Source organism: Planctomycetaceae bacterium (assembly GCA_039680605.1).
Lineage (GTDB): Bacteria > Planctomycetota > Phycisphaerae > SM23-33 > SM23-33 > JAJFUU01.
On sequence record JBDKTA010000005.1, the window covers coordinates 1 to 57,671 of the forward strand.

The window sequence follows — 57,671 nt, forward strand, 5'->3', positions numbered from 1 at the left end:
AACCTGCCGTCGAGGATGAAGATCATGCCCCCGCCGCTGACTGCTTCGTAGCGATGTAGTGAAGACTTTCAGGGCGCTGCCCTTGATAATAAAGCACTTACGTCGCCAACTGCGGAAGTTGGGCTAAGCCTTCAAGAGCTTAAGCCGATCCTCTGAAAGGACGATGACCATGCGTGGCAGAACTTGGTTGATTGCGGCCGTGATGATTGCAGCGATGGCCTCCCATGCGTTTGCGGCAGGAACCATCGATCAGGTTCAGGCAGCCATCAACAAAGAGCGGGCCAAGCACAACCTGCCGCCCGTTCGGCTTAACGCGAAACTGACCAAGGCCGCACGGGGGCTGGCCGTCTATATGGCAGCACACCACGTGATGTCTCATGAGGCCGACGGGCGCTCGCCCGGCCAGCGCATCACCGCCGCGGGGTATCGCTGGTCGGCCTGCGGCGAAATCATCTGCCACGGGCCCTCCACTGCCGCCGGTGCGGTCAAAACCTGGATGAACTCTCCCGGCCATCGGGCCATTATCCTGAACAAGAACTGTCCGGAGATCGGTGTCGGAAGTTCGGGCGGCTACTGGGCGGTGGATTTCGCCCGGCCCAGGTAAGGGCGGCATTGAGGAAAGGTCTCGGCTACGATTTGCGGAAGGGCTCACGGCGATCGGATTGACCGCCGTAAGCCCGTGCTCGCCCAACAATCGTTCATCCAACCTATAGCGCCCACTTCAACCTCCCGCCGCCCTCTGCAAATCGGCCGCCCGCTCCGACCCACTTGTCAAGATGGCGCCCGCGGGCAAGCAGCCACAGGATTGGATAAGGGTGTTCAGGAATTTACTGAATCCTGTCCAGCCTGTCCTGCACATTGCGGGCCCACTTCTTTTGCCCAGAATCGCCAGATTCGGGTAAAATAGCATCCGGTATCCATGTATTGTGCAGGAGCAGAAGCAGAAAGTTTACAGACCAGTTCAAACAGGATATGGAATCAGTCAATTGAAGATTCTGACCATACGGTTGATTGACGCGTGGCTCGGTCTGCCGGCCTGTCTTGTCTTGACGCTCGTGCGGCAAGTGCGAGATCTGTTCAGCCGCTTCCGCCCCGCCATCAAGCCCGAACGAATTGCTTTCCTTAAATTGGCCGAACAAGGGGCTGTCGTCGTCGCCTGGCCGAGCATCCATCGGGCGGTGGAACTGGTCGGACGCCAGAATGTATACTTTGTGACATTCGAGCAAAGCCGCACCATCGTCGAATGCCTGGACGAAATCCCCCCGTCAAATATCATCACCATCTCCACGGGCAATCTCAGGGAGATGATCAAGAGCGGTCTGTCCGCTCTGAAGAATTTGCGGCATTTGGGCGTTGATACGATCGTGGACATGGAGTTCTTTTCGTGCGTCTCGGCCAGCTTCGCCTACCTCAGCGGCGCGCGCAGGCGGGCGGGCCTCCACCGCAGCGGCGGGGTTGGTCCGCGTCGCGGCAACCTGATGACCCGCCCCGTGCCCTACAGCGGTCAACTGCACACGTGGCAGTTGTTCCGCATAATTCTGGAAGCGGCAGTGACCGATGGGCTCTGCGTCGATCCGCAGCAGGCGGCCCAATGGCCGACGCCGCAGATGCCTCGCTTTAGCCCCCTGCCGCAAGAGATCGCGACCATGCAAGCCAGGCTCTCTCCGGGAGCCCGGAAGCGGCCGGTTGTCCTGCTGAATCCAAACTGCAGCGATCTGCTGATCTCCAGGCAGTGGCCTCAGACCCGCTACGCCGAGCTGGCGCGGCAGATTCTGGCGTGCTTCGAGGACGTTACCGTCGCCATGACCGGCGGGCGCGAGGAATCGGCCGACGTGGAGGAACTTGTCCGCCAGGTCGGTTCCGATCGGTGCATATCGCTGGCCGGCAAGACCACCTTTCGCGAGTTGATGACGGCGTACTGCCTGGGCGAAGTTCTGATCACCAACGACAGCGGCCCGTCGCATTTTGCGGCCTTGACGGCGCTGGACGTCATCACGCTGTTCGGTCCCGAGACGCCCCAGCGATGGTCGTCGCTGGGGGCAGGCGGCCACGTGATCTGGGCGAAGGAATGGTGCAGCCCGTGCATCAATCCCCTTAACGGTCGGCGGTCGCGCTGCCGCGACAACATTTGCATGCAGCACATCAGCGTCGATGAGGTATTCCAGGAGTTCTGTCGCGTGTATCGGCTGCGGCGGAAGGCGCAGGGGGAAGGCACATGATCCCGCGCCGCCGACTGGGAATCCACCTGCGAGACGTCCGCGAGGCGATGCACGGATTGCGACGGGGTAGTGCGCCGGCTGGAAACGATGTTAAGGCCTTTGAAGAGGCTCTGGGCCGGTACCTGGACTGCCCGTCCTTCATTCGCGCCACCGCCAGCGGGCGCGACGCTCTGGTGCTGGCCCTGGAGTCCGTAGGCCTGCGTGCCGGCGACGAGATCGTGGTTCCCGCCTACACGCTGGGCGAGTTAATCTCCATGCTTCAGGCGCGGGGGTATGTTCCCGTCGCGGCCGACATCGAGGGCGATTCGTTCAACATGGCTATCGACAGCGTCGAGCGGCATATCGGCCCGCGCACTCGCGCCATCCTGGCGTTGCATCTGCACGGCGCACCGTGCGAAATCGCCCCGCTGTGCGAGCTGGCGGCGCGGCATGGGCTGAGCGTGGTTGAGGATTGCGCCCATGCGCTGGGGGCCTCTGTCGCCGGTCAAAAAGTTGGAACCTTCGGCGATGCGGCTTTCTTCAGCATGGAAAGCAACAAGTCCGTGCCGACCTACGGCGGGGGCGTCCTGGTCGTCAAAGACCCCGCCAAAGCCCAGGCGGCTGCGGAGACCATTGCCGCCAGAGCGGTTCGCCGCTGGCCGCTGATGAAGAAGGCGATGCGCTATTGGATTGAAGAGGCGGTGGTTCGCGGGCCGCTGTTTGGATTGGCAGCGCGAATCGCGTTTTCGCCGGCCTTGTCCGGACTGTTCGAGCGGCGTTACCGCCGCGGGCGCGACAGTCTGCGGTCTGCGGTGGCGGCCTATACTGATTTTCAGGCCCGCCTGGGCATCCAGGCTTTGGCTGCGCTGGATGATCGTAATGCCCGCCTCAACTCGATGTGGGAACGCCTGGCCGAGGCTCTGCCCGACGAGCTGCGCCCTCAGCAGCGGGGAAAGGCGGGCGAACCGGCGTTCTACAATTTCACCGCCGTCAGCGAAAAGGCCGCTCCCCTGGAGCTGCGCCGCCGCCTGCTGCGCGGGGGCGTGGACATCGGAATCGGCTCGGAGGTCATGGACGACTGCGCGGGCATGCTGGGGGCGTCGGACTGCCCTGTTGCCGCGGAGATCTTCGCCAAAGCGTGCGTGCTGCCGCTGCATGAGGGCCTGAACGATCGCCGGATGGAAAGAATGATCGCCGTGCTGCAGCGGGTCGTGGATTAAGGACAGCACGTCAACGCGGTGGGGAGTCGTCGTCCCAGTAGAAGTTGCAGCAGCCTCGCGTCCGGGGTCCTTTGTCTTTCTCGTCAAAGGGATACAGGCGGCAGAGTTCGGGGAGGTTGTCCCACTTGCGGCAGCGTGTCCTGTCGGCCGGGTCCGTGCAGCGCCGGAAGAACAGCTTGTGCCACAGGTAGATGTTGCAACATCCATGGGCGCCGCAGGTGCCTTTGCGGGCCTCAACCATGCGAAGGACGTGAGACCGCCTGAAGATGAGGTAGAAGCAGCGCCGGGCGAAGACCCAGACGTTCCAGATCTCCACGCCGATCTCGCTGGAAAAATTGGCGCCTTTCTTCATCCAAGCACCTTCACCTGGCGGCAGGCTCTGAAAGACCACCCGCTAGTTTACCATCATGCGCCTCTATACGAAAGTAGAACGGTTGGAGAACGGTCCTTGGCCCTTGAGTCAGAGCGTGCTGATGTGTCATAATATCCCATCGCCGGTCTGCTGAAAGAGTTCTTGATGACATCTGTGATTGACTCCAACCCACTGACAGATAGCCCTGGGCGTCCCTGCCACGAGTACTGCCGGGCGTCCGTGAAAGCGTGGTTTGTCGTGATGCTTGTGGTTTGCTCAGCGATGCTGGCGCCTTCGATGGCCGGGATCACGAGGATGTACCACGAAGACAACGTCGTCTATTCGATACCTCAACTGACGGCCGTGGCTCGTTATGTTCAAAAGGGGCAATTTCCCCTCTGGGATTCACAGACGTTTGCCGGCGGTCTGCCCCACTACTCCAATGATGAATTGCCCACCTATTATCCGGTCATGCTGCCATTCTTTCTGGCGGTTGACACTGAAGATGTAGCCCAGTGCGGGTTCGTGTTGTTCGTCCTGCCATTCTGTCTGCACATTTTATGGGCGGCTGCAGGAGCCTTTTTCTTCGCCCGTTGGGTGCTGCGTCTTCATCCGGCAGCGTGCGTCGTTGTCGCGGTGATTTACGCGTTTGGTCCGGACATGGCCAGCAGCACGTTCCTGGCGCCCATTGCGTACACCTTCAGCTATCTGCCCTGGATGATGCTTGCTGCGTCGAAACTGGTCGACTCGCCGTCGATCAAGTGGTGGATCATCGGCATCGGACTGACGTCGCTGATGATGTCTACCGGGGAAATCAACTTTGCTTCCAGAATTTGCTTCATCACCTTTGCCGCGGCGGCAGCCCATGCGTGTTTTGCCAGGATCGGGCGACGGGCAATCCTGTCGATGGCGGCCGTGGCGAGCATGTTTCTGCTGGCCGGCGGTCTGACCGCGGTGATGTGGCTGGGCGTTTTGGACGGGATCCGGTGGTTCAACCAGGGCCTGGGCGTTCAACTGGTCACTGAGCAAGGGCGCGTCGCCGTGCCTCCGGCGGCACTGGTGACGATGTTTGTGCCACATTTCCTGGGCACCCTCGATGGCAGTCACGGCTGGGGCGTGGGCGTGGGGGGCAATATGTGCAGTTGGTCGTTCCTGACTGGCGGAATGTTCACCCTCTTCGCGGCGTCGGCTGCAGTCGCCGTACGGGTGCTTCGATGGAAGCAGAAGAAAGACCCAACCGCCGCTTGGACCTGGGTGGCGGCGAGCTTGTTGCTATTGACTATCATCATCATCATGGGCACGCACACGCCGCTGTTCAAGCCGCTAAGCTTCGTCATGCCCTGGCTCAAGATCCCGCGCGAGGTGTACTACCGCTTCGGCGAAACATGGTTTGTGGCCGTCCTGGCGGGCATCGGCCTTTCGCACCTCTTGATGCGCCCCAGTGCACGCGAGTGGCGGGCGACAAAATGGATCGCCGCCGCTTGTGTCACGGTCGCTGGCGCCTTGGCGGCCACGGCAATGCTGCTGCCTGTCGCCGGTCCGGCGGGGACGGGCGCTGCCTACAAGATGTTGAGCCATTTTCAGCAGTGGGATTGGTTTCTCTTCGGACCCGTCCTGTACTTGGCGGTCGCCTCCATCGCCTTGGTAGTTCTGACCGTGGCGATGCGATCCAAGGCCTTGGGATGGCTGTTGGCCGCGGGCGTGCTGGCTGAGGCCGCCGTGTTCGGCTTTATCTTCCTGAATGAGCCGGTCTTCAGCCCCCGTGCCCGAGAGGAAACGGATGCGTATGCCGCCGTCTACAAGCGGCGCTACCGCCGGCTGGCGGACCATCCGTACTATCAAGCCGTTCCCGCGCTTCGCGAGTTGACGGCCGGCAAGAACGTACGGGTGGTCGGCACGTACTCCGACATCGACAATCTGGCCTGGGCGGCCGGCGGGTATGCGCTGCTTGGCTTTGACAGCAAGCCGCTCATGCCCCGCATGCACCGGATCAGTTCGGTCTTCACGCAGGGCGAACCGTACGTGATGACGCTTTCGGTCCCGCCCCAGCAGTGCCTGGCGCTCTGGAGCAACATGAACGCGGCGTACCTGGTGGCGTACAACTCGCAGGGCCTGCGTTCCAGCGGCGACCTGATCAAGACCGACTTCCTGTCGATCCTGAAATTGCCCGAGCCCATTCCATACGTCTACACGCAGAACCGCGTCCAGGAACTGGAGGAGAGGGACCAGTTCCAAGCCATCTGCAGAAGCGATCTGCGGCGGTTCGTCGCCGTTGAGCCTGGCCAGGCCGCCGTCCTTAAGGGGAAGGTGGATCTGACGCGCGTTCCCTGGGGCGGCTACATTGAGGCCTTCGACGCGCTGCAGAGCGCAAATCGTATCACGGCCTTGGACCGGTCCAACGCCAACCGCCTGAGCCTTAACATCGACGTGACGGTTCCGGCCATGCTCGTGATTAACGAGTGCCACCACAGCGGATGGTCCGCCCGCGTCAACGGCAGGACGGCGCCGCTGCTCCAGGTGAACTATCTCCAGCAGGGGCTCTGGTTGACCAGCGGGCAATCACACGTGGAGCTGGAGTTTTTCCCCGCCGCGGTCAAGCGCGGGCTGATGGTCAGCGTCGCTTCGGGATTGGTGGTCATACTTTCAGCCGGTGTGGCGATGGGGCTGCGTCGCCGGCGAAGGCGGGTCACCCATGGCTGATGCCAATACGCTGTCGGTCTTCGTGACGGCATTGAACGAGCAGGCCAATCTCGAAATGGCCGTCGCCGTGGTCGTTGCCGCGGCGGAGCAGGGCTTTGACGACTATGAGATATTTGTCTTCAACGACGGCAGCACGGACCGCACCGGCGAGATTGCCGATGCCTTGGCCGCGGGCAATCCCAGGGTGGCGGCGATTCATCACCGGCGGCCAATGAACGTCGGCGGCTGCATTCGCGAGGGCCTGGCCCGCGCTCGGATGCACTGGTCGATCCAGGTCGACGGCAAAGGCGCCACCACGCGCGAGGCGCTGGACCGAATCTTCGCCCTGCGAAGGCAGGCCGACCTGGTGATCCCGTACACGCTTAACACCGATCAGCGCCACCGCATGCGGCGGATCATCTCCCGCACGTACTTGATGCTGGTCAACACGCTGTTTGGCCTGAAGATGCACTACTACGGCACGGGCGCTCTGATGTTGACAGCCCTGGCGCAGCAGTTCACCATCCGCACCAGCAGCTACGCTTTCAACGCCGAGATGATCATCAAGATGGTCCGTAACGGCTGCAGCTACGTGGAGGTCGGCATTGAAGACCGCTTCGACAACACCGGCCGTCGCAGCAAGGCCTTCAGTTGGCGCAACATCAAAGGCGTATGTGCCTTTGTGGGCCGGACCTTCTGGGACGTGTACGTCGCCCGCGACTATCGCCGCCGCACCAACGAGGCGCCGCCGGCCGCGGCTCAGGAATAATCCTCCAGCGTGCCCTCACGCACCAGGTCGAGGGTGACGCAGTGGGGCCCGCCGCCGAGGGGGCGCATGTGGCGAAGCTGGATCGGCAGCGATTCGATCCCGTACCGGGCCAGTTCGCGCATCAGGTTGGTCTGGCTCTTCTCGATAGCCACCAGGTCCGGCCGCAGGCTCAGCAGGTTCATCGCGATCCACTTGGAGGCCCCGCGCCACAGAGGGTCTTCGGCGATGGGGTTGGGCTGGGGACAGTAGATCTTGTCCCACTTGGCAAAGACCTTGGGCACGTTGCTCTCGTTGACGCGGTCCGGGCACAGCAGCACCAGTCCCGGCCGCAAGGGCAGCACCGTCGAATCGACGTGCACGAAGGAGTAGATGCCCTCGGCGGGGTGCACGCGGTAGTCGCTGCCGAGGTGGTCCTGCAGCCATCTCGCGCCGGCGTGATTGCCGGTGTTCGAGATCAGCATCAGCACGTCGCGCCCCATCTTGAGGCAGTTGGCCGCGTCGAAGACCGGCTCGTCGTTGCGCAGCGTCGGGCGCCCCAGCACGCTGCGATCGTACAGGTTGTCAAGCAGCCGCGGGCGCGGGGCCTGGACGGTGGTAAACAGGTGGCGGTAGATACGGGCCTCGTCCTGGCGATGGCGCAGCGCCATCGGCGTCTCGATCGCTTGCGTGCCGATGGTCAGGATCGTGTCGCGAGGGCAATACGCATAGCAGCCGTCGACGCACCAGTCGGCGGTCTGGTAGCGACGAGTGAAATCCGCTGCGCCAGGCCGATGCACGCGGATACCCATCTGCGTCAGGACGCGGGCGAACTCGTCGAGGTCTTCGTTGCTTTCGTCGATGATGTGCCGCGGGTATGGGCCTGTCAGTGCCTGGGCGAACTGCTCGCCCGTGGCGTCGCCGTAGCAGACGCTGTGAAGCGACTCGTCCTTGATGGTGGGCACCTGCGCCCCGGTGGCCGTGCCGACCACCACTTCCCGCAGTGGGTGCCATTCAGTGTATGTGTTGATCGAAATCATCCGGTTCTCTCGTCAGGATCCGCCATGCTCATCGTCCAATTCGCAACACGTTCATGATTGCCCCCGGCGACAGCGACAGCACATAGTTCAGTTCCACCAGCGGCGCGCACCAGCACCGGTTGCAGTGGACCTTCTGGCGCCGGACGGCCGCCAGCCGCTCCGCCAGCGGCGCCTCGCGCTGCTGTGTGCCGCCCTGGCAGGCGTCCTCGAACAGAGCGCAGGCCACGATGCCTCCGTCGGGCTGGATCGAGCAGATCACCCTGCCGGCGAAACAGGCAATTGCCGACGCCTCCGGCCACCGCGCCAGGTACCGCAGCCCCTTGACCGAGTTCGTGATGGCCGCCCCATGGCCCTTGAGCTCGATAAGGTGTTCCATGACACGGCGGTACTGCTGCACCTGCAGGGCGACGGGGTTGGGTTGGCGACCGAGGTTGATCCAGGTGGTGGCGGGCTGGAACATGATGCTGACACCGGCGCGGCCGGCGATTCCTAGCAGTTCGTCGACCGAATTGATATTGTGCTGATTCAACGTACAGACCGCGCTGGCGGCGATGCCGGCCCCGCGGCAGGCGTCGAAGGCATTCAGCGCTTTGGCGAAGGTGCCCCTGCCGCGCACGGCGTCGTGAACGCCCTCCGGGCCGTCCAGACTGATCGAGACCATGTCCAGCCCGCGCAGTTCGTCCAGGCGACTGGGCACCAGGATGCCGTTGGTACTCAGCCGGACGTAGAGCCCCTTGCCTTTGGCTCGACCGATCAGCCGGCCGAGGTCTTGGCGCAGCAGCGGTTCGCCGCCGCTGAAGGTCACCCATCGCATGCCCAAGGCCGTCAGATCGTCCAGCAGCGTCAGCGCAGCGGTCGTGTCTAGTTCCTCGCCGGCCAGGCTGGCCGACGCGCAGTACGCGCAGCGGCAGTTGCAGCGGAACGTCACGTTCCAACTGGCGATCAGCGGGACGCACACGCCGCGCAGGTTCGCCTTGGCGATCGACGCCAGAACCGTCCATCCGTCCGACACAGTCTGCAATCGCCGCAGCGGTTTCATCAGGAGGATTCCTCCTGTCGGGCGAGCGAATCTGCCGCTGTGGCTTGTGGGTCGTTGCGGCTGGCCAGGTACAGGCGGCAGCCGCCCAGGAACGACGCGATGCCGCCGATGCCGTAGGCGATGGGGAAGCCCCACATGGCCACCGCAGCCCCCAGCGAATCCAGCCACGGCGCCTTGGCGAGCTTGCGATCGATCAGAAAGACGATCAACTGCAGGCCCTGCAGCATCGCCAGCAGGCCCACCAGCCCCAAGCCCGCCAGCACCGCCTGGGCGATCACGAACAGCGACGGGATCCATACCAGCACCGCCCCCGCGCGGTTGAACGTGCCGCGTTGCTTCAGGGACAGCCCTTCGTTAAACCACTGCATCCAGAAATGCACCAGGTCGCGGCGGTGATGATAGACCACGACGGCCGGATCGCGCAGGATCGTCATCCCCGCGGCCACGATGGCATTGCTCAGGGCGACGTCTTCGCTGGTTCGCAGCGACTCGTCGAACCCGCCCAACCGCTCCAGGACGTCGCGCCGGACGACCAGATTGCACGTCGAAGCGTTCTGCACCAGCTCGGCGGTGCGGTGCGGATCGTAATTGCCGCTGACCTGCGGACCCATGATCAGCGGGCTGGCCATCGCCCAGCCGCAGATCCGCCGCAGCCACGGTTCTTGCGGCGGCGTCAGTGCCGGTCCGGTCACTGCCGCCAGCGACGCGTCGGACTGTTCCAGGCGCTGGCGGGCCTGGACGAGCCAGTCTTCCTGAGGGAAGGCGTCGGAGTCGACATAGGCGATGAAGCGGCACTGCTGCGGGGCGGCGGCTGCCCCGACGTTGCGCTTGTGGGATATCCCGCCGGCATCAACGACCTGCGTCCCGTACTGCTCGTAGGCGGGCACGAACTCGTCGCCGACGAGGATCAGCGGCCAGGGCCCGCCGCGCAGATTGGCGATCGCCTCGAGACACTGGTCGACGTAGGCGCTGCGCCTCTGGAAGATGACGACCACGGCGATGTGTCCCGCGCAGGCGGCCATCAGCGCTTCCCCCCGCCCAGGACTCCGCGCAACCACAGCGTGATATTCCCCGGCATGGTGAAGGCGCTGTGCTGCATGAAGCAGGAATGATCGCAGGAGCAACCGCGGCTGGCGATTGTCCTGCATTGGGCGAGAGCACGTGCGGAGTTCAGCACATCGTCCAGCGCCGCCGGCGGGTCCGTCAGCGAGCCGATGGGCTCGAGCATCTCGCAGGCGTGGACCTGGCCCAGCGCGTTAATATACAGCGAACCCCGTCCGGCCGAGCACGCCCACTGACGCGGCAGACCGCGATGGTGGCGAAGGGCCTGGCGATAGTACCAGCCCCAGAACATGCTGTTCAGGCGGCCGACGATGCCCAGGCGGTATCCCTTGCGGCGCCGGCCCGATCGCGCCAGGTGGGCGCCTTCGCGGCTTAAGAAGTCCACCGCGTCTACGGCGGTCTCGCCGGCGGGCACCGAGCGAGCCAGGCTCAAGCTGTGCCCTTCGGCGAGGGGCCAATGCTGCTCGACCCACTCCTGCACGTCGCGATAAGACGCGGCGTTGTATGAGCTGATGCACGTATTGGCGCTGATGTGCAGGCGCGGATGCTGCCCCTTGAGTGCGGCCAGGGCGTCGTAGGTGCGGCACAGGGCCTCGAAATTGCCCTCGACGCCGCGGATCTCGTCATGGCGCTGGGCGATGGCATCGATGGACAAGCCCACGGCCAGCTCGCCGCGGAACGTCTGAAGAATCTCCCGCGTCCGGGTAACGATCGTGTTGGTCGCCAGGCCATTGGTGGGCACGCTGACGATGCGCACGCTCGTACGGGCAGCGAAGGCATCGATCATCTCAACCAACTGCGGATGCAGGAACGGTTCGCCGCCGCTGAGTTCCAGCACCAGCAGGTTCGGCAAGGCCTCGGCAATGCGCTCGATGGCTTCCAGCGACAGGACGGCCCCGCGGGTGTTGAGCTTGTCGCGATTGTAGCAGGTCCGGCAGCGGGAGTTGCACTGCAGGGTCGGCTCGAGAATCAGCAGGGTGCGAACAGGTCGGCCTGCCAAGGTATGTATCCAAGACTTGAACACTGTGGCTGCCAGATTTGTGCGCACGGGATGGGCCTTGCTGTCGGGGGGCACTTCGTCCGAACCGGGAAGCATGATGTCCTTGCGCATGTGACTATCTTACCAGTTTCCGGCGTATTGCCTTGGCTGAATTGCCGAGCAAAATTGCCATTGTGAGCGCATAGCTAATGTCGATAATAGTACGTTAAAGGCGATCGTGACTGTTATGTCAGAGCGTGCCGATCCCTGTGTGTCAGTAGTACTGCCCACGTATAAAGAGGCAGAGAATTTGACCACCCTTGTTGACCGCATTGCCGCGACCCTGGTGGCCTGCAACGTGACGTATGAAATTATTGTCGTTGATGACGATAGTGACGACGGCACCGAAGCGATCATGCAGAGACTTGCCCAGAGGGGTGCTCCTATCTCTTTGATCCTGCGAAGAGGAGTACGCGACCTGAGCACGGCCGTGGTGAGCGGTTTCTCGCAGGCGACTGGGCAGGTGCTGGTATGCATGGATGCAGATCTCAGCCACCCTCCAGAGGCCTTGCGTGACATTGTGCGGGCTATGACGACTTCGCACGCCGATTGCTGTATCGCCAGCCGGTATACCAAGGGAGGCAGCGCCGGAGAAGGCTGGGCCTGGCACCGATACCTGAATAGCTGGGCCGGAATCGCCGCCGCCCGGATATGGACATCCGTGTCCGATCCGATGTCAGGGTATTTTGCTGTGACACGAAGCGCCTTGGACAGTGCGAGACCGCTTAATCCCATTGGATTCAAAATCCTTCTTGAGTTGCTGGTAAAATGCCCTCTAAAGAACATCCACGAAGTTCCGATCCTTTTTGCCCCCAGGGCGAGCGGACGGAGCAAGTTAAATCTGCGCCAGAAGTGGAACTTCCTACGGCACCTGTTTCGGCTGGTCTGCTTTACGCTTGGCAGTAGTCCCAGAGGCTGAGATGTCTGGACACATTATCTCTGACGGCGTTGCGGTTTTCGCGGGTATCGTGCGCGCCGCGATCTTCCGAAAGCGCTTTCCTTTGGCGGTGGTGTGGAACATCACCTATCGCTGCAACTGCTCGTGCCGTTACTGCGGGACCAGCGAAATGCCGGCGGAGGAATTGGTAACGCCCCAGGCCTTGAGCCTCATGGATGATCTTGCGGAGATGGGTACGCGGTGGTTGACCTTTAGCGGCGGAGATCCGTTCATGCGGGTGGATCTGGGGCAACTCGTCCGGCGCGCAAGGCACCACAAGATGCACCTGAGGATCAGCACCAATGGGATTCTGCTGCCCGATCGCATCTCGGAAGTTCAGTCGGCCGACGCTGTTTCCGTCAGCCTGGACGGTCCCGCCGAAGTTCATGATGCTGTCCGCGGCAACGGTACGTTTCGCGGCGCCCTTGCGGGCATCGAGGCCTGCAAGACCGCTAATATTAAAGTCAACCTGAAATGCACGTTGGGCAGCCACAATCTGACGGTCGTCGATCAGGTGCTGGAGATGGCCCGGCAACTCCATCTGCCCGTTATGTTTCAACCGGCAACCTCGTGGCTCAATTTTACTTCCGCTGAGGATCCCATGGCTGCCGAACGGGAAGCCTACCGCCGCGCTGTTGAGTATCTACTGGACCGTAAGCGCGAGGGAGCGCCCATCCTGAACTCTGCTGCGGGCCTGCGCTACCTGGCAAACTGGCCCGAGCCTGCCGATATCCCCTGTTTTGCGGGCAAGCTTTTCTGCTCAATCGGGCCGGACGGATCGTTCGTCGCCTGCTCGACCTTCCAGGACGCCGGCCTGAAAGCAAGCACGGATCGCAGCGGGTCGACGCGAGAGCGTTTTGAGCGGGCGTCTGCGGCTGCTTACAACTGCCGGCAATGCTGGTGTGCGCCGCTGGTGGAGTTCAACCTTGCCCTGAGCATGCACGCCGGCGCCGTCCTTAATGCCCTGAAGGTTGGCCTGTGAGGCATTTCGGTTGCTGCCTTCGGCGAAGCCGTCTCCAGTACGCCGCCGCGACCACCAACAGCACGCCCCCGCCTCCCGCCGCAGATACCATCAGCCCGTATTGCACGGACTTGGGGAAGAATCGCAGTTCGACTTGATGCCGGCCCGAGGCAAGCCACAAGCCCTGCTGAAGATAGTTGACCTGCCTGACAATGCAAGGCTTGCCGTCAACCGTTGCCGTCCATCCGGGATGGTAGTACTCGTTGATGACCAGCATCGCCGGCGTATTGACGTTGATGTCTATTTTGAGCCGGTTGGGTTTGGTCCTGTCAATATTATGGACGGGATTGGCAATTTGCAGCGTCTCAAACGCCTCAGTATAACCTGACCACGGAACTGAGGCCAAATCGACACTGCCCTCCAGCGATGATTTGACGCCAGGTCCGACGGAGACGAACCTGCGCAGGTCTGCGCGATGCAGCACAATCAGTTGTTCGTCGGTCCCCATCTCCTGCACACGATTCTGGGTATACGCGTAAGGCATAGGGGCAGGCAGCTTGTAGATCGAAAAGAAGTCGGTCTGGCCGATCCGACCGGCCGACTGCGATGTCTGGTAATTAAAGATGACCATATATCCCACGTTCATGTTGTGGAGGAATGGCATCATCCGTCGCGGTTCGACCTGAAAACTGAGGAAATACGGCAGCCCTGACACCCAAGGTGAGATTGCCTTGCACATCTCCGGCGCCAGCGGCTTGCTGTCATACCCCAGCAGGGCGCGCCCTCCGGTGAGCCATGCCAGATTATCCACATCCGACCGGCTGGCGACGTAGCGAACGTCGTCCCCCTTCATTGCCTGCTTGAGGGGAGCTACCAGGGCGATATAGGGGTGGTCAGCGGCCCTGTAATACCGTTTCTTGGATACTCTTGCCATTGGATCCGTGGCGTCGGCGTCGCGGGGGCCGTCTCCGGATTCATAGAAGTACGAAAAGCCAAACCACACGGTCTCCAGCAGGATTCCAGCCAATACAACCCGTCCCAACCATCGCCCGCGCCCCAGAAAGACGCTCAGCGCCGCTGCCATCAGCGCCAGGGCGATATACAGCACAGGCGAGAGCAAAAACCACTTCCATTCCTTGAGGACCGTCAGGGTCTGCCACGCGCTGACGGTCTGGCCGCGGAATGTTACCGGCACAAGCAGTGCCGCCGATGCGGTCAGCAGCGTCAGGACGGAGACGGTCAGCAGCACGATGCGGCCGCCATGGCCGCTCTCCTGGCGCTTCAGCAGCTGCGATACGCCCACTGCAGCCAGAATCGCCACGAACCAGTTCTCGCCGGTTCGATAGTAGATCGGGCGAGGCAACTTGATCCACGGCATCACATAGCTCAGCGGTTTGAACAGGGGGGTGTTCTCGCCCAGGATGATGACCATCAGCACCAGCAGTGCAATCATCGACACCCGTGCCCAAAGGCGCTCGTGGCAATCCTGCATAGACTCCTGCCCCCGTCGCCCGACGATTCGCCCCAAGCCGATGGCGGCTGCAAATGCCGTGAAGATTCCCCCGGCCATGTAGTACCAGCTGTTCATCGGTTCCGTAAGACCGATTCCCCATCCGTGCGTGCTGTCAAGAAAGCCAAGGAAGTTTGGCACAAAGAGCATCACCAGCCCTGACAGAGGCAGGAAGCCCGTCACCTGTTCCATCACGCTTCTGACGCCGAATACCTCCTCGAACCAGGATGTCCCCTCGATCGTTCCGCCCCACATGATTCCCGTCAGAGCGATCCCGACGATCATCATCGCGCCGACTCCCAGCAGTGACACCACCTTGGGGACGAAGGGCCGGCGAAAGCTGAGGCCCGTCAGGAGAAGGGCGGTCAAGAACATGTAAAAATACGTGCGGCTGAGATAGCTGATCTGGCCGGTACTGGACATCAGCCCTACCAGCAGCGTGCCGAGGAGCCACCACGTGGCGCGGCGGGTAAAGAAGAACCGACTCATCGCCAGCATCACCCAGGGCAGATAGGCGCAGACGAAAACTTGGGTTATCGTAACCGTCGCGGTTCCGACCTCAGCCCCCAGTCCATACAGAAGGGCCGTCACGACACAGGCGGTGGGGCGCAGGTTCAACTCCCAGCGTGCGAAGAAATACGCTCCGGCGACCGCCGCCGCCACATGCAGGCAGAAAGGAATGATGAACAGGATGTAATAGGACTGCGCGAGGTTGTCCGGATTGGCCAGCAGCAGAAGCGGCAGCAGAGGCAGGTAGTAGATGGGCGGATCGTCATTGACGTAGTAAGGCAGCGCTCCGGCGAACGTCTGCCGATCCCACAGCGGCACTTGCCCCTGTTGCACCAGCCGGGCGAGGGCGATCAGCCGCGGCGTGGCTTCGTTGAGATTGTCCACATGGTACATCGGCACCCAGCCCAGAAGAGCCGGAGCCAGAAACAACGCGATCACGACGATGAGCGCCCTCGGCGACCATCGATCCCACGCCGCAGGCACGCCGGCGGCGCCCATTGCCGCACCGCCGGGCACGGCGCCGCCTGTGCCGATGCCGCATTCTGGTAGTGCTGGATTTGCCATGGAGGCAGTCTAAACCCCTGAATGAACCAATGCAAGGAAGGTGCGTGACCGAAACAAGACGAAGGTACTCATGATGGACGTTGCCTCGAAATCAGGCGCGATAATAAAGCTTTTGAGCCGATATGGCGAATTAGTAGAATGAGCCTCAGGAGGCTGGACATATGCCTTTTGGACGCAGGTCTGTTATTGTCGTCATTGTCGCTCTCTCTTCAGGAATCCTCCTGCTGTTATGGTGTCTCATCGGCCAGAAAGGCTCGCAGCCGCCGCCGGAATTGATCTGGGGCGACGGCTTGGGGATTTCTTTGCCCCAGCATGAGATGGGCCAGGCCCAAGCTGCCCTTGAAATGGTCGCCAAATTTGCAGGCGGGAGCGCGATAACCATCGATTACCCCATGGAGGGGACTATCTTCCCGGCCGAGATCGTGGCGCCACAATTTCAATGGCACGATGCTGATGCGACAGCGAAGCGATGGCTGGTTGAGTTCTCTTTCGCGCCCGGCAGTCCCTCGATTTTTGCACTGGTCAACGGGCCGCCGCCTCAGGTTGCGGCAATCGATCCGCGCTGCACCGCCCTGAGCAATCAGCCCCCTTGCCTGAAGCCGGATGAAGCGACCGCGCATTGCTGGCAGCCTCAGGAAGCGGTCTGGGAGGCCATAAAGAAGAGAGCTGGCGACGGTGCCGTACAAGTGACTATCCGCGGGTTCAGCAGCAGCGGGGAGAAGATCCTCTCACAAGGAAGCATCAACATCAAGATCTCCTCTGATCCCATCGGCGGGGTCATCTTCTACCGTGACGTGCCCCTGATGCCCACCGAGGGCCAAGACGGCAAGATCGAGCCCCTTGCCGAGGCTCTGATCGGCTTGATTGACTGGCGGCTTAAAGACATCTCCCGGCCCGACAGCAAGGTGGTGCTCAGGGACATGCCCACTTGCGCCAACTGTCACAGCTTTTCGGCCGGAGGCAAGACGCTGGGGATGGACGTTGACGGGCCCACCGGTGACAAAGGGGCCTACGCGGTCGCCGACATCCGAAAGGAGATGACGATCTCGCCGCGGGAGATCATGACCTGGAACAGTTGGCAGGACAAGGCCCGTACCGGCAAGACGATTGGCTTTCTCTCGCAGATCTCTCCTGACGGGCAGTTCGTGCTTTCGACGGTGAACGAGTCGCTCTACGTCGTGAACTTTGCGCAATACGATTTCCTTCAGGTCTTCTACCCGACGCGGGGGATCATCGCCTGTTACGACAGGACGACCGGCACGATCAAACCCCTGCCGGGAGCGAACGATCCGGCGATGGTGCAGTGCAGCCCGGTCTGGAGCCCGGATGGCAAATGGGTGGTCTTCTCCCGTGCCGCCGCCCGGGATCCGTTCCCGCCCGGGCAGAAGATGCCTCAGCGCGCCAACGACCCCGACGAACTGCCCATGCGATACGACCTGTACAAGGTTCCGTTCAACCAGGGCGCCGGCGGACAGGCCCAACCGATCGCCGGAGCCTGCGATAACGGCATGAGCAATACCTTTCCCAAGATTTCCCCCGACGGGAAATGGATCGTCTTCGTCAAGTGCCGCAACGGGCAGTTGATGAGGCCCGACAGCGAGTTGTGGATCGTGCCGCTCGTCGGCGGCCAGGCCCGCCGCATGCGATGCAACATGTCGTTGATGAACTCCTGGCACAGCTTCTCGCCCAACGGGCGATGGATGGTCTTCTCCTCCAAGTCCAGGAGTCCCTACACGCAGATGTTCCTGACCCATATCGACAAAAACGGCATGGACAGCCCGCCGGTTCGCGTCACCGGCGCCACCGCGGCCAATCGCGCCGTTAATATCCCCGAGTTCGTGCAGGTCAAGTACGCCGACTTGGATTCTATTACGATTCCTTCTTTGGAATACTGGCGGCAGTACAAGCGGGGCCTGGACCTTGCCCAGCGCGATCGCCACGCCGACGCGGTGGAGTGCTTCCGCCGAGCCCTGGCTGTCGATCCGGGCTCGGCCCGAATCCAGGCGTCCCTGGCGGATTCCCTGACGGCCATCAGCCAACTGGGCGAGGCGGTCGAATACTACGATCGCGCCGTGGCTGGCGAGCCTCAGAACTTCGTCTATCTCAGCAACCGGGGCAATGCCCTGCTCTACCTGGGGCAGCTCGACCGGGCCCTGGCGGACTTCGACACATCCATCAGCATTCGCCCCGGATACGCCGTCGCCCATGCCAATCGGGGGTCGGTGCTGGCCCGCCGGCAGGAATATGGCCAAGCCATGGCCGCGTTTTCCGAATCGTTGAGACTCAAGCCCGATCAGTACTGGGTCTGGTGCAACCGCGGGATCCTGAAGGAAATGGTCGACGACGACAAAGGCGCCGCCGAGGATCTGATCAAGTGCCTGGATCTGGCTCCGCCGGAATGGCCACAGCGGGCCGACGTCCAGAGGCGACTCCAGGAGCTTCGAGTGCGAGTCGGTTCGAAGTAAAAAGCGGGCGGCTCCAAGAGGAGTCGCCCGACGTCGCAGAGACGCGTTGCATCTGGGGTGGATCAGCGCCTGCGCTTGCGGCAGTACAAGGCTACGCCCCCGGCCCCCAACAGGCAGAGAGTCGCGGGCTCGGGGATGAGTATCAGGCCAAGGCCACCGGCGACTTTGTGGGCCTGGATCTCGCTGTCGGTCAGAGCCGTATTCCAAAACGCCAAGTCATCGATCCAGACATCCGTGGTATTTGCCGCATACCGTTCGGTAGATCCTGAACCAATCTGCCAGATTGTCGTGACGCCGAAGGTCGAAGTGTTGTACGTCGAGTTGCTGGCGACCCCATCCCAATAGTACGTGTAGGTATCGTCGGGCCGGAACACCAATGCCAGATGATGCCATGTGGCGGTTGGATTCCAGTTGAGGCTCCCCAAGCCGGTGCCTCCAGTGACAGTGAGGCTCTGACTGTTGCCGGAGGTAGTACTGATGCTGTAGTTCCCCGCGGTCATGAACCTCGAGTACGTGTGCCCGCCGTACGTGTTGGAGTCTCCGGTGTGAACCCACATCTCAATGGTGAAATTGGTGCCAAGGTTCAGGTCGGCGTTGCCTGTCGGAAGCGTGAAGGCCTGGCTTTCATAGGCCTGGTACTGGCCCTTGATCGCCAGGGCATAGTCGCCGGTCTCGGCAGGATCATACTTGCTGCCGATGCCGGTACGATAAAACGTCCCAATTGGTCTCGGGTCGTCCATCGTGCCATCGGTCTGGTTGGCACCTACATTCTGGGTGTACTTGTACGCCTCGTCGGCCATGGTCTGGCTGTTGAACGAGTAGTAGTTGACCAAGGCGGCCGAAGCCATTGGGCAGAAAAACGCCGCCACCGATACCATGGCGATTGCAGTAAGGCTTTTCCTCATTTTGCATTTCCTTTGATGGTAAAAGGACCAAATATGTCACACGCGATAGATCGCTTGCGCAACAAAACACTAATTGAAAACCTGAAAGAATTAACGCACCATCATGGACCGGATATGCCTGCCTCCGCCTGCAAGGCCAAGTATCTGATACCGCACCTCTGAAAGCCCTGCAGACTCAAGCGTAAAAGTCTGATTCAATAGATAACTATACCACTTATCGTTCTTTTGTCAAGGTTTGAATTCATGGAATCTGAAGATTCTTGGGCTTGGTCAGGCCGCTTGCCCGAACCTCGAAGAGCCGGAAGGTTGCGGGCCGGTAGTATGAAAGTCCCCAAGAAACTCCCTCCGATGCCGGGCAGACTCAGCCGATGCCTCTCCCCAGTATCTCCGGGCGATGTAAAAAAGGCGGGCGGTTCGTTTTGAACCGCCCGCCTCAACGGCAAGTATCAGTCCCGGAGGAATTATGCCTTGCGCTTGCGGATCCAAGCGGCCACGCCGCCAAGAGCCAGCAGGCAAAGGGTCGCAGGCTCCGGAACATCAAGGGTTGTCAACCCATATCCATTACCCGTGGCGTGAGATTGGATCGTAGCCGCGCTCAAGCCCTCGTTCCACATGGCGATGTCGTCAAGATAGACCCTTACGCCCGCGGGATAGCTGAGGGGATTGTCATTGATGCCGATGCTCATGGCGATAGCGGTCGGCAGTATGCCCGTGGCGCCAACGGCATACTCGACGCCGTTGTAGTAGTAGTAGCCTTGCCCGTCGCGAGCGACAAAGGCAAGGTGGTTCCATCCGGTACCCAGCGGACCACTGGTGGTGCTGGCATTGAAATCAAGGGGATTAATCGAGGAAGCGCCGATCCTCAGGGTTTGCGGCATACCATCATAATAACCCGTCTTGCCGACGCTTATGTTGGTGGCGCTCATGAAAGTGGAATAGGTCTGCCCGTTGAAGCTCTGGCCCTCAGCACTGCGAATCCACATCTCGACGGTGAAATTCTGCCCGAGATTCAGGTCCGCGTCGTTGGATGTCCAATTCAAGGCCTGGCCGAGCTTCACGTACAGGGCTTTGCCTTCGCCACCGAGGCCGGTGACAAAGGTGGTGCCCTGCCCGGCTCCATCACCCATGGTGGTATTCGTGAGGGTGGTGCCGGCGTTCTGGCTATACAAAGCCGCCTCATCCACCAGCGTGTCGCTGTCGAACGAGTAGTAATTGATCAGCCCTGCCGAAGCCATGCCTGCCGTGCAAAAGATCGCCGCAACAACCACTGCAGTACTTAAAAGTGTCCTCTTCATGTCTGTGTTCCTTCCTTTTAGGTCAATAACGACACTGAAAATCACCAATAATTGCCAAAAAGATGCTGCTGCAATCTGAAACGACATTAAAGCACATCGGGTACTCTCTCCGACGGTTGATTTAGTGTACCACATTATCTGTTTGTGTCAATGTGGATTTTGCCATCAGGATAGAAAAAATATCATTCGGTGCTGCCCCATGGCAAGTGTCTAGACTGATGACAGTTGCAGTGGATGGCAGACAATGCTACATTTGAAAGAATGATGCGGCAGAGAATACATGCCCTCGTAGGCCCTGTTATCCCCAGTCCCGCAAAGTTGCAGTCATGGTTGATAGCGTGTTGTGCATTAGTCATTGTGGTCGCCGCGACGGCCTCCTACTGGAACAGCTTTGATGGCACGTTCGTCTATGATGACCGCTGGGATATCAGAGACAATGTCCACCTCCGCACACTATGGCCGCTATCGGAAGCAATCTCTTTACCACTGTGGGAGAAGGGCGGTACGCTGACCCGCCGGCCGGTGCTGGGATTTTCTTTTGCCCTCAATCGTGTGTTGTTGGGACCAAGCCCGTGGGGATACCACCTTGTAAATTTGGCGATTCACTTGGCGGCAGGCCTGCTGCTGTTTGGTCTCGTGCGGCGCACGCTGAGCCTGCCGCAGTTCAGAGTTCGGGGCAATAAGGCGGTTTGGCTGGCGGGTGCGGCGGGGCTGCTCTGGACGCTCCATCCGCTGCACACCGCATCTGTTACGTACATAATTCAGCGCGCCGAATCGCTCGTGGGCATGCTGCTTCTGCTGACGGTGTACTGCTGCGCGCGAGGCATGCATAGCGCCCGACGGTCGTTGGCCTGGTACGCCGCGGGCGTCGTCGGCTGTGCGCTGGGAATGCTCAGCAAGGAATCGATGGCAGTGGCACCGTTGATCGTGCTGCTGTACGATCGCACGTTCATCAGCAATTCATTTCGTGCCGCCTTGCGCCAGCGGCGGGGGCTTTATTCAGCTTTGGGGGCCACGTGGGGTCTTATAGCGGCCATGATATTTTTGACGTTGTCCGACACCGCTCAAGGGTTCGGCGCGGACAGCCTGACGTACCTGATGACGCAACCGGGGGTCATCCTGTACTACCTGTGGCTGAGCGTCTGGCCCTCGCCGCTGCTGGCCGACTACGCTTGGCCCGCTGCCGGGGCTCTAAAGGCAGTCATGTGCGGCGCCGCCATAGCCTTCCTGCTGTACCTGACAATCTGGGCTCTGCGCCGGCACAGTTGGGCGGGGTTTCTCGGGGCATGGTTCTTCCTGACGCTGGCGCCGTCGTCGAGCTTCGTAGTATTGCTTCAGAACGTTCAGCTTCAGCGAATGTACCTGCCTCTGGCGGCCGTGGTCGTGCTGATCGTGACGGGGGTCTGGTACGGGCTGCGGCGTTTGAGGATCGGGCGCGAGGGCGTCGGTGCCACTCCGGTGGTTCTGTGCGTTGCCGCCGCAGCGACACTGGGATGGCTGACGTATGACCGAAATGCGCGGTATCACGATGCCACGAGTTTCTGGCAGGAGAATGTGGATCGCTGCGCAGAGAGCTACCGAGCGTGGACGAGCCTGGGCATATCCTTCAGCGAGGAGAAACGCTTCGATGAGGCCATTGGAGCCTTCGGAAAAGCCGTTGCTTTGACGGACCGATCGGCCTTGGCGCTGCAAAATCTGGCGGTGGCCTATCGCAAGGCCGGGCGGCTGAGCGATTCGGTGGCCTGTTGCAACGAGGGCATAGCCAAAGCCCCCAAAGATCCAGAGCTTCGCTACAATCTTGCCGAAGCGCTAGCCGAGCGGGGCGACTATGCTGAGGCGGCAACGCATTACCGCCGAGCGGTGGAACTGAAGCCCACACATGCCAATGCCTGGGAGAAGCTGGCGGCCGTCTGCGTCAAGAGCGGGCAACTTCAAGAGGCGGTCGAGCCGCTGAAGAAGCTCATCGAGCTTTCAGCTTTGGACCCGCAAGGCTATTACAACCTCGGCGCCGTCCTGCTCAAACTGGGGCGCACGGAGGAGGGCTGCCGCCTGCTTCAGCAGGCGTTGACCTTAAAGGGGGGCGACCAGCCCCAGGTGCATGGCGTCCTGGGATTGGCGATGGCTCGGCAGAAGCGATTCGACGAGGCGGTAGTACACTTACAGCGTGCCATCGAGCTTCGGCCGGACTATGTTGAGGCGCGAGACCACCTTGCGGCCATTTGGGTACTTCAGGGCCGGCTGGCGGAGGCCGCAGCCCAATACGAGCGTGTGGTAGATCTTCAGCCTGATTCCCCCGCAGCGATGAATAACCTGGCCTGGTTGTTGGCCTCGCGTGAGGCGCTGGCCGGAAGATCGGCCAGGGCTGTGGAACTGGCCAGTCGCGCGTGCCGCCTGACGAGCAATTCCAATGCGACCCTGCTGGACACGCTGGGCGTGACCTTGGCGGCAGACGGGCAATTTGACAAAGCCGTCGTTGCGGCCCAGCAGGCCCTGAAGTTGGCGCAGGCGAGCGGGCAGGGCCAAGAGGCCCAGGCCATCCAGGCGCGCCTGAAATTGTACCAGGCCGGCAAACCCTATCGTCAGAAGTAAAGCCATCGCGTCATCAGCGGCGTTCTCTCGGCAAACGATACTCGATACAATGAGAGCTAATCATGCAGATGCGCCTGATAGGAAGTCTGCTTCGCAATGCCTTTCGGTCACGGATCGAACGCCTGATTCTTTATGTGACCACGCGATGCCCCCTGAACTGTCGGCACTGCTTTGTGGACAAAACCTCGCCCATTGACCGGGAGTTGACGGTGGACGAGGCGCGTTCGATCGCCGCGACGCTCAACCCGCTGACGTGGCTGGACATCGGCGGCGGCGAACCGTTCTTGCGAGAGGACATTGAGGAGATCTGTAGCCATTTCAAGGCGGTCGAGATCAGCATCCCCACCAACGGCTGGTTCGTCGAGCAGACCCTTGAATCTGCTCGCCGGCTGCATCGAAGCCTGGGGGATCGCCTCTCAATTGCCGTGTCGCTGGATGGGTTTGGTCCCACGCATGACCGGCTGCGCGGGCAAGGCAGCTTCGAGCGGGCGATGAAGACCCTGGAAGGGTTGCAGGGCATCAACGGTTTGAGAGTCTCGGTCATCAGCACGGTTTCGCAAATCAATTACCGCGAGTTGCCCGACCTGGTCGCCCTCCTGCGCCAGAAGGGATTGTTCTCGCACGGGATCAATATTCTCCGCGGCCAGACCGCTGACGAGGAACTTCGCCTGCCCGAGCGAACTGATTTGGAGTGGTTCCTGGGGACGATCAGCGAAACCATGACGGCGAAAGATTACCGGTGGAAAGGGCCGCTGGGTCCGCTCTTCTCGCGGCTGCACAACCGCTACGTTCGCCGCAAGTGGTCGGTGGTACTGGCAACGCTGGAGAGCAGGCGGCAGATCATCCCCTGTCGGGCCGGACGCAACGACCTGGTGATTTACGCCAACGGCGACGTGGCGCCCTGCGAGATGCGCCCGGCGGTGGGCAACATCCGCCGCCAGAGCCTGACGGGCATCTTATCTGGTCCGGAGATGGCCACGGCACTGGCGGGCATCTGCGGCGGCGAATGCTCCTGCACGCATGAGTGCAACCTCTTGGATAGCACGCTGTTCAGCACGCGAAGTTTTGTTCACATGATAGCCGGGAGAAAATAGCCACGGACACCGCGATTATCATCCCTTGTTACAACTCCGCCAAGACGCTCGGTGCATTGCTGGAGAGCATCGCCAAGCTGGCGCCGCCGCCACGGGAGGTAATCGTGGTGGACGATTGCTCCACGGACGATTCTGCGGCCATTGCAGCGGGCTTTGCCGATGTCACGTGCCTGCGTACGGCCGACAACGGCGGACCGTCAGTTTCTCGGAATGTCGGCGCTCGGCATGCTCGCAGCGAGTTGCTGCTGTTCATCGACAGCGACTGCGAGATATTAACCGCCGACTGCATCGCCAAGCACATCCAGGCCCATGCAGGCCACCCCCGAAGCCTCGTAGTCGGGGCGGTCTCAAGCATCGCCCCTGATACCTATGTGGGCAGGGCCAACGGCTATCTCCAGTGCTTCGAGAACATCCCCTTCCGAGGCAGCGGCAAAATTAAGCGAGCCCACGAAATGCCGGGCATGCATTTTAGTGTCCGCAGAAGCGATTTCGAAGAGATTGGCGGATTCGACGAAGAACTCCGAGCCGGAGAGGACGCGCTGTTCCATGTCTGTGCGCAGGCCAGGGGGATCAAGGCCCTGCGGATCGGCGAGGCTGTGGTGGGGCATCATGACGATCATTCCGCCGCAACTATCTTCTGCAAATATTTCAACTACGGCAAGACGCGCCTGACGATGAAGGCCAAGGGGGCCTATGGGTGGCGAAGTTTCCTGTTGCCTGACAGCGTGATATTGCTATCGATCCTGGCGCCGCTGGTGACCCTCGGGTTGACAGCCAAAGTAGTCTACTCATGGCTCCCTTGGCGACCGGCTGTACTGCTGCACGCGCCGTTGCTGCTGGTGTACAACCTGGGTTTTGCCGGCGGCGCGGTCGCGTGTGCGTGGCAGCAACGCCGGAGCCGGCGGCAATAGAGCCGCTATCGCCGCGGCGTTGATGCAGCGAGCCTCGCGTCGCGCCAGGTCCGCAGGGGGTGGGCCAGCAGGTGCGGCAGGTGCAGGCGGATGCTCGGTTCGGCCGGTCCGACGTCCCAGCACGGCAGGCGGCATCGCGAGACACAACCGCAGGCGCCGCGGAAACCTTCGCTGTGGACGATCCGGTCCAGCGGCATGTCTCGCACGTTGAGGCCCGTGGGGTACTGGTAGCACGGCTGCACCTCGCCAAAGGCACTGACGATAACCGACAGCCGCCCGCTGACGCAAGGCACCACGCGCCGCGGCTGATACGCCGCGTCAAAATGTTCGATGTGATAGCGGGAGTTGGTCTCGATTCCCGCTGCCCGCAGGCGGCGGGTCGCCCGCCGCAGCGCGTCCTTGATAGCTGGCAGATCGGCCGTCAGGGGAGTCAGCGGCTCGAAGGTTGCCGCGTCCATGTTTCGATGCTGAAGATGGGCGTGAACGGGGATGAACTGCAGCTTCTGGACGCCCCAGGCGGCTGCCCGGTCGGCGAAGGCCTCGATAACGTCCTGGTTCAGCCGCGTCACGACGACGTTGACGCCCACGCAGAGGGGCCTGGGCCCCTGTCGAAAGAACCGCATTGCCTCAACGGCACGATCATAGCCATCGACGCCTCGGATGGCCTTGTAGCCCTCGGGCGTCACGTGGTCGCATGAGATGCGAACCAGGCCCAGGCCCGCGTTAACCAGCGACGCGGCGCGCTGAGCGGTGACGGCCAGACCGTTGGTGTTCATGTGAACGGCCATCCCCGCTTCGTGCAGAGCGCGGATGCATTCTTCGAGATCGTCGCGCAGCGTGGGTTCGCCGCCGCCGAGCGAGACGATGCGCGTCTTGAGCCGCTTGAGAGCGGGGATAAGGCCCAGAATCTCCCGCATCGTCAACTCCGCCCCTGCCGCCCAACGCGGCTGCCAGATATCACAGGCGGCGCAGCGAGAATTGCAGCGGTCGGTCATCGCCAGATGCACGATCGCCACTTGCCCCGGACCCCGGCGCAACAGCCGCGACCACGACAGCGACAGGTACAGCCTGCCCAGGTTCAACACGTTCTTCAATTCCGCAAAGGGCGGCACGAGAAAAGGCCTCGACTGTTCACAGGATGGTATTACGGTTTCCATTATAACCTCGCCCACATGGAATGAGTTCGCAAATGCTGCAATGAGTTGTTCGCTGAAGTCCCGGAGGTGGTATATTGAGGAAGGATTTAACCGAGGCCTATGGCATGTCCATGGAATGCTCGACAACCTCATCGTCGGCGCTGCCGGCCATTCGTTTGCCGGACCGCTACAACTACATCGCCGCTTTTCTGACTTTGGGCTGCAATCTGCGATGCGCGTACTGCATCAACCGCTTCGGCACTCAGGGACGACATGAGCTGATGTCGGGCCGGCAGTGGCTGGGCGGGCTCAACCGGCTCGTCTCGCGGCCGGACCTGCCGGTGACACTGCAGGGCGGCGAGCCGACGCTGCATCCGGATTTCTACGAGATCGTCAACGGCCTGCGGGCGGACCTGGCCATCGACCTTCTGACCAATCTGCAGTTCGACGTGCGGGAGTTCATGGCCAACGTACACCCGGGGCGGATGCGGCGGCAGGCGCCGTACGCCTCCATCCGCGTCTCGTACCACCCCGCGACGATGGATTGGCATCGCACCAAGGCCGACGTCCTGACGCTGTTGTCCGGCGGATACTCCGTGGGCATCTGGGCCGTGCGGCACCCGGGGCAGATCGAGCAGATCGAGGCCGCCCATAGCGACGCTGCGGCCGCGGGAATCGACTTTCGCTTCAAGGAATTCCTGGGCGTGCATGAGGGTGTGCTATACGGGCAGTATAAGTATGCCGGCGCCGTCGGTGGCACGGGCGAGACGGGTGCCACGCAAAGCTGCGTTGTGGGCGTCTCCGACTGCACGGTCGATTGCCGCACGTCCGAGTTGATCGTCGGTCCCTCGGGCGGGGTGTATCGCTGCCACGGCGACCTGTACGAGGCGCGGCCGCCCATCGGCCACATCAATGACGCGGCGTTTGACATTGACGAGTTGTTTCGCACGTGCGACGTCTTCGGCCGGTGCAATCCCTGTGACGTGAAGGTCAAGACCGACCGTTTCCAGGCGTTCGGCCACACGTCGGTCGAGATCCGGCGGCGCAAACGGTGACTCCATGAATGCCCCCAGGAAACAGCGGCTGGTGAAGATCTTCCTGCTGACGGGCAAGCTCGCACTGGCTGTGGTGCTGGTGGCGCTGCTCACACAGCAGGTTCATTGGAATGACGGCGTCGATCCCCAGACGCAGAAGCTCGTCCTGGGTCTCAAGACCGTCCTGGCTCAAGCCGATTGGGTTACGCTGGCGTTGGCGGTGCTGGTGATGTTCCCCTCATCCCTGGTCTGCGCATTTCGCTGGCGAATGCTCCTGGCGGTCCAAGGCGTGCCGTTGGGACCGCTGCAGGCAGTCAAGCTATACCTTCTTGGCGACCTGTTCGCCAATGTGCTGCCGGGCACTATCGGTGGCGATGCAGTCAAGGCGTACCTGGTGACGCGCGCCACTGAGCGCAAAGGCCAGGCTATTCTCAGCGTGCTGGCCGATCGTGCCATCGGACTCTGCGCCGTGACGCTGCTGGCGGCGGTCGCCTTGGCATGGGCGTGGGGCAGCGGACAGATCGGCTGGGTCGCCGCACAGGCGCCAGGCATCTCGCTGGCCGTCATCTCCGCAGCGATGGCCGCCGCCGCGGCGATGCTCTTGAGCACTCGCCTGCGACGCCTGACGGGTTTGCAGGCGCTGTACTCGCGGCCGCGCTTTGCTTCCCTGGCGGCAACGGCAGGGCAAGCGGTGCGCACCTATCGCAGCCGCCCCGCTGCCGTGATCGCGGCGATGCTGTACACGCTGGTGTCGCAGGCGATGCTGATCGGTTCGATTGTTTTGATCGGCATGAGCCTTGATCTGGGCGCGGCCTGGCACCGCTACGCGGTGGGTATTCCGCTTGTCGAAATCGCAACGGCCGTGCCCGTCACCCCCGGGGCCGTCGGCGTATGGGAGTGGGCCGGACAAGTGTTTTTCGCCGGCGCCGACCCCAACAGGATCTTCATGATGGTGCTCCTGTGGCGTGCCGTGACGACGGCCTGCGCCCTGCCCGGTCTGGCGGTGGCGCTGCTGGGCCCGCGGATTCCGCGTGCAGCGCAGATGCAGGCCGACCTGGAGACGATGCCATGCAGTGGAAGTTGATCGCCTGCCTTCTGCGCAACGCCGCCCCTTCAAGAAGACGTCTGCTGCGAAGCGATTTCCGATGCGGCGGTGAACTGAACGCGCCGGGACGCCCGGGGCCACAATTCCGGCGCGTACACTTGCGATGCCGTTCGCACAAAAAAGAAAAACACGCCCAGTATGTTGCGCATGCCAAAGGCGCTGGTGCTGCAAAGGTCGGGATATATGTTCGTGATCGGCACTTCAATGCAGTTCAGGCCCGACTTGAGGGCCTTGATCAATGTCTCGGCGCTGAAGGCATAACTGTCGGTCTGGATGTTCAGCCGCCGCACCACGGCTGTGGGATACAACGCCGAATCATTGAAGTAGTGCAGGTTAAACCCGAACAGGATGTTCAGGATTGTGGTGTAGGTGCGTGAAATCACGTGCCGAATCCAGGGGCGGTCTTTGTCATTGGTGTGATAGGGCAGGATGATGTCCGCCTGCCCGCGCAGTTCCAGGATCCGCCGCAATTGATCGCCGGCGAGGTCGTGCTTTCCGTTGACGAGGATCACATAATCCATTCGCGCCGCCTCGACGCCGGCGCGATAGTTCCATCCCAGCCCCTTGTTGAGCGGATTGTGAAACACCCGGATATTCGCAAACTCCGCCGCCAGGCCATCGGCCTCCTGATCTGTCCCGTCGGTGCTGGCATCGTCAAAAATCAGAATCTCATAGTTCGTAAATAGACCATCAATCGCCGCCAGCACCTCCTGTACCGTCAGGCGCAGGTTCCCTTTCTCGTTGAAGGCCGGAACTATGACAGAAAGACCGGGCGCGTCCAAGATTCTACCTCCGACCGCTTGCACGTCGTTGACCCCAAAGAAACGCCAGGGGGCTCACACAGTAGGCCGCACTGAACCGCTCCAGGCTTTGCCGTGAGTTGTGGCCGTTCATGGAACGCCTTGATACGTCTTTGCGCCGGCGGCGTCAATGGCTCGACGAACTGAGCGTTCCGTACTGGCGGCATGCTTCGGCCAGCGCGTCGATGTTGGCCAGCGGCACTTCCGGTTCCAGCACATGCGTGGGGGCCAGGATCAGCCCGCCGCGCTGCCCGTACTTTTCGACGCACTCGCGCACCCGCGCCCGCACGTCGTCGGGCGTGCCGAAGGGCATCGTCGATTGCGTGCCGATGCACCCGTGAAGCCCCAGCCGGTCGCCGAAACGGGCCTTGAGCGCGTCGGCGTCCACGCACTCGGGCTGCACCGGGTTGAGGAAGTCCAGCCCCGCGTCGAGCATCTGGCCGACAATGTCCGTGCAGTTGCCGTCGGTGTGGTACCCGATCGCGCAGCGGGAGTCGATCTCCTTGATCGCCTGCCAGCAGCGGCGCCAGCGACTCAGGATCAGCGTCCGCCAGGTGTCCATCGAGAACATCATGGACTTCTGGCTGGCCACGTCGTCGCCGCAGTAGATATAGTCCACGCCCGCCCGGGCGGCCCCGATGGCCGCGTGGTAATTCTGACGGAAGAACTTGTCCAGCAGACACTCCGCCCAGGCCGGCCGCTCAATCGTGTCCATCAGGAACTGCTCGTACCCGCGCACCTGCCAGGCGTTCTCATACATGTGCCCCAGGAAGATCATCACGCTGCGCCCGGCGGCGTGGGCAGCCGACACGGCGGCGATGGCAGGCTCCCAATCGTAAACGGCAGGGTCCTGTACCGGATAGTCTTCGATCTGCGCCAGGCTCGTGGCGTTGCGCAACGGCGAGATATATCCGGTGAAGTGGTAGAACTGCGCCGGCACTTCGGCCACGCCCAGATGGTTGATGCGCGTGCCCTGGGGCAGATCCTCGCCCTGCCAGTATCGACCAAAGTCGATCTTCGGCGGCTCCCCCACCACTTTGGGCCCCACCCATGCCGGCTGCCACATCCCGTAATGCCCGGCGACGTCGTCGGTGCCGACGTGCTGGGCCACCCGCCGGGCCAGGTCGGGCGTAAAGCCCATGCCGAAAGGAATCCACTCCGGCCGGCGGTGTTCGACGATCGCCCTGAAGTTCTCCAGTTCCGTCATCATGCTTCATCCATATTTAAGGCTAATTAGAATTCGCCGCCCAGATCGGGGCGCAAGACGGCGGGTTTTGTCGACGGCGCGGGGCGCGGCCGGGCCGCTTGACTGGCCGGCCGCGTCGCAGGCGGGGAAGGCTGCGATACCGGCGCCGGCGGTGCTTTGGCGGCGGCAAGAAGTTTCGCGTGCATGTCCGTGGCGTAGACGAGCAGGTTGGTCATGATCGCCACGGCTGAATCTTCACGGTACCCTCGCACGGCGCCGGAGGGATAGCCCAGCAGGCCCGAGGTGAGGTCTTCGCTGGAGTAGATGACCGCCGGTCTCGCCCGGCCTGTGGGGTCGCCGGGGATCGGCAGGGCGATGCATCGCAGGCGCTGGTCCTTTCGCTGGTCGGCGGGCAGGGCCTGGGCGAGTTCACGGCGGTAGTAGACGCGGGAGATCTGGGCCGGTCCCGTGAAGGGAATGTGCGAGGCCAGAGGCCCTCGCGGGGCACTCGCCAGCAGCGGCAGAAGCTGGCTCTCGAGGGCTTCGACGAATGCGGCGGAGCCTCCGGCGGCGTCGGCGATCAGCGTTCCGCCGCCGAGGAGGTAATTCTTGAGCGCCTGCGTTTGGGCGGGGTTGAGGCGGAAGTCGCCCGTGCCGCAGAGGCTGGCGACCGGGTGCGTGCGCGGGTCGAGGCGTTCGATGGGCAGCGGGCCCAGCACCTGCAGCTCGATATTGTGCCGCACGCCCATCAGCAGCGCCAGGCGGTTCCAGGCCATCGGCTCGGGGTCGTCGTTGCCGCTGTACGCCAGGCGCACGACGCTCAAGGTGCGGCGAGGCTTGAACGGTTTGGCCGCCGGCCACGGCGTGCTGCCGCGCGGGGGCAGGTTGCCTTTGTCGCTGGCGAGCATGTAGATGTTGCCCATGAGCTCGAAGACCGGGCGGTTGGCCTTGTCCGGACCCAACTCCAGCGCCAGCGACAATTCGCGCGGGGCGTGGACCGCCAGCGGTCGCACGCCGTTGGAGATGCCCCACAGGCCCGCTGTGTCGCCCAACGTGAAGTAGCCCGAGTAGACCGAGTGAGCCGCGGGCAACTGTCGCAGGGCAAGGTTGGGGAACATGCGGCCGTACGCCTCGTGCATGTCCAGCGTAAACGAGCCGCTGTTGCCGGCGGATTCCGAGACGATCAGCCCACCAGCCAAAACGTAGTCTCGCAGGCGGGCGATCTGCTCGTCGCTGAACTGCACGCGCCCGGCGCCGCTGATATAAAGGATGGGCGCGTCGAGCCAGGTGCGGTAGTCGCTGTCGACATCGACCACCTGCCACGCCAGCGGCCGCTCGAAGGTGTAGCCGATATACTGGCACAGCATGGCCGCGTCGCGCGGGCGCACGTTCCACTTGCCCTCGTAGCGCAGCTTGTTGACCAGCACCGGCTGATATCCCTGCGCCAGGGTGAGCATGGCCATAGCCGTGGGGACGGGTCCGTCGCCCCAACTGCCGTCGCTGTTCTGGCGGTCGAGCAGCTCCCGCAGCGAGTGGGCGTACCAGTCCTGTGCGGCGAACTGCTTTCGCCCGCAGGCCGCCCCGACGCGCGACAGCGCCAGCAGCCAGTCGTAGTAGTAGTTGGGCCCTTTGTGCGGATTGGCGTCGGGCTGGTAGTTCTTGTCCAGCCACCCCAAGGCCTCGGCGATAGGTTTGTACTCCGGAGTCAGCGGGCGCAGGTACTCCTGGCGGTGCAGCACGTCGAAGCAGGCGTACAGGCTGGCCAGACCCGCCGCCGTCATTGACCCGTACGTCTGCGGGCGCCCCGCCCCGCCGCGCACCACGTACCCCCAGCCGCCGTCGACCTGCTGCTGGCGCAGCCAATGACGCTCGACCTTCTGCCAGTAGTCCACCGGCACGCCCAGCCCGCGATGCTGCCCCGCCGCCACCGCCATCACGGCGGCCTGGCTGTTCGAATTATCATAAGCGGCGCTGTCTGCCGTCGCGGCGCCGTCCTTGCTCGTGTAGGTGTACGACCCGTCCGCGCCCGCCGCGGCGATCAACCACGCCACGTCCTTGGACAATTGCGGATGGGGCTCCTTGCCCTTGAGCTGCGCCAATGCGCACGCCCGCATGGCTACGGCGTATGTGCCGTTGAGCTCGGCGGCGGTCAGCCATTCCAGCGCCTCGCGCAGGGGCGAGGCCTTGGCGTCGGCCGCGGCGGAGAGCATCGCGTAGACGACGATGCCGGTCTTGCCCCCATGGCGCGGATTGCCCGGCGGGAACTCGTCCCTGCACATGCCCGTGGCGGAGATCTGCGAAGCGAGATAGGCGCTGCCCGCCGCCATCGCTCGATCGATCGCCCGTGGCGACAGAGGCGGCGCGACGTCGCCCTCGGCCGGCGAGGCGGCAAGAGCCAGCAGCATCAGGCAAGCAGCGGCACAGTCCATGACCATCCCTGGAAAGACAAATCCTGAACGACACATTCGAAATCCGAAATCCGAAATCCGAAACAAGAAGCAAACAACAAGAAGCTAAACAGCAAAGGCTCCCACCATAGCGATTCTTGTTCTTTTTGTTTCTTTTTGTCTTTTTTTCTTCTTAGTTGTTTGCCGTTTGCTTCGAATTTCGAAATTCGAATTTCGAATTTGTTTCTCACGGTCTCCAGATCACCTCGATCGCCGGGGTCTGCATCTGGCGCAGGGTCTCGACGCTCAGGGCGCGGCTTTGCGTTTGGCCGTCGGTCAGGACGGCCAGGAAGCTATGTCGCGGGACGTAGCGGACCACCCGGGGATTGCCCAGTCCGGCGGCCTTGGCGGCCTGGTCGTAGGCGTCGCGCTGGTAGCCGATCTTGTCGATCAATCCCAGTTCCATGGCGGCTGAAGCGCTGTAGATTTTTCCGTTGAAGGGTTCGATCTGGTCCTGCCCTTGCGTCTGGGCCTGTTGCGTGGCGGCGTCGGAAACTTCGATGGTCGGCTTTCGGGTCTTGAGGCGGTCGCCTCGCCCTTTCCGGACAACCTGCTCGAAGATCTCCTGCGTCTCATTGAGCAGCGACTGGATGTACCGCTGCTGGTATGGGGCGGGTTTTGACAGCGGGCTCAGGGCGTCTTTCCAGGCGGCCGCGTCCGACGACTTCATCACGATCGGCTCGACGCCGATCTTGTCCAGCGTGCCCTTGAAAACGAACCACGTGGCGATCACGCCGATGCTGCCCGTCATCGTCGTGCGCTCGGCCATGATGATGTCCGCCGGGGCCGACACGTAGTACCCGCCGCTGGCGGCCAGCGCCCCCATCGAGACGACGACCTTCTTGCCCTTGCCCTTGAGGCGCAGAATCATGTCGTGGATCTCGTCCGACGCCGCCACCGACCCGCCGGGCGTTTCGACGCGCAGGACGACGGCCTTGACGTCAGGCTCCTTGTCCAGAGCATTGGTGAATTTCTGGAACTGATCGGCCGCACTGTTGTCGATCACGCCGGAGATCTCATAGACGGCGATGGTCTGATCGGCGGCGCCTTCCTGCACGGTCGTCTTCACCAGACCGTACTGGCTCTGGGCGCCGGTCAGCATCAGGACCAGCCCCATGTTGATCAGCACCGACAGCAACAGCAGCGTCACCAGCACCGAGACGAATATCCACACGCCCACGCGGCGGCGGGGCCTGGGGGCAGCGGCCGGTTGCGGCGGCGGGTACGAGTTCGATTCCGTCATGGTCAGGCTCCCTTCAACATGTAAAGCCGGCGCATAGCGCGGCGGCTGGCATGGATCGTTACATGATTCTAGTCGGGATGAGCGCTAATGCAACCTATCATCCTCAGCGTGCCCTGGTGGCAGGGCAACCCTGTGCCGTCGCGGGAGGGCCAACCCCGGTGCCGTGGCGGGAGGGCGAAGCCCGACAACCACGATCTCGCGGCGCAAGGTTCCGGGATCGTGGCTCTCCGGCCTTCGGCCTGCGCGCCACGGCACCCTCCTTCGGCCCTGCGCGCGCCATGGCGTCTGGAGTCGAACCTGCGGTCAGATCTCCACCGGTTCGCAGAGGTTTTCGGCGCTGGCGGCGGCGCGGCCGCACACGTGGCAGATGAACCGGGCGTCCTTGGAATATTTCGCCACTTCGGTCATCTGCCGGCGGCTGACCAGTTCGCACATGTGGTTCTCGTGTCCGGGATGTTCCTCAACGCCCATGGGATTTTGTGTCGGCTGATTCTTCGGCATGGTCTCTCCCTTTGTTGCCAGACAGGCGGCACCCTTCGGCCGCGACGTGAAATGATAGCCGGCATGGGGAGAGAAAGTTGTGAGTTGTGAGTTTCTCGCTCACCACTCACAACTCACCACTCACCACGATTCTCATCACCAGGCGATCTTGATCACGTCGACATTGTCGCTGCGCAGGGCGGCGGGCAGATCGATGGTCAATTCGCCGGCCTTGAAGGACGTCTTGAGCTTCTTGCCCGTGGCCAGCATGGTCACGGCAGCGGGTTTTCCGGCGCCGCTGATGCGCGGGGCATCGCTGAAGTCGGCAGGCACGTGGACGTACCAGACGTTCTGCCCCTGGCGGGTGGTCACGGGCAGGTTGGACTGCTGGGGGAACGGTCCGCGCCCGGTGCCGAAGACGGATTCCTTATTCTTGTCCATCCAGGCCTTCAGCTCGCCCATGCGGCGGTAGTAGACCTCGGGCAGCTCGCCGTGGCGGTTGGGGGCCACGTTGAGCAGGTAGTTGCCGCCCCAGCACCGCGTGTGCGTGAAGCGGCTCAGCATGCGGCGCAGCGGCCAGTACGTTTCGTCATGGTACGTGTAGCCCCACGGACCGATGTTCCAGCGTTCGCACAGTTCCCACCAGTCCGGCGGCGGGACCGAGCCCATGCCGCACTCCCAGGTGTCGAAGTCGCCGTAACCGTGCATCCGCGGGTCGATCACCATCCCCGGCTGCATCGCCCGCAGTTCGTCCATGGAAATCACGTTAGGTCCGCCGTCGAACCACAGCAGGTCGACCTTACCGTACCAGGTCAGCAGTTCCTTGATCTGCCCGCGGATATGCGCGGCATTCTTTTCCTTCCATTCCGGCGGCTCGGGCGGAATCTCGCGCGGCTCGTGGTTCATCCCGCCGGTCTTCTCCGGGTCGCTGGCGCAGCCGAACGACATGTACTCGCGGTTGAAGTAGAAGTCCGGCGGCGAGTAGTACAGCCCGACCTTGAGCCCGAGCTTGCGGCAGGCGGCTACGTACGGGGCCACCAGGTCGCGCCCGCCCATGTAGACGCGCGTGCCCATCTCGCCGAACTGGCTGGGCCAGAGCGTATAGCCGTCGTGGTGCTTGGTCGTCAGCACCGCATAGGTGAAGCCCGCGTCCTTGGCCGCGGCCAGCCACTTCTCCGGATCGTAGTTGTCCGGGTAGAACTTTTTGGCCAGGGCGTAGTACTCGGCGGGGGTGATCTTGTTGCGATTCTTGAGCCCGCGGTCCCAGGACGTGTTGGCGATCATGCCCCAGGAAATATCCGCATCGCCGGCGCAACTGTTGATGCCCCAGTGCATGAACAGGCCCAGACGCCCCTCGCCGAACCACTGCGCGTCGGGGTGCGTGGTGCGCTGAAACGTCCCGCCGCCATACTGCTGGGGGATCTGGATGATACGATGCTGTTCGCTGGCGGTACTGCTGTTGGCACACATGCGTCTATGTTCTCCAGTTCGCGTTCGGGGACAGGGACGGGGAGAGCGGGATTAAGGGGATTAGAAACGGATTAAGAGGATTGGGAGAAAAGAAACAACCGACGACGAGGACGAGGACGACGACGAGGACGATTCATCTGCTTCGGTCGCCCGTTTCCCTGTCTCTAAGCTCTTAATCCTCTTAATCCTTTTAATCCGCGTAATCCCGCACTCCCCGTCTTCTTTTCTTTCCAATCCTCTTAATCACACACCACTCATCACTCGCTGAACGGCCCACGCTGCAGGCCGTGAACGTCTACCATGCCCTGGCGGGCCCAGCGGATCCAACTTTCAATCTCGTCGCCCGGCGGGGCCAGGCGGCGGTAGTCGGCCTCCATCGCGTCCAGGTCGTACGCCACGCGGTGGAAGCTGAAGCGGCCGTCCTGCATCAGCATGCACTGCGCTCGCGGATCGCCGTCGCGCGGCTGACCGACCGTCCCGACATTCACCAGCGTCTTGCCGCCCGACTCGACGAGCATAGCCGTATGCGAGTGGCCGCACAAGACCACGTCCTGTTCGATCGACGCCAGCAGCGTATCAAACACCGCCTGGGCCGTCGCGGCGGTGAAATATGCCTTCTGCCCCGGAACGTCGTGCGTGAGCAGATACCGCGTGCCGTTGAGCGCGATTTCCATCTGCGCCGGCAGGGCCGCCAGATATGCCTGTTCGCCGGCTGTGATCGACCCGCCGTAACACTGCAGATCGTGGTTGCCGCGGATGATCTTGCTGCAGCGCCGCCGAACCAGCTCAAGACACTGGCTGGGCTGCCAGCCGTACGAAATCACGTCGCCCAGAAACCAGGTTTCGTCCACGTCGGCAAAGGCGTCGAGGACGGCCCGGAGGGCGTGGTAGTTGGCGTGGATGTCGGCGATCAGGAGGATCTTCATGGCTCGTGTTTGCGACACAAAGACACAGAGAAAACGGAAGGTGGGGTGGAAGGAGCGAGGGCTTTCTCTGTGTGTCCTGTCGTCTTTCTCTATCTCTGTTTTCTCTGCGTTTCTGTGTCGCCTGTCTTGCTTTGGAAGTACTCCAACTGCCTGGGCAGGTTTTCCGCCCAGAACTGGGCGTTGTGTTTACCCGCAAGCACCTGCCACTGGTGCGGCACCGACGCGGCCTCCAGGGCGGCGTGGGCGGCGTTGTTTTCTTTTTCGAACAGGCCGTCCTGCTGCCCGCACAGCAGCGAGAGCACCAGGCCCTTGCGCTTGGCCAGTTCCGCGATCTGCTGCTGCGCAAACAGCGCCGGGCGACCGCCGGCCGGACCCATCGCCGCCGTCAGCCCCCACGTGCGGTCGATCTTGCCTCTCCATCGCGCCGGCGTGATGCAGGCGCTGAGCCCGCCGACAGCCGAGAACAGTTCCGGATGCCCCAGCCCGATCCGCAGAGCGCCCCACCCGCCCATCGAGTTGCCGCTGATCCAGTGCCCGCCGTCGCTGATGCGATAGCCCTGCTTTTTCAGCGAGGCAATGAGCTCCCCGGTCACGAACGTCTCGGCAAAGTTCGTCCCGCCATAGTCGACCCACCACGAATTGGCTCCGGCCGTGGCGGCGATGATGATTCGCTGATACTTGTCCGCCAGCGGCGCCAGCGGGAGCATCTTGGGCCAGTCGGTGTGATCGCCCCCGACGCCGTGCAGCAGCACGATAAGGCCGTACGCCTTGGCGCTCTTGGCATATTCTGACGGCAAGACCACTGTAGCCGAAAAGTCCTTCTTGAACGAGTCGCTGTGGATCGTGACGACGCGGGAGGCGTCACTTTGGAGTGCGGCAGCCTCAGATGCCGCTTTGGAAGTTGTTGGGAATCGAGAAACTCCCAAAGCGGCAGCTAAGGCTGCCGCACTCCATAGAGTCGCACTCCAGAAGGCTCGCCGCGCGCCGGCCATCAGCTTACCTCCTCGGCCTGCCTGAGCCGCACGATCTGCGTGCAATCCTGGCGGGTCTTGCGAAAGGCCGTCGGGCTCAGCCCGTGTCGTTCCTTGAAGGCGTTGCTGAAGGCAAACGGCGAATCGTAGCCGACCAGCTTGGCGACGGTCTCGACGGAATGGTCGCGGGCCATCAGCAGATTGGCCGCGCGGCGCATCCGCAGATAGGCCAGGTACGCCTGGGGATACGTGCCGGTCTCTTCGTGGCACAACCGCCCCAGGTGGCGCTCGGAGACGTTGATGAATTCCGCCATCCGCTCGACGGTCCAGGGCTGACCGACGTCGGCCTCGATGGCGGCCCAGAGTTCGCCCAGCCGGCGAGGCTTGGGCGGGCTGTGGATCAGGCAGCGGCTTTCGGCGTCGATCAGGGCGACCATGTGCTCCAGCACGCTGGTGTCCGCCCTCACCGACAACTCGCGGAAGAGGTTCTCGACGGCCATGTGCAGCCCGGTCACGTCGGCGGGATACAGCGTGGGGGTGGGCATGCTTTCGAGCATGTTCTCGTCGGCGCCCTGGGAATACATCACCGCGCAGAGCTGCCAGCGGTATCCCTTGAGCCCGCGGACGGCCACTTCACATCCGGGGCGGCAGACGAAGACGGTGTTCTTCTCGGCCACCTGCCACTGCCCGTCGATGTAGAAGCGCCCGCGACCGCCGAAGGTGACGATCACCTGCGCGCAGGGATGGCTGCGGGCGTACGACCAGCAGTCGGGGGTCCAGACGTGCTGGCCGACAAAGGTGATCGCCGGACGCTGCAGATGCACCAGTTCCGAGCAGTGGATCGCCCGATCACTGGCGCCGCGCCCGACATAGTGCCCTTCGAGCCAACTGAACTCCATCGGCTTCTTTGTTGTCTTAGCCATGATTTTTGCCGTGATTAGAGGGGATGTTTCTTGCCGTGATCCGCGATTATATCGTCGCCCTGCGAAAGATACCAGTAGCGCGTAATCTGTAACCCGTAATCAGTCGGAGCAGCCCGGACCGTTTACCGATCCCGATTACTTAGTGCTGCGATAGTGCGCCGGGCTCATCCCCCGATGGCGCTTGAAGGCCTTGGAGAACGCGAACGCGTCTTCGTACCCGACCATGCGAGCGACGTGGTCGATGGTGTGATCGCCGTCGAGCAGTCCAACCGCCCGGTTCATTCGCAGCCTCGTCACGTAGTGCATGGGACTGGTGAGGGCTTCCTGGCGGCAAAGCAACCACAGGTGGTGTTCGGACATGTTAGCCAGCCCCGCCAGGTCGGCCATCGTCCACGCCCGTGCCAGGTCGGCCTCGACCTGCTGCCACAGACCCGTCAGGCGCAGCGGCGGACCGGGGTCGCCGATCAGGCGCCGCGCCTGCGCGTCGATCAGCGTCAACCAGGCATCCATCACGTCGCCGCTGGCGGGGCCGACAAACTCGCGGTGCAGACCCTGGATGGCCGACCGTAGCGGTTCAGCCTCGGCGTGAACAATTCCCGCCGCCGGAACCTGCGACAGAAACGCCGCCCGGTGCTCAGGATAGTACAGCACGATAGCCTGGTGCCAGCGATGATTCGGCCGGCCGCGCTGACCGGCGGCCTGTCCGGGGCGGCCCAGAAAGACGTCATTGGTCTTCATCGTCCGCCATTGTCCGTCGATCCAGCGCTGCCCCTGGCCGCCGAAGGTCGCCAGGATGTCATAACACGTCGTGGCGGAGATGTCGGCAAAGTCGCTGCTGTAGTCTGCCAGGGCTAACCAGTAGATGCCCCAGCGGTTCTTCATGATGGGCAATTGGGAACTATGCACGGAGACGACGCGAGTCGACTCGCCCGGTACCAGGCAGTCCGGCCCCGGTCCGCTTACATCATTCTTGGACATGTTACCTCGCAGTCCGTTCGCAACCGCAACGCGCGTGGCGATAATAAGCTCTTGTTCTCCATACTGAAAGAACAATCCGTCTAGGCGCGGCCAGAGTGGCACCGACATCAAGCCGCGGATCGTGCTAATATCATTTTCAGACATGAACTCGTCAGTTTCAACCATTCCACTTTTTGGCCGTTTGGCGTATCTTTTGTCTCGTTCAAGCGGCCCCGGGGAGAAACTGGGACGGCTTGACGCCTTTTTTTGATCTGAGTTCGTTCCGGTCAGTCTTCAGGAAGATTACGCTGCCCAACAGAGGGGGCAGCGTCTATCCAGCATCTGCACGGAGCAGTCCTGGCGCGCCGCCAAAGCCGCCTTGACGAATCTGGGATTCGGCCGCGGCCGAAGAAAGGAGATCATCGCAAGTCGCGTTGCGGGAACCTTAGAGGAAGGTTCACAACGGAGCATAGGAAGGCAGGGATGCCTCAGGAGAATCGGCAAACCAACTTTTACGCACAGGAGAATCACGTGAAACGCACCATTACAGCAGTTCTGGCACTGGGGCTTATCATGACTCTGGCCGGCGTCGCACAGGCGGCAGTCGGCGACATCCTCAGCTCCGCGGGGTGGACGACCCGCGAAGGAGTCACATCCGGATGGCCCTCCAATACGGGCATTAAGGCCATCAACGGCGATGGGCTCAACGGCCTGTATCACGACCCGGGGATCTATGACAACTGGGGTCCGGTCTGGTTCACTCAGATCAATGAGGGCAACCAGTGGATCAATACGTTCTCACCGGGACGAATTTGGTTGATGGTGGACATGCAGGAAGTCCAGACCATCGGCACGATCAACGTCTGGAACTTCGGCGATCCGGCCAGCCACCCCGCGGGCTTCAACCTCGGCGCCAAGAACGTGGACATCTACTACGCCGGCGATGGCGCGACTCTTCCGACCGCCGGAGCGTACCTCGCGCTGGACGGGACGTGGACCACCCTGATGAATGTGGACCTGAACCCCGCGCCAACGAACGGGGCGCCCTCCCTCATGAGCGACTCCCTCGACGTGACCGACTTCGACGCCCGGTATGTGATCTTCGCGATCAACAGCCGCTTCGGGTCCAACGACTACAGCGAAAACAGCGTCGCCATCGCCGAGATCCAGTTCCTCCAAGGCGCCGTCGGCGACATCCCCGAGCCGGCGACCATGAGCCTGCTGGCCATCGGCTCCCTGGCGGCGGTGATCCGCCGTCGCAGGTGACGGACCGGCAGCGATGCCTTTTGGGGGCTCTGGGCCCAGCCCCATAGCCGCATCGCTGGGTGCCGTGGCGACCGGCTGCAAGGCGCCCGCCACGATCCCCGACGCCGGTGTGGCATTTTGTAAACCTTGGAGTTCAGGGAGCGTGGCTCTCCGGGCCTGCGGGCCTGCGGGCCACGGCACCCACCCATTCGCGGCGCAGCCTTTATTTTCGCGGCTCGAACGTGCGCTCGTCGATCACGTTGCCGTTGAGGTCGTAGGTTTTCATCTCGCACTTGTCGGCCGTCACCTCAAAGATGCAGTAGCACAGGCTGGCGTAGAACTTTTTGGAGTACGGGTTGTATTTCTCCGGATTCCTCGCCTGCCCGCGCAGCGGCGCGCCGGCGGCCCCGCTGGTGATCGAGGTGATGCCCTTGTCAGCGGGCAGTTCGCTGCGCTCGTAGTTGTGGTCGTGCCCGACGATCATGGCGGTGGCTTTGTACTTGGCCAGCAGCGGCAGGATGACGTTGCGGCTGGCCAGCATGGGCACTTCCGGGTACTTGGCGTGCGACCCGCTTGTCCATCCGGGGTAGTGCGACATCAGGAAGATAAACTTGGCCTTGGAGTCCTTCAGCACGCCCTCGAGCCACTTGGTATTGTCGTTGTCCGCCGTCCAGGCCTGCGTGCCGTCGATGCCGATCAGCAGCGTCTGTCCGATCTGCTGGTGCCAGTTCTTGGCCCGCCCGTCGCCGCCGGGGGTGTAGAACAATTCCGGATACGCCGGGCAGTTGTTCTCGTGGTTGCCGATCACCGGGTACGTCGGCACGAACGTCATGAGGTTCTTGGCCGGAGCGAAAAACTCGCGGTCCCAGATCTCATCGCTGCCGCCGCTGGTGACCATGTCGCCGCTGAAGAGCATCAGGTCGGGCTTGGACTTGGCGATCGCACCCGCCACGGCCGCCCAACGCTCCACGTGCGTACGGCAGTCGCCGGTGGCGGCAAAGCGGAAGCTCTGCCCGTCGCTGGCCGGAACGGTCACGGTGAACGGACCAGCCGACGCGGACGCCTTGCCCGACGTCGCCACGGCGGTATACGTGAAGCTCTTGGTCCCGGCCGCCAGCGGAATCTGCAGGCGGTGATAGAACCCGCGCTGGCTCGAGGCGGTCGTCTCCTTGCCCGCGTCGCTCTTGGCCGTCACGGTGACAACGGCCGACAGCGTCGTGCGGCAGATCACCGTGAACGAGTCGGGGCTGATCGCCCCCAGCGCCGGACCGGTGCGGATCGCCATCGCCTCGGGCGCCAGCAGTTCCACGCGCGCTGCGATCTTGGCCGCGTCGGTCTTGGCGTCGCCCGCGGCCGTCACCACGATCACGTTCTCGCCCTTGACGAGGTACTTGGCCGGATCGAGGGGAATGGCCGCGTACGAGATCTTGGCGATGGGCCCCTCGACAAGCTTTCCGTTGATCGTGCAGGTCTTCTGCCCTGCCCCCGGCGCCACCGCCAGGCCGCCCACGGCAGAGAGGTCCGCCACGGTGAACACCGCCTTGGCCGTCACGGTGCCCGCCTCGCCGGCGGCCGTCGTCCAGGCAGCGCCGGTCAGGACGTTCTTGGCATCCCCCGACTGACCCTGCGCGGCGGCAGCCAGCATGACGACAGTGATAACAGAGCAGATAAACCACGACAGGGGCTTGTGCATGATCATGACGGAGTCTTCCTTTCGCGTGCGGGGGAATCTTGTCGCAACCTACGATACCAAAATCGCAGTTCGCGAAAAACCCTATCTGCCGCTTGCGGCGTAGCAGTTGTTCGGTGAGCAGAGAAACTGCCAAGCCGCAAGCGGCAAAGATCGTCACTTCTTGATAATCGTGAACGTGCGTATCTCGAACGGCGCCAGGGGGACGCACACCGTCGGACCGCCCAGGTCGGCCAGGTCGTTCCATTCCATCAGGTCGCACTCGACCAGGCGGGCGCCTGCGTCGGTCAGTTGCACCGTCGCCTCGGTGCGACAGCCGCGAGTTTCCACCAGGCGCAGCACGAGGCAGTCTTCCTTTTCCGCTTTCTTGAGCACGGCCAGACTCACGCCCTTGCCGCCTACGTACGCCGGCGGGCGGATGGCGGCCGCACGCTTGCCCGGCAGCACCAGCGGCGGCTGGTTGAGCGCCGCGGCCTGGTCCATCACGTCCGAGTCGATCAGCGCCCCCTCGTGCGGCAGGAGGCTGTAGGTACACTCGTGGCGGCCCTGGTCGGCGTCGGGGTCGGGGTGCGTGGGGCTGCGCAGCAGGTTGAGGTCCAGCACGTTCTCATGCACCTTGTGGCCGTACTTGCAGTCGTTGAGCAGCGCCACGCCGTACTGGTTGTCGGACAGGTCAACCCAGCGCTGGGCGGCGACCTCGAAGCGGGCCATGTCCCAACTGACATTGCGATGCGTGTTGCGCCGCACATATCCGTACTGGATCTCGAACGCCGCCGACTCGGCCTGGACGTTGACGGCAAAGGCCGTCCGCAGCATGCGGTGACGCTCCTGCCAGTCGACGACCGTGACGAAATCCAGCCGCTTGCTGCCGGCAGCAAGATACACGCTCTGTTCGATGCGCGAGCTGCCCACCGCCAGCACGAGGCGAAGCCCCTGGCGCACGGGCCCTGCCCCCAGCGACTCAAGAGCCACCGCTCGCGCCGTCTCGAGAACCTGCTGCTCGTAGAAGATGTCGATGTCCCAGGCGTCCCAGGCGTTGGGCCGGTCTTCGTACAACGTCAGCACGTTGCCCCGCCCGCCGGCGACCAGAATCTCGCGACGGGCGGCCTTGTCGTACGCGGCCACGACCTGCCCCTCGGCCGACAACTCATAACGCACCAGTTCATTCTCAAGCACCAGCCCCTGCGGGCGGCACGGCGCAGCGTCCCCTTTGGCCTTGGTCAACGTGACGATCCCTTGCGGCGCCAACTCCACCGCCGCGACAACTGTGCCGTCCGATTCCTGCTGCACCGCCGCACTGCGGCCGTCCGCATCGGTCAAACCATCCCACCCGGCCGGCAAGACCACGCTCTGCTTCAGCGGCACGTTAAGCGTGTTGACCAGCGTGATGGCTGATTCATCCTTCTCGAACATCGCAGCCGCCGCGTGCGAGGTGATGGTCTGGCACTGCGCCAGCGCGGCCGCGTGCTCGCCCTCGGTCTGCTCGTACACCTTGTGGATGCTCGAGCCGGGAATGATGTCGTGGAACTGGTTCACCAGCAGCGTCTTCCACAGGCCATCCAGCGCCTCGCGCGGATACGGCGCGGGGTGCCATGGCGGCCGTTTCACAGCCGCCATGTCCCTGACCGCGCACGAGCAGAGATACTCCGCCTCGCGCAGCGCCAGCTCGAGCTTGCGATTGCCGCGCTTGGTGCGGCCTTGCGTGGTCAGCGTGCCGCGGTGCAATTCGAGGTACAGCTCGCCCGACCAGACCGGCAGGGCCGAGCGATGCTTTTCAAGACGATCGAAGAACCCCTGCGCCGTGCCGAACTTCACGCGCGGCGCGCCTTCGAGGTCCGCCTGTCGCCGCCCGCGCTCGAGGTGCTCGGCCTTGGGGCCCCCGCCGCCGTCGCCGAATCCGAACAGCACCATCATCTCATCCAGCACGTCGCGCTCGCGGAAGTTCTTCTCAGCCGCGGCCATGCTCTCGGGGCGCAGCGTCGAGTTGTACGTGTTCTCCGGCGGAAAGTGCGTCAGCAGTTCGCTGCCGTCGATCCCGCGCCAGCGGAACGTCGTGTGCGGGAACTTGTTGAACTGGCTCCAGGACATCTTCTGCGTCAGGAAGTAGTCCACGCCCGCTCGCTTCATGATCTGCGGCATCGACGCCGAATAGCCGAACACGTCGGGGATCCACAGATTCCGCACGTCGATGCCCAGTTCATCGCGGAAGAAGTTCTTGCCATGCAGCACCTGGCGCACCATCGACTCGCCGGAGATGATGTTGCAGTCGGCCTCGACCCACATCGCCCCCTGCGCCTCCCAGCGCCCGGCCGCAACGGCGGCTTTGATCTTCTCGTACAGCGCCGGGTAAGTCTGCTTCATCGTCGCGTACAGGTACGCCTGTGAGGCGCCGAAGACATATTCGCCATACCGCTCGATCAGGTCCAGTTGGCTGGAGAACGTGCGGGCGGCCTTGCGCGTGCTCTCGCGCCGCGGCCACAACCACGCGATGTCGATATGCGCATGCCCGACCGCCACGGCAGTGACCGTCGAGGCGCACGCGGGCTGCTCCAGCAGCGTCCGCAGGTGCTCGCGACAGGCGGCGGCGTTGCCCGCGTCGGCGGCGTACAGGTCCACCGCTTCGCTGAGCCCTCGCAAGATCCGCAGCCGCCGCGTGCTGCCCTCGTCCTGCGCCTGGAGCACGCTCAGCAGCAGGTCCATGTCCAGCCACAACCGCCAGAGCTCCGGCTCGAACACGCACAGCCGCATGCGGTTGACCGCGCCCTGATACGTACCGTGGCGCTTGGGGCTGTCGCGCGGCGGGTCGGCCTGGGTGTGGATCCCGAACAGCGCATTGGCCGCGGCCTCGACCCACAACTCGACCTCGTCACCAGGCGCTGCCCGCACTTGGCGTGCCACGCACCGCTCCGTTGTGCGTGTCCCTGATCGTTCAGGTGCAGCAGGCTCACACAGCACCAGCAGCGTCCGCGCACTGTCATCGCCCAGCGGCGCCAGCACGCTGCCGTTGGTCAGTCCTTGCACCGGCACGCCGTCGGCCGAGAACACCAGCGCCTCGCTGTTGAACTCGATCTGCGCCACCACGCACTTGCCCGCCCAGGAGCCCGGGATCGTGCCTTTGAGATGGAACCACGCGCTCTCCCACGTCTTGCCCCAGTTCTGTCCTTCGCTGATGGGCGCATAGGTCAAAGCCAACCGGTCGGCAAACGCCACCGGCTCAACGCTGTGGGCGAACGTCGCCTCCAGCGGCACGCTGTCGGACAGCATCGCCCCGCCCAGGCGGGCGATGAACTGGCGAATCTTCTGCAGATACAACCCCTGGCGCTGCTGATCGATCATTGCGATGGCTCCTGGATGTCCTGGCTGTCGGTCTTCGGCCGTGATCGCGACTGAGCGACCTGGCGGATCTGTGCGTCGAATTCCGGATGCTTGAGGCACAGGTCGCTGAAGTCTCTCTTTGAGAGCTGATAGACATGACAGTACGTCAAGGCGCGGACGCTGGCGTTGCGATTGGCCTCCTGAACCAGAGCCGATTCGCCAAAGGGCGAACCCGCCCCGAGCACGGCCACGCGATCGGCGCCGACGAGCACTTCGACCTCGCCCTCGTCCATGAAGTACATGCAATCGGAGTGGGCGCCCTGGCGGATGATGTAGTCGCCGGGCAGGAAGATCATGGGCTTGAGCATGCCGACGACTTCGCGGACGAACAACTCGTCGGCGCCGCGGAAGAGGGCGGCCTTGTGCAGGATCTGGCGGTTGATGAACAGGGAGATGTCCTGCTGGAGCGTGTGGGGCAGTTCGGCCAGCGCGTCGGACGATCCGCCGCCGCGCCGCGTCTGCCACAGGTAGGCGTAATAATCCTTCACGCGCTGCCGCAGCGTCGGCGGAATGCGGTGTACCCGCATGTAGTCGTCGACCGCCTCCACCTTCTTGAGGAACTTCGCCTTGGCCACGTCGAGGTTGGCGATCAGGCCCGAAATGCTGCCGATGATGTACCCGTACATGCCCACCCCGAGCACCTGCACGACCATCGTATAGATAATCTGCACGTTGCTGTTGCGATCGGGCACGTAGTCGCCGTAACCGATCGTCGCCACCGTCGTCAGGCACCAATAGAGCGAGCGAATGTACGTGTCGACGGGCCCGCGACCACTCTCGGCCGCACCGATCAGAATCCATCCCAGCGCCATGAAGTGGCATATCAGCGTGAACCAGAAAGCGAAGACCGTCAGTCGCATGATCGCGGGGTTGACGTACAGCGAACCGGAAACACCGCCCAGGGCCCGGCGAACCTTGAGAAGCTTCAGCAGGCGCAGCGCCCCAAGGATGGCCGCCGCCCGCATGCCGCCGGCGACCAGTCCGTCGCCGGCCAGCGCAAGCAGCGGAACCGCCGCAATCACATCCACGGCAAACCAGCCCCGCAGATAGGCCTTCATGTCGGGGACCTTGCCGCCGGCAGCCATCGCCGGGGCGCGGCGCCAGAGAAGATCCCCGACCAGGTCCAGGCAGAACAGGGCGGTGAAAAACCAGTACATCGCACTGGGGGCCCCTGTGCCCAGAACGATCTCGTACGAGAGGCTCAACGAAGACGCCCACACCGCGGCCACGAGGATGAGATTCCACACCGTGCCCAGCGCTATGGGGGAGTTCTTCTCTTGCTGCAGGTCGCTCATGCACGACATTATGCGCGAAAGAACCGTCTTTGCCGATACCCCAGATTTCCTGCGGCGTTATAGATCATGGTCGACGATACTTTACGGCGACGCCACAGAGGACTGACGATGACCAAGACCATACGCATCAATCCCGACGATCGCACGATCTTGACAGGCTATTTCGCCCGCGTCGTCGGGCCGGTCGCCTCGGCCTGGACGAGCCCGGGCTCCCGCGGGTTCTGGCAGGGCTGGACCGGACCCGATCAGGGCTTCGACTGGACGATCAACGTCCCCCGCGCCGGCCGCTACGCCATTGACGTGCTCGCCGAGGGCGGACCGCAGCGCCCGACGGTTGAAGTGACGGCCGCCGGCAAGACGTTCCCCGTGCGCCTCGGGCCGTACTGGGACCGCATCAGCGCCGGCGAGGTCGCCCTGCCCGCCGGGCGCAGCACGATCTCGCTGCGATCGACCGGCGAAACACAGCCGCTGAAGTTCATCTCGCTGGAACTGGTGCGCCCCGGCGTGGCGCGGCGCATCGAGACCGATGCGATGTCGCTGCGGGCCGACACATCCTGGATGGTCGACAAGACGTACGGCCTCATGTTCCACTGGGTCGGCGGCACGTACCCGCGCCGCGGGCCAAGCAAGCCCTATCGCCAGGCCGTCAACGACTTCCCGGTCAAGAAGTTTGCCGACACCGTCGCCTCGATGGGCGCCGGCTGGGTCTACGTCTGCACCACGCATGCGATCTATCACTGGCCCGGGCCTAACTCGGCGATCGACGCGATCCTCCGCGGCCGCACGTGCAAACGCGACCTGATCGGCGAACTCGCCCAGGCCCTGACCGACCGCGGCGTGCGCCTGGGGCTGTACTATCATCCCGGCCACGACGATAAGCCCTGGTGGAACCGCGTGGGGTTCGATACGGCCGGGCGCGAGACGTTCTTCCGCACGTGGAAGAGGGTGATCGAAGACGCCGGGCGGCGGTACGGAGAGCTGCTGGCGGGCTGGTGGTTTGACGACGGGATGCACAGTTACTACCACGCCGCCCCGCCGTGGAAAGACCTGCTGATCGCCGCCCGCGCGGGCAACCCGCAGCGCGTGGTGCTCTGGAACGCGTGGCTGGCGCCGAAGGTGACGTGGTACACCGACACGTCGAGTTGGGAGTCGTGGCTGACCAGCGACTTGATCTCCGGCGGCGGCAATCTGCCCGTCGGCGGCGACGGCCGCTTCATCGCCGGCCCGCAAAAAGGCCTGCAGGCGCACCTGACCACATTGATCCACCAAAGCTGGGGCCATCACAAACCCAACACGCCCATCAGCAAGTGCCAGTACACCACCGAGCAGTTGATCAAGTGGCTCCAAGAAGTCCGCAGCCGCAAGGCCGTCGTCTCGCTCAACCTCGAAATCTACCAGGACGGCAAGCTAGGCCCTGCCGACATCCGCCGCTTCCGCCAGATCCGCGCGGCGCTGGATAAGAGCCACAGAGGAAGCTGAGGGAGCAGAGGCTCGCGATACCGGGAGAAGCTACACACCGTCTCCTCGAATCTCCGCGGTTTCAGGTTTCGTCTGATGGAATGGAGGCGAGCGCGACGATTATTGGCAGCTCGCGATCCTCGTGTTCCACTCTCAGATAGAGGTTTCTTTCTTTCCAAACCGCAATCTTAATTCCGATGGCCCATTCGGGGAAATCGTCTGCACCAACCTCAAATGCTTGCGGTTCTGCCCCGACAGCAGAACTAACCTGGCGACTCAACGATTGGAATGCAGCCTCATATTCCGGGTATATTCGCTCACTCAAGTCGTAGTTCTTTGCATCATAAAAATCATTTGAGACAACAAAGTAGATTTCTTTCTCGTTGCCGGAGGTTATCTCACGGATGCAATCCGGGATACCTCGCGGCTCCACGAATTGACAATGTGGTAGTGCTTTTTCCATTCTCCGCTGCTCTGCTTATCTAAGCCCGCTACAGCTTCACTACCGCCACGCCGAATCTTGGCAGTTCGATGGACTTTTTCGTCATCGCTCCGGTCAGCAGTTCTTTTTTGCCGGCGGGCACGAAGACGATCTTGGACTCTTCGGTGTAGTTCATCAGGAACAGCAGCTTCTTGCCGGCGCCTTCGCGGATGGAGGCTTCCACGCCCGGCGGCGGGGTGACGACCGGGCGGATCTTTGCGTCAGCCAGCAGAGCGGCGATTAACTTCACGTAGAACTCGGGCTCTTTCACCACCGTGCCGCAGTACCAGCCGATGCCCTTGCCGTAAACGTTGCGAGTGACGGCCGCAAACTTCTTCATGTGCCACGGCTCATAGCCCACCAACGTCTCGGCGCCCTTGGCGGTCACCCAGTCGGCGCCTTGCGTGGCAGTGAAGGCCCCGGCCAGGAGGTCGTCCGTGCCGGTCATCGCATACCCTTCGGGAAGCGTGCTTTCGTACTCTTCGATCTCGATGCCCAGCGCGGCGCTGAGCAGGCCCGGCAGCGTGCGCGCGTGGCAGAGGCTCGTCTCGTCCTTGACGCCGGTTCGGATGTCGCAGCAGAACACGCCGCCGGCTTTGACGAACGCGTCGACCTGCTTGGCCGCCGCGTCGGGCATGACGTACCAGTCCGGCGCGAAGACCAGCTTGTAGGGCGTCAGGTCGTCGCCAGGTTGGATGATGTCGGCATTGACGCCGGCCGCAAGCAGCGCGTTGTAGTACCGCTTGACGGCGGCCATGTAGCTGTTGCCGCTGAAACCCGGCTGCATGTCGACGGCCCAGCGGCTGTCGTAGCTGTAGATGAAGGCGACCTTGGGCTTGACGGTCGTGCCGGCCAGGTGCTTCTCGATCTTGCGCAGCTCGCGGGCGATGGCGGCCGTCTCGCGGTATCGCCGCAGCGGCTTGCCGTCATGGCCGAGAATGCCGTGCCAGTACTGCTCGCGCCCGGCTGTGCACGCCCGCCAGCGGAACCAGATGTACCCCTCGCAGCCATGGGCAAACTGCTGGAACGCCCAGGTCTGCATCTCGCCGGGGCGCGGGGCGCGCCCGTACGTGCCCCAGCCGTGCGGGCCGGAACTGGTCTCCATGATCCAGAAGTTCTTCTTCTTGCAGCCGCGCATGAGGTCGGCCGCCAGGGCGGGCCCGTCAGCCATCCCGCCGCCGTAGAACAGCGGATAGCTGTCCCAACTGACGTGGTCGAGGTCTTCGCTGAGCTGGAAGTAGTTCAGCCCGCCGTAGCCGTAGCCCATGAGGTTGTGCGTGATGAAGTGCTTGGGGCAAACCTCGCGCAGGATCTGCACCTGGTCGCGCTGGAAGCGCACGTTCTGCCAGGTGTAGAACCGCTTCCATTCCAGGCCCAGGCTGGGGTTGTGCGACCCGTCGGCGGCGGGCAGCTCGATCTCTTCCCACGTCTTGACGTAGTGGCCCCAGAAGTGCTTGCCCATCGCCTTGTTGAAGGCGTCGATGGTGCCGTAGCGGCTGCGCAGGAAGTCCTGGAAGTCGCGCCGGCACGAATGGCACCAGCAGACCGTGCCGCCGAACTCGTTGTCGGTCTGCCAGCCGATGACGTTGGGGTGTGCGGCGTAATGCTCGGCCATCGCACGCGTGATGCGCTGCGACATCAGGCGGAACGTGCCGCTGGAATAGCACTGGTCCTTGCGGACGCCCCACTCGACGCGGGCCGCCCCGGGCCCGCCCTGGGCCATCACCTCGGGATACTTTTCCTTCATCCACGCCGGCACGATGGCCGTGGGCGTGCAGAGGATCGCCGAGACGCCGTTCTTGCCCAGCACCTCCAGCGACTCGTCGAGCCAGGCGAAGTCGTAGCGCCCTTCCTCGGGCTCCATCATCACCCAGGCGAACTCCGCCAGGCGCGTAACGTTGAAGCCGGCCTTCTTCATCAGGCCCGCATCGATTGGCCAGCGTTTCTTGTCCCAGTGCTCGGGGTAATAGTCGGCGCCGATGTACATGGTCGTCTCCTTAGCAAGGCCAAGAGCATACAAGGGGCATCGCCAATTTCCAATTTCCAATTGCTCATTGCCTCTAACCTCGGCCGCGCCGCATGTGGAGTGCGGCGGCAGCAGCCGCCGCTTTCGATGTTGTTGCGGGCGCGAGCATCCCAGAAACAGCCAAAGCGGCAGCTAAGGCTGCCGCACTCCATAAGGAACGTTCGCGGGCGCGGGGGGTTTCAAAGCCTATGAAAACTGCAATGATATCATTGGCTTTAAATCTTGTATTGGCCGCCGGGGCGGGCGCGGCGGAGATTTGCGTCAGCCCCGCCGGCAACGACGCCAACGCCGGCACGAAGGATAAACCCCTCGCCACGCCGACGGCCGCTCGCGATGCGGTGCGGAAACTCATCGCGGCCGGGCTTAAGGAGAACATCACCGTCCTGATTGCGCCGGGCGTGTACTACCTGCCGCAGGGGCTGGCGCTGGAATCCGCCGACAGCGGCAGCGAGGCCTTCAGCGTCACCTACGCCGGTGCCGACGAAGCCCACGCGCCGGTGCTCCTCGGCGGCGGGCCGGTCACGAACCTCAAACCGTACAAGGACAAGATCTGGATCGGCGACCTGCCGCAAGGCGCGCAGCCGAAAGTCGCCACCGAGAACAACCAGTGGCTCACGCTCGCTCGCGACCCCAACGACGGCTACCACCGCACGCAGGCGGCTTCGGGCGAAAAAGCCTTCATCTACAAGGGTGACCTCTTTGGCGCCATGGCCGGGCAGGATGTTTCCAGCGGCTGGGTGAATGTCTGGCCGGGGCAGGGATGGTTCAATCACGTCTGGCAGATCACCGCGCTGGACCCCAAGACCCGCAGCGTCGGCTTCGTGCGCACCAGCGGCATGGGCGGGCCGGTCGCGGCCAACAACCGCTTCTACCTCATGAACCTGCTGGGCCTGCTCGACAAGAGCGGCGAGTGCGTGATCGACGTCGCCGCGGGCAAGTTCTACGTCTGGCCGGGCCGGGGCGAGGCGGCAGAGAACGCTTACGCCGTCGTCACGGCAGAGAACGTCCTCAGCATACGCGGGCGCGACGATGCGCCCGTGCGCAACGTCCACCTGCGCAACCTGGACCTGAGCGTGGCCGCCGGCGAGGCGGTCTTCATCACCAACGCCCAGGACTGCTCGATCCGCGCCTGCCGCATCGCCAACTGCTGGGGCCAGGGCGTTTCGGTCTGGCAGGCCAATCGCCGCATCACCATCGCCGACAGCGAGATCGCCTTCACCGGCGACCGCGGCGTGCATCTGCGCGGGGCCAATTGGAAAGGGCCGGACATCAGCAGCCATCACGTGGTGGAGAACTGCCACATCCATCACGTCGGTCGCGTGGTGCATACGTCGGCCGGCGTGCAGATCTTCCAGAGCGGGCACAACCGCGTCGTACACAACCACATCCACGACAGCCCGCGCTACGGCGCGAGCATCAAGGGCCTGGCGCTGCGGTCGATGAACGAGAGCGACCAGACCAAGGCCCGGCGGTTTGAATTGCTGCACGCCCGCAACAACGTGCTGGCGTACAACCACATTCACCACGTCTGCCTCGACAGCGAAGACTGCGGCGCGATGGAGAGCTGGGGGCCGGGCAAGGACAACGTCTATGATCACAACCTGATCCACGACGTTGGCACGGGGCACGTGCTGCTGATCTGCGGGATCTATCTCGACGATTCGTCGAACTATTTCACCGTCACCAACAACGTCGTCTACGCCGTCAACGGGTCGGGGCACATTCAGCAGATCTACGCCAAGGGCATCCACAACACGATCGAGAACAATATTTTCGTCGCCGGCCGCACGGGCTCGGCCATCCGCTCCAAGAGTTCGGGCGAGGTCGGCTTCCACACGTACCGCCGCAACATCATCTGGTTCGACCAGCCGGACGGCCCGCTGTTTCAGTTCGACGACTGGGACAAAGACCGCATCACCGAGTGCGATTACAACCTGTACTTCAACATCTCCGGCAAGCTGCGCATCGCGGGGCGGACGTCGTACCGCGGCCCCTTCCCCGGCACGTGGACGCAGGCGTACGACAAGCACAGCGTGGTGGCCGATCCGAAGTTCGTCGACGTGTCAAAGCGGGACTACCGCCTGCAGGACGATTCGCCGGCGCTGAAGCTGGGGATCAAGTCCGTCGACGTGCGCAGCGCCGGATTGACCGACAAGTTTCCCAAGCGATTGGCACGCGAATAGGGTGGCATGGCGACACGCGTTTCTGTTTCACGCGGGTCGCCATGGACGGCTGTGGACGCGCCCCGTGCCTCATGGCGACCCCGGTAAAACTGGTGTCGCCATGCCACCCGCCGCGGGAGTAGTGAAGGGTGCCGTGGCGGGCAGGCCCGAAGGGCCAACAGCCACGATCCCTGATCTTCCGGCCCGTCGTGGCTGTCGGCCTGAAGGCCTCCCGCCACGGCACCCGCTCGTTCTCGTCCTCGTCGTCGTCCTCGTCGTCGGTTTTCTCTTCTCGGACTACCGCTTGGGAATCATTCCTACTGATCCCTGCACGGGGTAAGGACACGTGCAACCGCTGGACGCCTCGGGCATCAGCACCATGCCGCCGGCGGGGATGATGTTGATCCAGCAGCCCGGGCGCGTCGCCGTGGTCAGGTGCTCGCTGGCCGGCGTCGAGAGGTCCGTCATCTGCGGGTACCCGCCGCGATTGAACACCTGCTTGGCCGAAGCGGAAACCGCTCCGCAGCCGCCGCCGTTGCGCCCCCACTGCCAGTTGGGCACGGCCTTGCCCGTCTTGAGCTCGTACTGCACCGCGGGGATGAACAGCCGCTCGCCGACGATGACCGCGCGGTAAGCGTTTTCGCCGTGGCTGCCGTCGGCGGCCTTGGCGCCCGGGCCGGTGTGCTCCATCTTCCACAGCCGATTGCCGCTGGCGGCGTCGAAGGCCTGCAGGTCGTACTTCAGCATCCCGCGCTTGCCGCCGGCGACGGTGCGCGAGTCGGTGGTGACGACCACGCCCCCGGCGACGCTGAGGAACAGCATGTGCTGGGCGGCTTCGAGGTCGGCCTTCTGGCGGTAGACCACCTTGCCGTCGCGCACATCCAGCGCCACCAACACGCCCCCGCCGCTCATCAGCACGGGCAGGGGCACGCGGCCGGCCGCGTCTTCGCGCGACTTGGGATTCGTGCTCTCGATGAAGTACATCCGCCCATCCGCCACGGCGATGGTCGAGTTGACGATCATGCCCTCCTGCGGGCGGTAGGTCCACAGGCGCGTGCCGCTATGGCGATCGACGGCGAAGACGTTCTCGCTGCAGACCATGGGCGAGAGCGGGTTATACGAAAACTGCCAGGTGCTCTGGCCGATCTCGCGCCGATGCGCCCCGGGGCGGCACAGGCTGCCAAAGAGGGCGTCGCCCACGGTGGCCACATAGCCCCACTCGCAGGCCTTGCCGCCGATGTCGGCGTTGACGGTCAACTTTTTCTGGCCCGTCCGCACGTCGTAGGCCTCACACGCCCCGCCGGCGGCGATATAGAGCAGGTCTTCCGCCACGGCCATATTGCCGCAGGCTTTGCTGGTGTCCAGGCGCACGGAATTGGGCAGGGCGTGTTCCCAGAGCATCGCGCCGTTGTACGAGTCGACGCAGGCCAGGTAGTCGTAGCCGCTGACGAACAGCCGTCCGTCGCGATACAGCGGGGCGGCGGCGCGGTTGTGCCGGTCGGCCATCGTCCGCGGACCCGGCAGGCCAAACCACTGGACCGTCATGCCCGCCCCGACCAGCGTCTCGCCGCTGCAGGTGCTGTTGCCCGCGTCGGCGTAGCAGTGCGTCCATTGGCCCGCGCCTTCCAGCGGGCCGCGAATGACGGCTTTGCCCGCCTCGGTCACCGTCACGCCGCCGCAGGGGCGGGTGACGCGCTGCGCCTCGGCCTGGAAAGCCGCCGGCGCGTTGAGCACGAGATTGAAAAGGTAGTCGCTGTAGGGCAGCGCGTCGGCCTTGGCCTCATGCACGCTCACGCGGCCGCTCATGCCGCGGGCGTCCACAACCTTTCTCGCCGCGGCGGCGGCCGGGGCATCGGCGGCGGTCATCACCACCTGCATCTTCGACTGTCGCGCGACTTCGCACGCCAGTTCGGCCGGCCCGCCGATCACCAGCGCGTAGCCTTTGTCGGTCTGGGCCTTGGCCAGGGCGTCCTTGGCGAGGGCGGCGAACTTCTCGTCAGACGCGGCAGCCTTGGGCGCCGCGGCCTGGACTACCGTGCCCGCGCCGCTGCCGGGGGCGAAGCAGTAGATCTTGCCTGCATCGGTGCTGACCAGGAGCTTGCCGCCAGCCACCGCCAGCGACCAGGCTTTGCCCTCGACCTTGAGCGTCCAGATCTTGTTCTTTGCCTTGAAGGCCGCCACCTCGCCGTCGCCGCCGGCGATGCGGATTTCGTCGGTGCCGATGAAGCAGTACGGATATGCCGCCGCACAGGGCTCGTGCTTGAGGATCGAACCGGCCGCCGGCGTGGCGACCGTGTCGACCGCGCCGCCGGCCGTGCGACCCGCCGGGGCGAACACCTGCGTCCCCTGCAGGCGCAGATATCCCTGGGCCGCCACCGCGACGGACTTCGAGGAGAGCTTCTTGCCGCTGGCGATGTCCGCCGTCACCACATAAACGCCGCCGCCCTGGTTGGGAAAGAGCCCCGCGCAGAAATACGCCACGTTGCCGCTGACGAGCACGCTGGTGCGCACCGGCCAGAGACTGATGATGCGCCCGTTGCCGGCGATGCGCCGGTCCTGGTCGGTCGCGCGGAGCTTCCAGATCAGCGTTCCATCGGCGGCCTTGAGTGCGTACGCGCAGCCGTCGTCGCTGGCGAAGAGCACCTTGTCGCCAACGACCGTCGGCGCCAGGCGCACGGGGCCTTCCGTGGCGAACGCCCACAACTCTTTGCCGGTGGCGGCGTCGAGGCAGCGGACGTTGTCGTCGGCCGATGAGCCGAAGAACACGCGCCCGCCGGCGGAGACCACCTGGAACGCGCGGTCGTACGGACAGTCGGGGGCGAGGTTCTTCTTGGAATGAAAGACGTCATCCTTGGCCGGGTCCGGCCAGGCCGGCGCGGGGGGCATCGCGGCGGTGTACACCCACTGCAGGGCAAGGGGCCCGGGAAGCTTGTCGGTCGATTCGCCCGTTCGGGCGGCATCGTGCATGTACGTGGGCCAATCCTCAGCCTGCAGAGGCAGGGCGTTTACAAGCAGAGCGACCAGCACCGCGGGCAAGAACTTCTGAACCATCTCCAGTCCTTTCGAAAAGCCCCCCAGCGATTATACAGGTATTGAACCACAGACGACATGGCAGCGACCGCGGAGGTTTGGGCGCGGACTATCTGCGTTACTGTTCCTGTTCTTTGTTGTTTAATTGTTTTGTCGTTTGTTTCGGATTTGTCTTTTCGTATTTCGAATTTGCTGGAGCAGATATGTCCCCCCTGAATCTCTATGTCTCGCCGACGGGCAGCGACCGCAACTGCGGCAGCGAAGCCGAACCTTTCCGCACGCCCGAGGCCGCCCGCGACGCCCTGCGCAGGAAGAAGAACCGCGCTGGTGCGGTGGTGTATCTGCGCGGGGGCATCTATGAGCTCAACAAAAGCTTCACGCTCGACCGCCGCGACGGCGGCAGCGCCAAATCGCCCATCACGTGGCGGTCGTACCCCGGCGAGCAGGCGCGATTCGTCGGCGGGCGAAAGCTGCCCGGCGACATGTTCAAGCCGGTTACCAGCAAGGCGATTCTCTCGCGCATCATCAGCAAGGCCGCCCGCCGCAAGGTCGTGCAGATCGACCTGCGCAAGTGCGGCATTACGGACTTCGGCGAGTTAGCAGTGCGGGGCTTCGGCGGCGGCTGCAAGGCGGCGCACCTGGAGCTGTTCTTCAACGGCCTGCCCATGCAGCTCGCGCGCTATCCCAACGACGGCTACCTGCGGATCTCCGGCGTCGAGTCCAAAACCACCTTCAAGACCCGAGGCCGCCGCATGGCGCTGTGGTCCAAGGCCGAAGACCTCTGGCTGCACGGCAACTGGGACTACATCTGGGCCGACCTGTACGTGCCGGTGGCTGGCCTCGATGCAAAGAAGCGCACGATCACCGTCGCCCGCGAGCAGGAGATGAAGAAAGGCCGCCCGTTTTACGCCGTCAACCTGCTCGAAGAGATCGACGCCCCCGGCGAGTGGTACCTCGACCGCAAGAGCGGCCTGCTGTACTTCTGGCCGCCTGCTGACCCGCGCAAGGCGGATGTTGTCGTTTCGGTGCTGAAGGAGGAACTGCTGCGCGTCGAGGGCGCGGCGCACCTGCGATTTGAGGACCTGACCTTCGAGGTCGGCCGGGCGAACCTGGTCA

The 57,671-nt window shown here is 63.3% G+C and carries 43 protein-coding genes (1 of these 43 running past the window's edge); 17 read left to right on the forward strand and 26 right to left on the reverse strand.

The genetic code is table 11. The annotated features are described in order from the left end of the window. Positions 1-163: 163 nt before the first annotated feature. From ABFD92_01485 to ABFD92_01495, 3 genes are all read left to right on the forward strand, one after another. Positions 164-604 (forward strand): CAP domain-containing protein, encoded by a 441-nt coding sequence (locus tag ABFD92_01485; GenBank protein MEN6503186.1) that lies wholly within the window; start codon positions 164-166, stop codon positions 602-604. 382 nt (positions 605-986) lie between these two features. Continuing rightward, a complete protein-coding gene (locus tag ABFD92_01490; protein MEN6503187.1) occupies positions 987-2,219 on the forward strand; it encodes a glycosyltransferase family 9 protein in 1,233 nt (410 codons plus the stop codon). Continuing rightward, complete coding sequence (locus tag ABFD92_01495) at positions 2,216-3,418, forward strand: DegT/DnrJ/EryC1/StrS family aminotransferase (GenBank protein ID MEN6503188.1); 1,203 nt, start codon at positions 2,216-2,218, stop codon at positions 3,416-3,418. The genes ABFD92_01490 and ABFD92_01495 overlap by 4 nt, the downstream gene beginning before the upstream one ends. Before the next feature lie 10 nt (positions 3,419-3,428). On the opposite strand, the gene ABFD92_01500 is transcribed toward ABFD92_01495, so the two are convergent. Beyond that, positions 3,429-3,770 (reverse strand): hypothetical protein, encoded by a 342-nt coding sequence (locus tag ABFD92_01500; protein ID MEN6503189.1) that lies wholly within the window; start codon positions 3,768-3,770, stop codon positions 3,429-3,431. Between the two features lie 315 nt (positions 3,771-4,085). Here ABFD92_01500 and ABFD92_01505 point away from each other — a divergent pair, with 315 nt between their 5' ends. Together ABFD92_01505 and ABFD92_01510 are read left to right on the forward strand one after the other, a co-directional pair. Beyond that, the gene (locus ABFD92_01505) at positions 4,086-6,470 is read left to right on the forward strand and encodes a hypothetical protein (GenBank protein ID MEN6503190.1); all 2,385 of its coding nucleotides are present in this window, start codon (positions 4,086-4,088) and stop codon (positions 6,468-6,470) included. After that, positions 6,463-7,218: a glycosyltransferase family 2 protein gene (locus tag ABFD92_01510; protein MEN6503191.1), complete on the forward strand. Its 756-nt coding sequence runs from the start codon at positions 6,463-6,465 to the stop codon at positions 7,216-7,218. Before ABFD92_01505 ends, ABFD92_01510 begins: the two co-directional genes overlap by 8 nt. Here the strand turns inward: ABFD92_01510 and ABFD92_01515 are convergent. The 4 genes from ABFD92_01515 to ABFD92_01530 are packed head-to-tail and all read right to left on the reverse strand — an operon-like array spanning position 7,209 to position 11,335. Next, on the reverse strand, positions 7,209-8,234 hold the full coding sequence (locus ABFD92_01515; protein MEN6503192.1) for an inosamine-phosphate amidinotransferase 1: 1,026 nt from the start codon (positions 8,232-8,234) through the stop codon (positions 7,209-7,211). The two genes, ABFD92_01510 and ABFD92_01515, sit on opposite strands and share 10 nt — an antisense overlap. A gap of 28 nt (positions 8,235-8,262) precedes the next feature. Then, entirely contained in the window at positions 8,263-9,273 is a 1,011-nt protein-coding gene (locus tag ABFD92_01520) for a radical SAM protein (GenBank protein MEN6503193.1), read from the reverse strand. Then, the gene (locus ABFD92_01525; GenBank protein MEN6503194.1) at positions 9,273-10,295 is read right to left on the reverse strand and encodes a glycosyltransferase; all 1,023 of its coding nucleotides are present in this window, start codon (positions 10,293-10,295) and stop codon (positions 9,273-9,275) included. The genes ABFD92_01520 and ABFD92_01525 overlap by 1 nt, the downstream gene beginning before the upstream one ends. Next, positions 10,295-11,335: a radical SAM protein gene (locus ABFD92_01530; protein ID MEN6503195.1), complete on the reverse strand. Its 1,041-nt coding sequence runs from the start codon at positions 11,333-11,335 to the stop codon at positions 10,295-10,297. The genes ABFD92_01525 and ABFD92_01530 overlap by 1 nt, the downstream gene beginning before the upstream one ends. A 226-nt stretch (positions 11,336-11,561) precedes the next feature. On the opposite strand from ABFD92_01530, the gene ABFD92_01535 reads away from it, so the two are divergent. Both ABFD92_01535 and ABFD92_01540 read left to right on the forward strand, forming a co-directional pair. Further along, positions 11,562-12,293, forward strand: coding sequence for a polyprenol monophosphomannose synthase (locus ABFD92_01535; GenBank protein ID MEN6503196.1), 732 nt, complete (start codon positions 11,562-11,564; stop codon positions 12,291-12,293). A 49-nt stretch (positions 12,294-12,342) separates the two neighbouring features. Next, complete coding sequence (locus tag ABFD92_01540) at positions 12,343-13,293, forward strand: radical SAM protein (GenBank protein ID MEN6503197.1); 951 nt, start codon at positions 12,343-12,345, stop codon at positions 13,291-13,293. Here the strand turns inward: ABFD92_01540 and ABFD92_01545 are convergent. Together ABFD92_01545 and ABFD92_01550 are read right to left on the reverse strand one after the other, a co-directional pair. After that, positions 13,268-15,856 (reverse strand): YfhO family protein, encoded by a 2,589-nt coding sequence (locus ABFD92_01545; GenBank protein ID MEN6503198.1) that lies wholly within the window; start codon positions 15,854-15,856, stop codon positions 13,268-13,270. The genes ABFD92_01540 and ABFD92_01545 overlap by 26 nt on opposite strands. A 227-nt stretch (positions 15,857-16,083) precedes the next feature. Further along, the gene (locus ABFD92_01550) at positions 16,084-16,542 is read right to left on the reverse strand and encodes a hypothetical protein (GenBank protein MEN6503199.1); all 459 of its coding nucleotides are present in this window, start codon (positions 16,540-16,542) and stop codon (positions 16,084-16,086) included. Between ABFD92_01550 and ABFD92_01555 the strand changes: the two genes are divergently transcribed. Continuing rightward, positions 16,543-18,321, forward strand: a complete 1,779-nt coding sequence (locus ABFD92_01555) for a tetratricopeptide repeat protein (GenBank protein MEN6503200.1) — start codon at positions 16,543-16,545, stop codon at positions 18,319-18,321. A gap of 62 nt (positions 18,322-18,383) precedes the next feature. On the opposite strand, the gene ABFD92_01560 is transcribed toward ABFD92_01555, so the two are convergent. Together ABFD92_01560 and ABFD92_01565 are read right to left on the reverse strand one after the other, a co-directional pair. Then, positions 18,384-19,226: a LamG-like jellyroll fold domain-containing protein gene (locus tag ABFD92_01560; protein MEN6503201.1), complete on the reverse strand. Its 843-nt coding sequence runs from the start codon at positions 19,224-19,226 to the stop codon at positions 18,384-18,386. Positions 19,227-19,687: 461 nt separating this feature from the next. Next, positions 19,688-20,521, reverse strand: coding sequence for a LamG-like jellyroll fold domain-containing protein (locus tag ABFD92_01565; GenBank protein ID MEN6503202.1), 834 nt, complete (start codon positions 20,519-20,521; stop codon positions 19,688-19,690). 594 nt (positions 20,522-21,115) lie between these two features. On the opposite strand from ABFD92_01565, the gene ABFD92_01570 reads away from it, so the two are divergent. From ABFD92_01570 to ABFD92_01580, 3 genes are all read left to right on the forward strand, one after another. Next, positions 21,116-23,110, forward strand: coding sequence for a tetratricopeptide repeat protein (locus ABFD92_01570; GenBank protein MEN6503203.1), 1,995 nt, complete (start codon positions 21,116-21,118; stop codon positions 23,108-23,110). A gap of 68 nt (positions 23,111-23,178) precedes the next feature. After that, positions 23,179-24,204 (forward strand): radical SAM protein, encoded by a 1,026-nt coding sequence (locus tag ABFD92_01575; GenBank protein MEN6503204.1) that lies wholly within the window; start codon positions 23,179-23,181, stop codon positions 24,202-24,204. A gap of 17 nt (positions 24,205-24,221) precedes the next feature. After that, positions 24,222-25,115, forward strand: a complete 894-nt coding sequence (locus ABFD92_01580; protein ID MEN6503205.1) for a glycosyltransferase — start codon at positions 24,222-24,224, stop codon at positions 25,113-25,115. A gap of 5 nt (positions 25,116-25,120) precedes the next feature. On the opposite strand, the gene ABFD92_01585 is transcribed toward ABFD92_01580, so the two are convergent. Continuing rightward, entirely contained in the window at positions 25,121-26,227 is a 1,107-nt protein-coding gene (locus ABFD92_01585; GenBank protein ID MEN6503206.1) for a radical SAM protein, read from the reverse strand. A 119-nt stretch (positions 26,228-26,346) separates the two neighbouring features. Between ABFD92_01585 and ABFD92_01590 the strand changes: the two genes are divergently transcribed. Both ABFD92_01590 and ABFD92_01595 read left to right on the forward strand, forming a co-directional pair. Next, a complete protein-coding gene (locus tag ABFD92_01590; GenBank protein ID MEN6503207.1) occupies positions 26,347-27,306 on the forward strand; it encodes a radical SAM protein in 960 nt (319 codons plus the stop codon). A gap of 4 nt (positions 27,307-27,310) precedes the next feature. Continuing rightward, complete coding sequence (locus ABFD92_01595; GenBank protein MEN6503208.1) at positions 27,311-28,369, forward strand: lysylphosphatidylglycerol synthase transmembrane domain-containing protein; 1,059 nt, start codon at positions 27,311-27,313, stop codon at positions 28,367-28,369. A gap of 29 nt (positions 28,370-28,398) precedes the next feature. Here ABFD92_01595 and ABFD92_01600 read toward each other — a convergent pair whose 3' ends face one another. The 10 genes from ABFD92_01600 to ABFD92_01645 all read right to left on the reverse strand — a co-directional run bounded on the left by ABFD92_01600 (position 28,399) and on the right by ABFD92_01645 (position 39,814). After that, positions 28,399-29,172, reverse strand: a complete 774-nt coding sequence (locus ABFD92_01600; protein MEN6503209.1) for a glycosyltransferase family 2 protein — start codon at positions 29,170-29,172, stop codon at positions 28,399-28,401. Positions 29,173-29,317: 145 nt separating this feature from the next. Then, entirely contained in the window at positions 29,318-30,400 is a 1,083-nt protein-coding gene (locus tag ABFD92_01605) for a uroporphyrinogen decarboxylase family protein (protein ID MEN6503210.1), read from the reverse strand. 23 nt (positions 30,401-30,423) lie between these two features. Beyond that, positions 30,424-32,811 (reverse strand): DUF4159 domain-containing protein, encoded by a 2,388-nt coding sequence (locus tag ABFD92_01610; GenBank protein MEN6503211.1) that lies wholly within the window; start codon positions 32,809-32,811, stop codon positions 30,424-30,426. Positions 32,812-33,010: 199 nt separating this feature from the next. Then, entirely contained in the window at positions 33,011-34,066 is a 1,056-nt protein-coding gene (locus ABFD92_01615) for a S49 family peptidase (protein MEN6503212.1), read from the reverse strand. A 303-nt stretch (positions 34,067-34,369) separates the two neighbouring features. Further along, positions 34,370-34,567, reverse strand: a complete 198-nt coding sequence (locus ABFD92_01620; protein ID MEN6503213.1) for a hypothetical protein — start codon at positions 34,565-34,567, stop codon at positions 34,370-34,372. Positions 34,568-34,702: 135 nt separating this feature from the next. After that, positions 34,703-36,016 (reverse strand): alpha-L-fucosidase, encoded by a 1,314-nt coding sequence (locus ABFD92_01625; protein ID MEN6503214.1) that lies wholly within the window; start codon positions 36,014-36,016, stop codon positions 34,703-34,705. Between the two features lie 257 nt (positions 36,017-36,273). Continuing rightward, positions 36,274-36,942 carry a metallophosphoesterase family protein gene (locus tag ABFD92_01630; protein ID MEN6503215.1) on the reverse strand — a complete coding sequence of 223 codons (669 nt, stop codon included), beginning with the start codon at positions 36,940-36,942 and terminating at the stop codon, positions 36,274-36,276. An 89-nt stretch (positions 36,943-37,031) separates the two neighbouring features. After that, a complete protein-coding gene (locus ABFD92_01635; protein MEN6503216.1) occupies positions 37,032-37,934 on the reverse strand; it encodes an alpha/beta hydrolase-fold protein in 903 nt (300 codons plus the stop codon). Beyond that, a complete protein-coding gene (locus tag ABFD92_01640; protein ID MEN6503217.1) occupies positions 37,934-38,836 on the reverse strand; it encodes an AraC family transcriptional regulator in 903 nt (300 codons plus the stop codon). The genes ABFD92_01635 and ABFD92_01640 overlap by 1 nt, the downstream gene beginning before the upstream one ends. A 135-nt stretch (positions 38,837-38,971) precedes the next feature. Continuing rightward, positions 38,972-39,814, reverse strand: a complete 843-nt coding sequence (locus ABFD92_01645; GenBank protein MEN6503218.1) for a helix-turn-helix transcriptional regulator — start codon at positions 39,812-39,814, stop codon at positions 38,972-38,974. Between the two features lie 510 nt (positions 39,815-40,324). On the opposite strand from ABFD92_01645, the gene ABFD92_01650 reads away from it, so the two are divergent. Further along, entirely contained in the window at positions 40,325-41,059 is a 735-nt protein-coding gene (locus tag ABFD92_01650) for a PEP-CTERM sorting domain-containing protein (GenBank protein MEN6503219.1), read from the forward strand. A 202-nt stretch (positions 41,060-41,261) separates the two neighbouring features. On the opposite strand, the gene ABFD92_01655 is transcribed toward ABFD92_01650, so the two are convergent. The 3 genes from ABFD92_01655 to ABFD92_01665 form a co-directional block, all read right to left on the reverse strand. Next, positions 41,262-42,737 carry a metallophosphoesterase family protein gene (locus ABFD92_01655; GenBank protein ID MEN6503220.1) on the reverse strand — a complete coding sequence of 492 codons (1,476 nt, stop codon included), beginning with the start codon at positions 42,735-42,737 and terminating at the stop codon, positions 41,262-41,264. 147 nt (positions 42,738-42,884) lie between these two features. Beyond that, positions 42,885-46,064, reverse strand: a complete 3,180-nt coding sequence (locus tag ABFD92_01660) for a glycoside hydrolase family 38 C-terminal domain-containing protein (protein ID MEN6503221.1) — start codon at positions 46,062-46,064, stop codon at positions 42,885-42,887. Then, entirely contained in the window at positions 46,061-47,398 is a 1,338-nt protein-coding gene (locus tag ABFD92_01665; protein MEN6503222.1) for a cyclic nucleotide-binding domain-containing protein, read from the reverse strand. Before ABFD92_01665 ends, ABFD92_01660 begins: the two co-directional genes overlap by 4 nt. Positions 47,399-47,506: 108 nt before the next feature. Between ABFD92_01665 and ABFD92_01670 the strand changes: the two genes are divergently transcribed. Beyond that, a complete protein-coding gene (locus ABFD92_01670) occupies positions 47,507-48,877 on the forward strand; it encodes an alpha-L-fucosidase (GenBank protein MEN6503223.1) in 1,371 nt (456 codons plus the stop codon). Between the two features lie 61 nt (positions 48,878-48,938). Here the strand turns inward: ABFD92_01670 and ABFD92_01675 are convergent, their stop codons facing one another. Together ABFD92_01675 and ABFD92_01680 are read right to left on the reverse strand one after the other, a co-directional pair. Next, positions 48,939-49,319: a hypothetical protein gene (locus ABFD92_01675; GenBank protein ID MEN6503224.1), complete on the reverse strand. Its 381-nt coding sequence runs from the start codon at positions 49,317-49,319 to the stop codon at positions 48,939-48,941. A 28-nt stretch (positions 49,320-49,347) separates the two neighbouring features. After that, positions 49,348-51,324: a beta-galactosidase gene (locus tag ABFD92_01680; GenBank protein ID MEN6503225.1), complete on the reverse strand. Its 1,977-nt coding sequence runs from the start codon at positions 51,322-51,324 to the stop codon at positions 49,348-49,350. 239 nt (positions 51,325-51,563) lie between these two features. Here ABFD92_01680 and ABFD92_01685 point away from each other — a divergent pair, with 239 nt between their 5' ends. Continuing rightward, a complete protein-coding gene (locus ABFD92_01685; GenBank protein ID MEN6503226.1) occupies positions 51,564-53,546 on the forward strand; it encodes a right-handed parallel beta-helix repeat-containing protein in 1,983 nt (660 codons plus the stop codon). A 276-nt stretch (positions 53,547-53,822) separates the two neighbouring features. Here the strand turns inward: ABFD92_01685 and ABFD92_01690 are convergent, their stop codons facing one another. Then, the gene (locus tag ABFD92_01690) at positions 53,823-56,576 is read right to left on the reverse strand and encodes a PQQ-binding-like beta-propeller repeat protein (protein ID MEN6503227.1); all 2,754 of its coding nucleotides are present in this window, start codon (positions 56,574-56,576) and stop codon (positions 53,823-53,825) included. 182 nt (positions 56,577-56,758) lie between these two features. On the opposite strand from ABFD92_01690, the gene ABFD92_01695 reads away from it, so the two are divergent. Further along, positions 56,759-57,671 carry the start of a right-handed parallel beta-helix repeat-containing protein gene (locus ABFD92_01695; GenBank protein MEN6503228.1) on the forward strand. 1,076 nt of this gene lie beyond the right edge of the window, so 913 of the gene's 1,989 nt are visible here — the first part of the coding sequence; its start codon is at positions 56,759-56,761; the stop codon falls past the right edge of the window.

Excerpts from the sequence above, each read along its gene's own strand:
- ABFD92_01485 (MEN6503186.1), top strand. The coding sequence starts at position 164 with ATGACCATGCGTGGCAGAACTTGGTTGATTGCGGCCGTGATGATTGCA.
- ABFD92_01495 (MEN6503188.1), top strand. The coding sequence starts at position 2,216 with ATGATCCCGCGCCGCCGACTGGGAATCCACCTGCGAGACGTCCGCGAG.
- ABFD92_01500 (MEN6503189.1), bottom strand. The coding sequence starts at position 3,770 with ATGAAGAAAGGCGCCAATTTTTCCAGCGAGATCGGCGTGGAGATCTGG.
- ABFD92_01505 (MEN6503190.1), top strand. The coding sequence starts at position 4,086 with ATGTACCACGAAGACAACGTCGTCTATTCGATACCTCAACTGACGGCC.
- ABFD92_01510 (MEN6503191.1), top strand. The coding sequence starts at position 6,463 with ATGGCTGATGCCAATACGCTGTCGGTCTTCGTGACGGCATTGAACGAG.
- ABFD92_01515 (MEN6503192.1), bottom strand. The coding sequence starts at position 8,234 with ATGATTTCGATCAACACATACACTGAATGGCACCCACTGCGGGAAGTG.
- ABFD92_01520 (MEN6503193.1), bottom strand. The coding sequence starts at position 9,273 with ATGAAACCGCTGCGGCGATTGCAGACTGTGTCGGACGGATGGACGGTT.
- ABFD92_01525 (MEN6503194.1), bottom strand. The coding sequence starts at position 10,295 with ATGGCCGCCTGCGCGGGACACATCGCCGTGGTCGTCATCTTCCAGAGG.
- ABFD92_01535 (MEN6503196.1), top strand. The coding sequence starts at position 11,562 with ATGTCAGAGCGTGCCGATCCCTGTGTGTCAGTAGTACTGCCCACGTAT.
- ABFD92_01545 (MEN6503198.1), bottom strand. The coding sequence starts at position 15,856 with ATGGCAAATCCAGCACTACCAGAATGCGGCATCGGCACAGGCGGCGCC.
- ABFD92_01560 (MEN6503201.1), bottom strand. The coding sequence starts at position 19,226 with ATGAGGAAAAGCCTTACTGCAATCGCCATGGTATCGGTGGCGGCGTTT.
- ABFD92_01565 (MEN6503202.1), bottom strand. The coding sequence starts at position 20,521 with ATGAAGAGGACACTTTTAAGTACTGCAGTGGTTGTTGCGGCGATCTTT.
- ABFD92_01575 (MEN6503204.1), top strand. The coding sequence starts at position 23,179 with ATGCGCCTGATAGGAAGTCTGCTTCGCAATGCCTTTCGGTCACGGATC.
- ABFD92_01595 (MEN6503208.1), top strand. The coding sequence starts at position 27,311 with ATGAATGCCCCCAGGAAACAGCGGCTGGTGAAGATCTTCCTGCTGACG.
- ABFD92_01605 (MEN6503210.1), bottom strand. The coding sequence starts at position 30,400 with ATGATGACGGAACTGGAGAACTTCAGGGCGATCGTCGAACACCGCCGG.
- ABFD92_01610 (MEN6503211.1), bottom strand. The coding sequence starts at position 32,811 with ATGGTCATGGACTGTGCCGCTGCTTGCCTGATGCTGCTGGCTCTTGCC.
- ABFD92_01615 (MEN6503212.1), bottom strand. The coding sequence starts at position 34,066 with ATGACGGAATCGAACTCGTACCCGCCGCCGCAACCGGCCGCTGCCCCC.
- ABFD92_01620 (MEN6503213.1), bottom strand. The coding sequence starts at position 34,567 with ATGCCGAAGAATCAGCCGACACAAAATCCCATGGGCGTTGAGGAACAT.
- ABFD92_01625 (MEN6503214.1), bottom strand. The coding sequence starts at position 36,016 with ATGTGTGCCAACAGCAGTACCGCCAGCGAACAGCATCGTATCATCCAG.
- ABFD92_01630 (MEN6503215.1), bottom strand. The coding sequence starts at position 36,942 with ATGAAGATCCTCCTGATCGCCGACATCCACGCCAACTACCACGCCCTC.
- ABFD92_01635 (MEN6503216.1), bottom strand. The coding sequence starts at position 37,934 with ATGGCCGGCGCGCGGCGAGCCTTCTGGAGTGCGACTCTATGGAGTGCG.
- ABFD92_01640 (MEN6503217.1), bottom strand. The coding sequence starts at position 38,836 with ATGGCTAAGACAACAAAGAAGCCGATGGAGTTCAGTTGGCTCGAAGGG.
- ABFD92_01645 (MEN6503218.1), bottom strand. The coding sequence starts at position 39,814 with ATGTCCAAGAATGATGTAAGCGGACCGGGGCCGGACTGCCTGGTACCG.
- ABFD92_01655 (MEN6503220.1), bottom strand. The coding sequence starts at position 42,737 with ATGATCATGCACAAGCCCCTGTCGTGGTTTATCTGCTCTGTTATCACT.
- ABFD92_01660 (MEN6503221.1), bottom strand. The coding sequence starts at position 46,064 with ATGATCGATCAGCAGCGCCAGGGGTTGTATCTGCAGAAGATTCGCCAG.
- ABFD92_01665 (MEN6503222.1), bottom strand. The coding sequence starts at position 47,398 with ATGAGCGACCTGCAGCAAGAGAAGAACTCCCCCATAGCGCTGGGCACG.
- ABFD92_01670 (MEN6503223.1), top strand. The coding sequence starts at position 47,507 with ATGACCAAGACCATACGCATCAATCCCGACGATCGCACGATCTTGACA.
- ABFD92_01675 (MEN6503224.1), bottom strand. The coding sequence starts at position 49,319 with ATGGAAAAAGCACTACCACATTGTCAATTCGTGGAGCCGCGAGGTATC.
- ABFD92_01680 (MEN6503225.1), bottom strand. The coding sequence starts at position 51,324 with ATGTACATCGGCGCCGACTATTACCCCGAGCACTGGGACAAGAAACGC.
- ABFD92_01685 (MEN6503226.1), top strand. The coding sequence starts at position 51,564 with ATGATATCATTGGCTTTAAATCTTGTATTGGCCGCCGGGGCGGGCGCG.
- ABFD92_01690 (MEN6503227.1), bottom strand. The coding sequence starts at position 56,576 with ATGGTTCAGAAGTTCTTGCCCGCGGTGCTGGTCGCTCTGCTTGTAAAC.